General features: G+C 61.7%; 48 protein-coding genes and 3 pseudogenes (2 of these 51 only partly in view). 19 read left to right on the forward strand and 32 right to left on the reverse strand.

Annotated features, from left to right (window positions below; all coding sequences use genetic code 11):
- Window positions 1-228: the beginning of a hypothetical protein gene (locus CAF73_RS24675; RefSeq protein ID WP_085704442.1), read on the reverse strand. Its footprint begins 243 nt before the window's first position; 228 of the gene's 471 nt are visible here — the first part of the coding sequence; its start codon is at window positions 226-228; its stop codon lies off the left edge, out of view.
- A gap of 452 nt (window positions 229-680) precedes the next feature.
- Between CAF73_RS24675 and CAF73_RS24680 the strand changes: the two genes are divergently transcribed.
- Together CAF73_RS24680 and CAF73_RS24685 are read left to right on the forward strand one after the other, a co-directional pair.
- The gene (locus tag CAF73_RS24680) at window positions 681-1,616 is read left to right on the forward strand and encodes a chemotaxis protein CheV (protein ID WP_003226705.1); all 936 of its coding nucleotides are present in this window, start codon (window positions 681-683) and stop codon (window positions 1,614-1,616) included.
- A 90-nt stretch (window positions 1,617-1,706) separates the two neighbouring features.
- Window positions 1,707-2,513, forward strand: a complete 807-nt coding sequence (locus CAF73_RS24685; protein ID WP_085704444.1) for an MOSC domain-containing protein — start codon at window positions 1,707-1,709, stop codon at window positions 2,511-2,513.
- A 69-nt stretch (window positions 2,514-2,582) separates the two neighbouring features.
- Here the strand turns inward: CAF73_RS24685 and CAF73_RS24690 are convergent, their stop codons facing one another.
- The 9 genes and pseudogenes from CAF73_RS24690 to CAF73_RS24725 form a co-directional block, all read right to left on the reverse strand.
- Window positions 2,583-2,867, reverse strand: coding sequence for a pyrimidine/purine nucleoside phosphorylase (locus CAF73_RS24690; RefSeq protein WP_085700101.1), 285 nt, complete (start codon window positions 2,865-2,867; stop codon window positions 2,583-2,585).
- Window positions 2,868-2,949: 82 nt separating this feature from the next.
- The gene (locus CAF73_RS24695; RefSeq protein WP_085704446.1) at window positions 2,950-3,492 is read right to left on the reverse strand and encodes an exonuclease domain-containing protein; all 543 of its coding nucleotides are present in this window, start codon (window positions 3,490-3,492) and stop codon (window positions 2,950-2,952) included.
- A 69-nt stretch (window positions 3,493-3,561) separates the two neighbouring features.
- Window positions 3,562-3,912, reverse strand: a pseudogene (locus CAF73_RS30845) (acetyl-CoA carboxylase biotin carboxyl carrier protein subunit); the annotation flags it as partial.
- A gap of 135 nt (window positions 3,913-4,047) precedes the next feature.
- Window positions 4,048-5,523 (reverse strand): annotated as a pseudogene (locus tag CAF73_RS24700) (acetyl/propionyl/methylcrotonyl-CoA carboxylase subunit alpha); the annotation flags it as partial.
- 67 nt (window positions 5,524-5,590) lie between these two features.
- Window positions 5,591-6,388 carry an enoyl-CoA hydratase/isomerase family protein gene (locus CAF73_RS24705; RefSeq protein ID WP_085704450.1) on the reverse strand — a complete coding sequence of 266 codons (798 nt, stop codon included), beginning with the start codon at window positions 6,386-6,388 and terminating at the stop codon, window positions 5,591-5,593.
- On the reverse strand, window positions 6,385-7,542 hold the full coding sequence (atuD, locus tag CAF73_RS24710; protein WP_085700109.1) for a citronellyl-CoA dehydrogenase: 1,158 nt from the start codon (window positions 7,540-7,542) through the stop codon (window positions 6,385-6,387). Before atuD ends, CAF73_RS24705 begins: the two co-directional genes overlap by 4 nt.
- A gap of 29 nt (window positions 7,543-7,571) precedes the next feature.
- Complete coding sequence (gene atuC / locus CAF73_RS24715) at window positions 7,572-9,188, reverse strand: geranyl-CoA carboxylase subunit beta (protein ID WP_085704452.1); 1,617 nt, start codon at window positions 9,186-9,188, stop codon at window positions 7,572-7,574.
- 3 nt (window positions 9,189-9,191) lie between these two features.
- Window positions 9,192-10,061, reverse strand: coding sequence for an SDR family oxidoreductase (locus CAF73_RS24720; RefSeq protein ID WP_085704454.1), 870 nt, complete (start codon window positions 10,059-10,061; stop codon window positions 9,192-9,194).
- A gap of 12 nt (window positions 10,062-10,073) precedes the next feature.
- Complete coding sequence (locus CAF73_RS24725; RefSeq protein WP_085704456.1) at window positions 10,074-11,864, reverse strand: acyclic terpene utilization AtuA family protein; 1,791 nt, start codon at window positions 11,862-11,864, stop codon at window positions 10,074-10,076.
- 194 nt (window positions 11,865-12,058) lie between these two features.
- On the opposite strand from CAF73_RS24725, the gene CAF73_RS24730 reads away from it, so the two are divergent.
- From CAF73_RS24730 to CAF73_RS24740, 3 genes are all read left to right on the forward strand, one after another.
- Entirely contained in the window at window positions 12,059-12,682 is a 624-nt protein-coding gene (locus tag CAF73_RS24730; protein WP_007955773.1) for a TetR/AcrR family transcriptional regulator, read from the forward strand.
- Window positions 12,683-12,773: 91 nt separating this feature from the next.
- Window positions 12,774-13,571, forward strand: a complete 798-nt coding sequence (locus tag CAF73_RS24735; RefSeq protein ID WP_085704458.1) for an ABC transporter substrate-binding protein — start codon at window positions 12,774-12,776, stop codon at window positions 13,569-13,571.
- A gap of 87 nt (window positions 13,572-13,658) precedes the next feature.
- A complete protein-coding gene (locus CAF73_RS24740; RefSeq protein WP_085704460.1) occupies window positions 13,659-14,672 on the forward strand; it encodes a GNAT family N-acetyltransferase in 1,014 nt (337 codons plus the stop codon).
- 72 nt (window positions 14,673-14,744) lie between these two features.
- On the opposite strand, the gene CAF73_RS24745 is transcribed toward CAF73_RS24740, so the two are convergent.
- Window positions 14,745-15,299, reverse strand: a complete 555-nt coding sequence (locus tag CAF73_RS24745; protein ID WP_085704462.1) for an RNA polymerase factor sigma-70 — start codon at window positions 15,297-15,299, stop codon at window positions 14,745-14,747.
- Between the two features lie 381 nt (window positions 15,300-15,680).
- On the opposite strand from CAF73_RS24745, the gene CAF73_RS24750 reads away from it, so the two are divergent.
- The 3 genes from CAF73_RS24750 to CAF73_RS24760 all read left to right on the forward strand — a co-directional run bounded on the left by CAF73_RS24750 (window position 15,681) and on the right by CAF73_RS24760 (window position 30,723).
- Window positions 15,681-28,679, forward strand: a complete 12,999-nt coding sequence (locus CAF73_RS24750) for a non-ribosomal peptide synthetase (protein ID WP_085704464.1) — start codon at window positions 15,681-15,683, stop codon at window positions 28,677-28,679.
- Between the two features lie 149 nt (window positions 28,680-28,828).
- Window positions 28,829-29,653 (forward strand): alpha/beta fold hydrolase, encoded by an 825-nt coding sequence (locus CAF73_RS24755; protein WP_085704466.1) that lies wholly within the window; start codon window positions 28,829-28,831, stop codon window positions 29,651-29,653.
- Between the two features lie 32 nt (window positions 29,654-29,685).
- Window positions 29,686-30,723 (forward strand): hypothetical protein, encoded by a 1,038-nt coding sequence (locus CAF73_RS24760; protein ID WP_085700121.1) that lies wholly within the window; start codon window positions 29,686-29,688, stop codon window positions 30,721-30,723.
- A gap of 34 nt (window positions 30,724-30,757) precedes the next feature.
- On the opposite strand, the gene dsbG is transcribed toward CAF73_RS24760, so the two are convergent.
- The 6 genes from dsbG to CAF73_RS24790 form a co-directional block, all read right to left on the reverse strand.
- Window positions 30,758-31,528 (reverse strand): thiol:disulfide interchange protein DsbG, encoded by a 771-nt coding sequence (dsbG, locus tag CAF73_RS24765; RefSeq protein ID WP_064378573.1) that lies wholly within the window; start codon window positions 31,526-31,528, stop codon window positions 30,758-30,760.
- Window positions 31,504-32,376, reverse strand: a complete 873-nt coding sequence (locus CAF73_RS24770) for a TlpA disulfide reductase family protein (RefSeq protein WP_085704468.1) — start codon at window positions 32,374-32,376, stop codon at window positions 31,504-31,506. Before CAF73_RS24770 ends, dsbG begins: the two co-directional genes overlap by 25 nt.
- Entirely contained in the window at window positions 32,376-34,106 is a 1,731-nt protein-coding gene (dsbD, locus tag CAF73_RS24775) for a protein-disulfide reductase DsbD (RefSeq protein WP_085704469.1), read from the reverse strand. Before dsbD ends, CAF73_RS24770 begins: the two co-directional genes overlap by 1 nt.
- A gap of 109 nt (window positions 34,107-34,215) precedes the next feature.
- Window positions 34,216-34,524 carry a hypothetical protein gene (locus tag CAF73_RS24780; protein ID WP_085704471.1) on the reverse strand — a complete coding sequence of 103 codons (309 nt, stop codon included), beginning with the start codon at window positions 34,522-34,524 and terminating at the stop codon, window positions 34,216-34,218.
- 29 nt (window positions 34,525-34,553) lie between these two features.
- Window positions 34,554-34,898, reverse strand: a complete 345-nt coding sequence (locus CAF73_RS24785) for a hypothetical protein (protein ID WP_085704473.1) — start codon at window positions 34,896-34,898, stop codon at window positions 34,554-34,556.
- Between the two features lie 152 nt (window positions 34,899-35,050).
- A complete protein-coding gene (locus tag CAF73_RS24790) occupies window positions 35,051-35,734 on the reverse strand; it encodes a hypothetical protein (RefSeq protein WP_085700125.1) in 684 nt (227 codons plus the stop codon).
- Between the two features lie 324 nt (window positions 35,735-36,058).
- On the opposite strand from CAF73_RS24790, the gene CAF73_RS24795 reads away from it, so the two are divergent.
- The 5 genes from CAF73_RS24795 (at window position 36,059) to CAF73_RS24815 (ending at window position 40,515) form a co-directional block, all read left to right on the forward strand.
- Window positions 36,059-36,739, forward strand: a complete 681-nt coding sequence (locus CAF73_RS24795) for a response regulator (protein ID WP_085704475.1) — start codon at window positions 36,059-36,061, stop codon at window positions 36,737-36,739.
- The gene (locus CAF73_RS24800; protein ID WP_085700127.1) at window positions 36,739-38,061 is read left to right on the forward strand and encodes an ATP-binding protein; all 1,323 of its coding nucleotides are present in this window, start codon (window positions 36,739-36,741) and stop codon (window positions 38,059-38,061) included. Before CAF73_RS24795 ends, CAF73_RS24800 begins: the two co-directional genes overlap by 1 nt.
- A 106-nt stretch (window positions 38,062-38,167) precedes the next feature.
- The gene (locus tag CAF73_RS24805; protein ID WP_085700128.1) at window positions 38,168-38,653 is read left to right on the forward strand and encodes a GNAT family N-acetyltransferase; all 486 of its coding nucleotides are present in this window, start codon (window positions 38,168-38,170) and stop codon (window positions 38,651-38,653) included.
- A 141-nt stretch (window positions 38,654-38,794) separates the two neighbouring features.
- Entirely contained in the window at window positions 38,795-40,207 is a 1,413-nt protein-coding gene (locus tag CAF73_RS24810; protein ID WP_085704478.1) for an aspartate aminotransferase family protein, read from the forward strand.
- Between the two features lie 83 nt (window positions 40,208-40,290).
- On the forward strand, window positions 40,291-40,515 hold the full coding sequence (locus CAF73_RS24815) for an MbtH family protein (RefSeq protein WP_007917715.1): 225 nt from the start codon (window positions 40,291-40,293) through the stop codon (window positions 40,513-40,515).
- Between the two features lie 159 nt (window positions 40,516-40,674).
- On the opposite strand, the gene CAF73_RS24820 is transcribed toward CAF73_RS24815, so the two are convergent.
- The 11 genes from CAF73_RS24820 to soxR all read right to left on the reverse strand — a co-directional run bounded on the left by CAF73_RS24820 (window position 40,675) and on the right by soxR (window position 49,322).
- Complete coding sequence (locus CAF73_RS24820) at window positions 40,675-41,574, reverse strand: metal ABC transporter solute-binding protein, Zn/Mn family (protein ID WP_085704479.1); 900 nt, start codon at window positions 41,572-41,574, stop codon at window positions 40,675-40,677.
- Window positions 41,575-42,474 carry a metal ABC transporter permease gene (locus CAF73_RS24825; protein WP_085704481.1) on the reverse strand — a complete coding sequence of 300 codons (900 nt, stop codon included), beginning with the start codon at window positions 42,472-42,474 and terminating at the stop codon, window positions 41,575-41,577.
- Window positions 42,474-43,304: a metal ABC transporter ATP-binding protein gene (locus CAF73_RS24830; RefSeq protein WP_085704483.1), complete on the reverse strand. Its 831-nt coding sequence runs from the start codon at window positions 43,302-43,304 to the stop codon at window positions 42,474-42,476. Before CAF73_RS24830 ends, CAF73_RS24825 begins: the two co-directional genes overlap by 1 nt.
- Window positions 43,301-44,230, reverse strand: a complete 930-nt coding sequence (locus CAF73_RS24835) for a metal ABC transporter substrate-binding protein (RefSeq protein WP_085704485.1) — start codon at window positions 44,228-44,230, stop codon at window positions 43,301-43,303. The genes CAF73_RS24830 and CAF73_RS24835 overlap by 4 nt, the downstream gene beginning before the upstream one ends.
- 35 nt (window positions 44,231-44,265) lie before the next feature.
- Window positions 44,266-44,832, reverse strand: coding sequence for a DUF6162 family protein (locus tag CAF73_RS24840; RefSeq protein ID WP_085704487.1), 567 nt, complete (start codon window positions 44,830-44,832; stop codon window positions 44,266-44,268).
- Window positions 44,829-45,161 (reverse strand): hypothetical protein, encoded by a 333-nt coding sequence (locus tag CAF73_RS24845; protein ID WP_085700135.1) that lies wholly within the window; start codon window positions 45,159-45,161, stop codon window positions 44,829-44,831. The genes CAF73_RS24840 and CAF73_RS24845 overlap by 4 nt, the downstream gene beginning before the upstream one ends.
- Window positions 45,158-45,700 carry a thiamine pyrophosphate-binding protein gene (locus tag CAF73_RS24850; RefSeq protein WP_085700136.1) on the reverse strand — a complete coding sequence of 181 codons (543 nt, stop codon included), beginning with the start codon at window positions 45,698-45,700 and terminating at the stop codon, window positions 45,158-45,160. Before CAF73_RS24850 ends, CAF73_RS24845 begins: the two co-directional genes overlap by 4 nt.
- Complete coding sequence (locus tag CAF73_RS24855) at window positions 45,697-46,896, reverse strand: PepSY domain-containing protein (protein WP_085704489.1); 1,200 nt, start codon at window positions 46,894-46,896, stop codon at window positions 45,697-45,699. The genes CAF73_RS24850 and CAF73_RS24855 overlap by 4 nt, the downstream gene beginning before the upstream one ends.
- A gap of 253 nt (window positions 46,897-47,149) precedes the next feature.
- Window positions 47,150-48,025: an alpha/beta fold hydrolase gene (locus tag CAF73_RS24860; protein WP_085704491.1), complete on the reverse strand. Its 876-nt coding sequence runs from the start codon at window positions 48,023-48,025 to the stop codon at window positions 47,150-47,152.
- A gap of 143 nt (window positions 48,026-48,168) precedes the next feature.
- Window positions 48,169-48,627 carry a VOC family protein gene (locus CAF73_RS24865; protein ID WP_085700139.1) on the reverse strand — a complete coding sequence of 153 codons (459 nt, stop codon included), beginning with the start codon at window positions 48,625-48,627 and terminating at the stop codon, window positions 48,169-48,171.
- A gap of 236 nt (window positions 48,628-48,863) precedes the next feature.
- On the reverse strand, window positions 48,864-49,322 hold the full coding sequence (gene soxR / locus CAF73_RS24870; RefSeq protein WP_085700140.1) for a redox-sensitive transcriptional activator SoxR: 459 nt from the start codon (window positions 49,320-49,322) through the stop codon (window positions 48,864-48,866).
- 90 nt (window positions 49,323-49,412) lie between these two features.
- Between soxR and CAF73_RS24875 the strand changes: the two genes are divergently transcribed.
- Window positions 49,413-49,778, forward strand: a complete 366-nt coding sequence (locus tag CAF73_RS24875; RefSeq protein ID WP_085700141.1) for an antibiotic biosynthesis monooxygenase family protein — start codon at window positions 49,413-49,415, stop codon at window positions 49,776-49,778.
- A 103-nt stretch (window positions 49,779-49,881) separates the two neighbouring features.
- Here the strand turns inward: CAF73_RS24875 and CAF73_RS30850 are convergent.
- A pseudogene (locus CAF73_RS30850) lies at window positions 49,882-49,966 on the reverse strand (hypothetical protein); the annotation flags it as partial.
- Between the two features lie 124 nt (window positions 49,967-50,090).
- Between CAF73_RS30850 and CAF73_RS24880 the strand changes: the two are divergent.
- The 4 genes from CAF73_RS24880 to CAF73_RS24895 all read left to right on the forward strand — a co-directional run bounded on the left by CAF73_RS24880 (window position 50,091) and on the right by CAF73_RS24895 (window position 54,316).
- On the forward strand, window positions 50,091-50,360 hold the full coding sequence (locus CAF73_RS24880; RefSeq protein WP_085700142.1) for a hypothetical protein: 270 nt from the start codon (window positions 50,091-50,093) through the stop codon (window positions 50,358-50,360).
- A 102-nt stretch (window positions 50,361-50,462) separates the two neighbouring features.
- Window positions 50,463-51,077: a LysE family translocator gene (locus CAF73_RS24885; protein WP_085700143.1), complete on the forward strand. Its 615-nt coding sequence runs from the start codon at window positions 50,463-50,465 to the stop codon at window positions 51,075-51,077.
- A 206-nt stretch (window positions 51,078-51,283) separates the two neighbouring features.
- Window positions 51,284-52,450, forward strand: a complete 1,167-nt coding sequence (locus tag CAF73_RS24890; protein WP_085704493.1) for an aminotransferase class V-fold PLP-dependent enzyme — start codon at window positions 51,284-51,286, stop codon at window positions 52,448-52,450.
- Between the two features lie 57 nt (window positions 52,451-52,507).
- A complete protein-coding gene (locus CAF73_RS24895) occupies window positions 52,508-54,316 on the forward strand; it encodes an aminopeptidase P family protein (RefSeq protein ID WP_085704495.1) in 1,809 nt (602 codons plus the stop codon).
- Here the strand turns inward: CAF73_RS24895 and CAF73_RS24900 are convergent.
- Entirely contained in the window at window positions 54,309-55,217 is a 909-nt protein-coding gene (locus CAF73_RS24900; protein ID WP_085704497.1) for a LysR family transcriptional regulator, read from the reverse strand. The two genes, CAF73_RS24895 and CAF73_RS24900, sit on opposite strands and share 8 nt — an antisense overlap.
- A 112-nt stretch (window positions 55,218-55,329) precedes the next feature.
- Here CAF73_RS24900 and CAF73_RS24905 point away from each other — a divergent pair, with 112 nt between their 5' ends.
- The gene (locus CAF73_RS24905) at window positions 55,330-56,328 is read left to right on the forward strand and encodes a zinc-dependent alcohol dehydrogenase family protein (RefSeq protein WP_085704499.1); all 999 of its coding nucleotides are present in this window, start codon (window positions 55,330-55,332) and stop codon (window positions 56,326-56,328) included.
- Here the strand turns inward: CAF73_RS24905 and CAF73_RS24910 are convergent.
- Window positions 56,325-56,915, reverse strand: coding sequence for a 2-hydroxychromene-2-carboxylate isomerase (locus CAF73_RS24910; protein WP_085704501.1), 591 nt, complete (start codon window positions 56,913-56,915; stop codon window positions 56,325-56,327). The two genes, CAF73_RS24905 and CAF73_RS24910, sit on opposite strands and share 4 nt — an antisense overlap.
- A 37-nt stretch (window positions 56,916-56,952) precedes the next feature.
- Window positions 56,953-57,509: the 3' portion of an SDR family oxidoreductase gene (locus CAF73_RS24915; RefSeq protein WP_085700149.1), read on the reverse strand. The gene runs 172 nt beyond the window's last position; only the last 557 of its 729 coding nucleotides appear in the window; its start codon lies beyond the right edge, outside the window; its stop codon occupies window positions 56,953-56,955.

Consider the following 57,509-nt stretch of genomic DNA (forward strand, 5'->3'; position numbering starts at 1 on the left):
GAGCAAGCCATGCAGGTGCAGGGAAAATCCGGACACCGCCTCCAGTGACAGGGCATCGGCCTTGTTCGCAAGCTTCAGGAGGGTGCTGAGCATGCAGTCGATGGCGTCCTTGTCATTGCTGATCAACTGCAGGTGGCTGAGGCATTCTTCAGACTTGGCCAGGAGCGTTTCGGCCTCGACAAGGAATTCGGGGAACCGCTGCGCCCAATCACTACGGTCGTTCGGCATGCTTATCTCCACCACGTCATGTCTGATGAGGGAATGCCGTGTGTGTCGACGATCATGAACCGTCGCGAGACCGCGCCCCGGTGTGCATCCGCACGGACCTGGGGTTTCAAGAGGATGTGTTTCCACTGAACTGCGATCGCACACAATAGCCTGACTCCGTTCATGCAATGAGAATGGCGTCACATTAATGGCTATTGGATATCGCGAACATCAGGTTGGGCCTGATTGTTACTAGGGGATTCCCTTAGGCACGGGAACCTGTCGCGCAAACCGAGGTCGCGCCGAAGAGAATGTAGCAGATGATTTCACCGGGCCAGTAAAGCATGATGTTAATGTGACATCAATGCCCGCTCGTGGCATTTTGTTGGTGATTTGTGACGGGATCAAGATCCGCCAGATTCAGCCGATAACCCCCAATAGTGAATTCATCAGAACAAGCCCAGGAGTCATTGATGGCCGGCATTCTCGACACGGTAGACCAACGCACGCAACTGGTGGGTGAGAATCGCCTGGAAATTCTCATGTTTCGACTGGCCGGACGCCAATTGTTCGCGATCAACGTGTTCAAGGTTCAGGAGGTTCTGCAACTGCCGAAGCTGACCCTGATGCCCCAGCGTCACCCGTTTGTCTGCGGTGTGGTCAACCTGCGTGGCCAGACGCTGCCAGTGATTGACCTGTCCCAGGCGATCGGCATGCGCCCGCTGGTGCCGGGCCCGAACAGCACGATCATCGTCACCGAATACAACCGTTCGGTGCAGGCGTTCCTCGTCGGTGGTGTGGATCGCATCGTCAACATGAACTGGGAAGCCATCCTGCCGCCGCCGACCAGTGCCGGTCGACAGCATTACCTGACCGCCATCAGCAAGGTCGACGACCAATTGGTGGAAATCATCGACGTCGAGAAGGTCCTCGCCGAAATCGTGCCGTACAACGCCAAGGTTTCTCGCGACAAACTGGACGATCCGGTGCTGGAACGCGCCCGTGGCCGCGAAGTGTTGCTGGTGGACGACTCCAACGTGGCGCTCTCGCAATTGCGCGACACCCTCGGCCAGTTGGGCGTGAAGATGCACATCGCCAGCGACGGCCTTAAAGCCTTGAACATGCTCAAGGCCTGGGCGGACACCGGGGTGAACATGACCGACAAACTGCTGATGGTGTTCACCGATGCCGAAATGCCGGAGATGGACGGCTATCGCCTGACCACCGAAATCCGCAACGACCCGCGCCTGCGTGGCCTGTATGTGGTGCTGCACACTTCGCTGTCCGGCAGTTTCAACGATTCGATGGTGAAGAAGGTCGGTTGCGACAATTTCCTCTCCAAGTTCCAGCCGGACAAACTGGTCGACGTGGTGCGCCAGCGTCTGATGCTCGACGAAGTACCGGCCTGATCAACCTTTCGAGGCTGACCCCGCGTCAGCCTTTGATTCGCTGACAAAGCTCGTATAGGGTGGCGTTTTTGACCCACCAGGGAGCTGGCCATGCTGCGTCTGAGCGCGCTTTATCGTTACCCGTTGAAATCCGCAAAGGGCGAGGTCCTGCAAAGGATCGGCCTGGACAAACTGGGGCTTGAGGGCGACCGACGCTGGATGCTGGTGGACGAGGCCAGCGGGCGGTTCCTGACCCAGCGTGCCGAAGCGAAAATGAGCCAGCTGTCGGCGCTATGGAATGCCACTGGCGGCCTGACGCTCAGCGCGGCGGGGCATTCGGCAATCGATGTCGCCTTGCCCGGCGGTGACGACGACCTGCGTGGCGTAACCATCTGGCGCGATACCTTGCGCGTACCGGATGCCGGCGAGGAAGCGGCCCGCTGGGTCAGCGAATTCATCGGCAAGCCGACGCGTCTGGTGCAAGTGCCGCTGGAGCGCGCCCGTACGACGCAGGCCGGCTATGGCAAGGACGACGATCAAGTGGCATTCGCCGACGGCTTTCCGCTGCTGCTGATTGGCGAGGCCTCGCTGCAACACTTGTCGCAGGAAGTCGGGCGACCTTTGGAAATGCTGCGGTTCCGGCCGAATCTGGTGATCGAAGGCAGTGACGCCTACGCCGAGGACGGCTGGAAGCGGATTCGTATCGGTGAGGTCGAGTTCCGCGTGGTCAAGTCCTGCTCGCGATGCATTCTCACCACCATCGATCCGCAGACCGGTGAGCGCAGCGCAGACCGCGAACCACTGGCGACCCTGCAGAAGACCCGTGCCCAGGCCGACGGCGCGATGTTCGGCCAGAACCTGGTCAACGACAGCAACGGCCGGCTTGAAGTCGGCATGCCGGTGGAAATCCTCGAATAACCCGCCGGAAACGAAAAATGCCCGTGTCCTTCGACACGGGCATTTTCATGAGCGCAGGAAACCGGTGTTTCAGCCGCGGTATTCGCACAGGTAAGCGGTGTCGACGGCCACCTTCAGCTGGAACTTGCTGTTGGCTGGCACGTTGAACTGGCTGCCCGCGGCGAAGGTCTCCCAATCGGCGCTGTCCGGCAGCTTGACGGTCAGTGCGCCCGAGACAACGTGCATGATTTCACGCTGGCTGGTGCCAAATTCGTATTCGCCCGGGGCCATGACGCCGATGGTCGCAGGGCCTTCAGCAGTGCCGAAAGCGATCGACTTGACGGTGCCGTCGAAGTACTCGTTGACTTTAAACATGGGCGATTCCTCTCGAAAAGGGCTTAAAAGGGTCAAAAAGGGTCGGCCAGTATGCACAAGGCTTATGGCGCCGTCACCTGCGCTAGAGCGGCAGCACCAACGGCAATAAGCGGGCGGTATTGCGCGCATCTTCCAGCGCTCGATGCTGCTGACCGGTGAACTGCATGCCCGCCAGTTGCAACGCGCCATTGAGCCCCAGCGGCCGCTCGAGGCGTCGGGCCTTGGCGAAGCGCTGTTTGAGGTTCATGTGCGGCACCCGGCTCAGGGCACTGTCGAGTTGCAGCCGCTGCCATTCCTGAAGCAACTGCTTGCGGTCGTAATCGCCCCAACTGGCCCAGCCTTCAAGGCGCGTCCGATGCTGGCCAAGCCAACGCTCGAAGACCGGCCAGACGTCGCTCAACGGCTGCGCCGCATCGATGTTGGCCTGGGTGATGTGCGTGAGTTCGCGGCAAAACGGCGTCAACAAGGGGCGCCGCGTCGGTTTGACGAAGCGCTGAAAGTGATCCTGCTCGCGACCGGCGCGATCCACCAGGGTCGCGCCGATCTCGATGATCTCCATTTCCGTAACCGGCCAGCCACCCTCATCGGTGGTGGCTTCCAGATCTATGACCAGCCAATGGGGCATCGCAGGTTTCCTGATTTCCGCGTCCTGATTATTCAGAGCGTAGTCAAACCTTGCGGATGCGCGCGGCGACTACTCGACCTGCAACAGAACCTGACGATTTTTTACCTGATCGCCGACCTTGACCTGCACCCGCTTGAGCACGCCGTCGATGCCGGCCTTGAGCGGGTGCTCCATTTTCATCGCCTCCAGCACCACCAGCAGTTGGCCCTTGCTGACCGGGCTGCCTTCGCTGACGAGCACTTCGATGATGGCGCCATCCATCGGGGCTTTCAACGTGCCGGAACTGACGCTGGTCTGACTGTCGATCACCGCATGAGTTCGATCCACCAGATGCAGGCTGCCGGGGTGGGTGAACAGCCAGAGCTGCTCGTCGCGCAGGCGATAGGCATGGCGCTGGCGCAGGCCATCGATCTCCAGCGTCACGGCTCCGGCAGTGTGTTCGACGAGTCTGAGTTCGATGACACGTTCTGCGACCTGCACTTCAAACGCATTATTTGAACGGGTGCGAAGTTGCACGTTCCAGTCGCGGGCGTCGAGGCCGATGCGATAGAGCAACGGCGCACTGGCGTTGTTGCGCCATCCCGACAACGGGGCGCGGTGTTGCTGTGCGGCGCACAGGTAAAACAGCGCCGCCGCCAAGGCCAGCACTTCGGCACTGGGCAAACAGGCGCGTAGGCAGTCGTGGTCGGCAAAGTGCTGCGCAATGAACCCGGTGCCGAACTCCCCACTGATGAACTGCGGATGCTGCAACAGGCTGGCCAGCAGCCGCTGATTGCTCTGCACGCCCAGCAACACGCTGTCCTGAACTGCGCACAACAGTTTGCGCCGCGCCTCTTCACGGGTGGCGCCGTGGGCGATCAGTTTGCCGAGCATCGGGTCGTAGAACGGTGAGATCGACTGCCCTTCGATCAGGCCGTGATCGATCCGCGCACCGCGATCCAGCGCCGGCGCCCAGGCTTCGACACGCCCGGTCTGCGGCAGAAAACCCTGGGCCGGATCTTCGGCGTAGAGGCGCACTTCCATCGCGTGGCCATCGAGTTTCACCTGCGCCTGGGTCAGCGGCAGCGGCTGACCTTCGGCGACTGACAGTTGCCACGCCACCAGATCCAATCCGGTAATCAGTTCGGTCACCGGGTGCTCGACCTGCAGCCGGGTATTCATTTCCAGAAAGTAGAACTGGCCTCGGGCATCGAGCAGAAATTCCACGGTGCCAGCGCCCACATAGTTCACCGCACGCCCGGCCTTGAGCGCCGCTTCGCCCATCGCCTGACGCAGTTCTTCGGTCATCACCGGGCACGGCGCTTCTTCGATGACTTTCTGGTGGCGGCGCTGAATCGAGCAGTCGCGCTCGCCGAGGTAGATCAGATTGCCGTGGTGATCGCCGAACAGCTGCACTTCGACATGGCGCGGTTCGATCAGCGCCTGTTCGAGGATCAGTTCATCGCTGCCGAATCCGTTCAAGGCTTCCGAGCGTGCTGTGCGCAATTGCGCCGGCAGCTCTTCGGCGTTGTGCACCAGCCGCATGCCGCGTCCACCACCGCCGGCGCTGGCCTTGATCATCAGCGGGTAACCGATGCGCTCGGCTTCACGGGTCAGGGTCGCGTCGTCCTGATCCGCACCTTGATAGCCGGCGATGCACGGCACACCGGCCGCGAGCATGGCGATTTTCGACTGGCGTTTGCTGCCCATCAGTTCGATGGCTTCGACGCTGGGGCCGATGAAGGTCAGGCCGGCCTGTTCGCAGGCGCGGGCGAATTCGGCATTTTCCGAGAGGAAGCCGTAGCCCGGGTGTATGGCGTCGGCACCGCTGCGCCGGGCGGCGTCGAGGATCGCCGGGATATTCAGGTAGGACTGCAGCACCGGCGCCGGGCCGATGTTCACCGCTTGATCGGCCATCTGCACGTGCAGTGCATCGGCGTCGGCATCACTGAAAACGGCGACCGTGCGATAGCCAAGGGCCTGGGCGGTGCGCTGGATGCGGCAGGCGATTTCACCGCGGTTGGCGATCAGGATCTTGTGGAGGGCGGGCATGGTGGTTTTTCCTGAATGTTGGCGGTGTATGGAAGGGCCTCATCGCGGGGTTTGCCCGCGATGTTTTTTAAGGAGCCCACCTCGGTTTGCGCTTTTGCACAAACGCCATCGTGCCTTCGATCCCTTCGGCACCGGTCACCGCTTCGCTGAACCACTGCGCCGCTTCATCCAGCAGTTCACTTGGCGGCTGGCCGGCACTGGCCAGCACCAGTTTTTTCGTCACGGCATTCGCTTCGGGAGCGCAGCAGAGGACATGGTCGAGCACTTCATCCAGCCGCTCGGCGAGCGCCTGTGGATCCTGCTCGACAAAATGCACCAGCCCCAGGCGTCGTGCCTGGTGGCCGTCGAAGCGTGCGGCGGTCAGGGCCAGGCGGCGGGTTTCGGTCAGACCGATGCGCTGCACCACAAACGGCGCGATCTGCGCTGGCAGCAGACCAAGACTGGTTTCCGGCAAACCGAACTGCGCCTGATGATCGGTGATGGCGATATCGCTGACACAGGCCAGCCCGAAGCCGCCCCCCAGCACAGCGCCCTGCAACACGGTGATCAGCACTTGCGGCGCGTGCTGTGCTTCTTCCAGCAATGACCCGAAGGCTCGGTTCAACTCGCGATAGGCATCGCTGCCCTGGGCGCGGGCGTTGGCCATGTCCTTGATGTCGCCACCGGCGCAGAAATGCCCGCCGGCACCGCTGAGCACCAAGGCGCGCACGCTACGGTCATCGCGCACAGCGGCCAGAATTGCGCGTAGCTCGGCGACCATTTGCAGGCTCATGGCGTTGCGGCATTCCGGGCGATTGAGGGTGATGTGCAACACGCCGTTGTGCCGTTCCAGCAGCAGCGTCTGGCAATCGGGCAGGGCGCTCATTTCTTTTTCCCCGGCAGGATGCCCATCAGTTTGCAGATGATGCCCAGCATGATTTCGTCGGCGCCGCCGCCAATCGACACCAGTCGCACGTCGCGATAGGCACGGGCCACCGGGTTGTCCCACATGAAGCCCATGCCGCCCCAGTATTGCAGGCAACTGTCACTGACTTCGCGGCCGAGACGCCCGGCCTTGAGCTTGGCCATCGACGCCAGTCGGGTGACGTCCTGACCTTTCACGTATTGCTCGGTGGCCTGATAGACCAGCGCCCGCAGGCATTCGATTTCGGTCTGCAATTCGGCGAGGCGGAAGTGGATCACCTGGTTGTCGATCAGCGCGTTGCCGAAGGTCTTACGTTCCTTGCAGTACTCGATGGTGCTGTCGACGCAATATTCCAGGCCTTTGATCATGTTGGCCGCGCCGAACAGACGTTCCTCCTGGAACTGCAGCATCTGCATCATGAACCCGGCGCCTTCGTGGCCGATGCGATTGCGCTGGGGCACGCGCACGTTGTCGAAAAACACCTGGGCAGTTTCCGAGCTGCGCATGCCGAGCTTGTCGAGGTGTGAACTGAGGCTGATGCCCGGCGTGTTCATCGGCACCATGATCAGCGATTTGTTGACGTGCGGCTTGTCGTCCGAGGTGTTGGCCAGCAGGCAGATGAAGTCGGCGCTGGGCGAGTTGGTGATCCACATCTTGCTGCCGTTGATCACATAGTCGTCGCCGTCCTTGCGCGCGGTGGTCTTGAGCCCGGCGACATCGGAGCCGGCACCGACTTCCGAGACGCCGATGCAGCCGACCTGCTCGCCGGTGATCGCCGGGCGCAGAAACTCTTCGCGCAATTCATCGGAACCGAAGCGGGCGAGGGCGGGAGTGCACATGTCGGTCTGCACGCCGATCGACATTGGAATGCCGCCACAATGGATGGTGCCGAACTCTTCGGCGGCGACGATCGAATAGCTGTAATCCAGGCCCATGCCGCCGAACTTTTCCGGTTTGGAAATCCCCAGCAGACCGAGGTCGCCGGCCTTGCGGAAAATCTCGTGGATCGGAAAGCGCCCGGCCTTTTCCCATTCATCGACGTGCGGGTTGATCTCGTGCTCGACGAATTGGCGGACGGTGCGGCGCAGGGCTTCGTGTTCCGGGGTGAAGATCATTTTTATTGTTCTCCTTTAATCCGTGGCGATCAGAACCGGCTGACGCCGAAGCTGTTGGGTTGCAACGTGCGGATGTCGGCTTCGTGGCAGATGTCCAGCAGATAGCCGAGCAGGGTGCGGGTGTCACGCGGATCGATCAGCCCGTCGTCCCACAGGTTGGCGCTGCCGTAGAGAGCGGTGGACTGGTTGTCGAGTTTCTGCGCGGTGACCTGCTCCAGCATGTCGAGCATTTTCGGGTCGGGCACCAGGCCGTCCTTCAACTGCTTGGCTTCGGTGACGATGCGCAGCACCTTGCCGGCCTGAGCGCCGCCCATCACGGCGGTGCGGCTGTTGGGCCAGGCGAAGATGAAGCGCGGATCGAGCCCGCGTCCGCACATCGCGTAGTTGCCCGCGCCGTAGGAACCGCCGACCACGATCGTCAGTTTCGGCACCCGCGCATTGGCCACGGCCTGGATCAATTTCGAGCCATGCTTGATCACCCCGTGCTGTTCCGATTCGGTGCCGACCATGAACCCGGTGGTGTTGTGGAAAAACAGCAGCGGCGTCTGGCTCTGGTCGCACAGTTGAATGAACTGCGCCGCCTTGCTCGCGCCGTTGGGCGTGATCGGGCCGTTGTTGCCGATAAAACCGCAGGCGCGGCCCTGAATTTTCAGGTGGCCACAAACGGTCTGCTGGTCGAACTCACCCTTGAACTCCAGGAAGCGCGATTCATCGGCGATCCGCGCAATGATTTCGCGCACGTCGTAAGGTTTTTTCGGGTCGTCCGGGATCAGCCCGAGCAGTTCGTCGATGGGATACAGCGGCTCCTTGAATTGCGGTTCGGGCAGCCACGGTATTTGCTCGTTCCAGTTCAGCAGGCTGACGATTTCCCGCACCTGACGCACGCCATCGGCATCGTTTTCGGCCAGGTATTCGGCGGTGCCGGCGACTTGCGCGTGCATCTCGGCGCCACCCAGTTCTTCGTCGGTGGCGACTTCACCGGTCGCTGCTTTAAGCAACGGCGGGCCGGCAAGAAACAGCTTGGCCTTGCCGCGCACCACCACCACGTAATCCGACAACCCCGGCTGATAGGCGCCGCCAGCGGTGGCCGAACCGTGTACTACGGTGATCTGCGGCAAACCCATGGCCGACATCCGCGCCTGATTGGCAAAGCTGCGTGCGCCTTCGACGAAAATTTCCGCCGCGTAATTGAGGTTGGCGCCGCCGCTTTCGGCGAGGGTGATGACCGGCAGTTTGTTTTCCTGGGCGATCTGTTGCAGGCGCAGGGATTTCTTCAGGCCCGACGGGGAAATCGTCCCGCCCTTGATCGCGCTGTTGTTCGCCACGATCAAGGCGCGCACGCCGGACACGTAACCAATGCCGGCGATCAAGCCGCCACCGGCCGAGCTGCCGTCCTTGTCGTCGTGCAGTTTGTAGCCGGCCAGGCTCGCCAGTTCGAGGAATGGCGCGCCGGGGTCGAGCAACAGATTCAGGCGTTCGCGGGGCAGCAATTGTCCGCGTTTGTCGAATTTCGGTTTGGCTTCGGCGGCCTTGTTCAGCAGGTTCTGTTCGAGTTGCCGGACTTGCTCGATGGCGGCGAGCATCGCTGCGCGGTTGCGGGTAAAGGCTTCGCTGTGCGGGTCGAGCCGGGACTGGATCTGCGGCATGGCTTACTCCTTGTCCTTCAAAACGTCGGGCATGCAGGCCCGGTGAAAACCATTGAAGGATTCGCTGTGGGACGCCTTGTGCAACGGCCAGGCGCGACTGCCCAGGCTGGCCGCGCCATCGATGCGCAAGGTGCTGCCGCTGATGAACGCGGCTGCCGGGCTGAGCAGAAACACGATCGCTGCGCTGACCTCCGATTCGGTGCCGATGCGCTTGAGCGGCACGTGTTCGCGCAAGGTCGGGATCACCGCTTTGAACGCGCCTTCGTAAGTGTCCATGCCGCTGGAAGCGATCCAGCCCGGCGCCACCGCATTCACCCTAACACCGGCATAACCCCATTCGAAGGCGGCAGTCTTGGTGAAGTTGTCCATGCCCGAACGCGCAGCGCCCGAGTGGCCCATGCCGGGCATGCCGCCCCACATGTCGGCGAGCATGTTGACGATGCTGCCGCCGTGTTTGCTCATCGACTGGTTGAACACTTCCCGGGCCATCAGGAAACCGCCTACCAGATTGGTCCGCAGCACGGTTTCGAAACCCTTCTGATTGATCGAGGCCAGTGGCGACGGGTACTGGCCGCCGGCATTGTTGACCAGTCCGTGAATCGGCCCGTGCTCGCGGATCAGCTCGCTGACCAGCGCCTTCACCGCCTCTTCGTCACGGATATCGCAGACCTTCCAGTGGGCGCGCCCGCCATCCTCGGCAATTTCAGCGGCGACGGTTTGCAGCTTTTCCGGCTTGCGTCCGACCAGCACCACGTTGGCCCCGAGCGCCGCCAGTTCGTGGGCGGTACAACGCCCGATGCCACTGCCGCCCCCGGTGACGATGACGGTCTGGCCGCTGAACAGATCGGCCCTGAAAATCGATTCATACGCCATGGTGCCAATCCTCTAGTCGAACTGTTCGGCGATGCTCTGCGGCACCGGGATCTGGATTTCCAGTAGTTGTTGGGCGAAGGCCTTGCCTTGCGGGTCGATGCGCAAACTCGCCACGCCGCCGCCACCAAGGGCATTTTCCAGCAGGAAGTTGAGGCTGTGAGTGCCGGGCAGATACCAGCGTTCGACCCGACCGTGAATCGGGTCGAGGACATGGCTCATCCAGTCGACGACCACCGCCGGGGTCAGTGCTTCGGCGATCCACGGCAGGTATTCGGGACGACGTGGCATGACGCCAATGTTGCTGTGATTGCCCTTGTCGCCGGAGCGCGCGACCGCCAGTTTGACCAACGGCACGCTCGCATCGGCGCGGCCCTGGGGTTTGGGCGTTTCGTGGGGCAGTGGCAGATCCTGGCTGTCGAGGGTGGCGGGGGCGGGCAGGGCGAACGGGTGAGATTCGCCGGCGATGTCGATCTGCAATGTGCAGGCGCTTTTGTCGATCAGGAAGGAGAACAGCCGGATCAGCGGATACACCGTCGGCCGTCCGCCGACGATGCCGGTCAGCCCCGGCGCCATGCCGGTCGCGGCCTGGGCGATTTCTCGGGAGAACAGGATCAGCGCTTGTTTGTTCGGGTGGCGCACGGCGAGTTTGATCACCACTTCGCGACTGTCCTGGCGCTGACCGTGAGGGCCGTAGGTGGCTTCGCTGCCAAGCAGTTCGACGTGGGTTTCGGTGTATGGCCCGAGGCCTTTGTGGTCGAGCATTTCCGAGGTTTTGTCGAGGATCGCCTGGCTGACGCGTCGGGCTTTTTCCACCGCGTCAATCCCGGCTATCAAGCAACTGGCGGTACACCGGAAACCGTCCGGATACGTTGCACTGACCTTGTATTGGTCGCTGGGCGGCAGGCCTTTGGCACCGTGTACCCGCACGGCGTTTTTGCCCTGTTGCTGGAGTTTGACCTGGCTGAAATCGCAGACCACGTCGGGCAACAGATAGGCCTGCGGATTGCCGATTTCGTAGAGCATCTGTTCGCCTACGGTCAGGGGGGTGACCAGCCCGCCGGAGCCCTCGGGTTTGCTGACGATGAACTGGCCGTCGGCGCTGACTTCGACGATCGGGAAACCGATGTGCTCGTAATCCGGCACATCGCGCCAATCGGTGAAATTGCCGCCGGTGCATTGCGCGCCACATTCGATGATGTGTCCGGCCAGGGCGGCTTGCGCGAGTTTGTCGTAGTCGTGCCATGACCAGCCAAATTCATGCACCAGCGCAGCGCTGACCACTGCGCTGTCGACCACCCGGCCGGAGATCACGATGTCGGCCCCCAGACGCAGCGCTTCGACGATGCCCGGCGCGCCGAGGTAGGCGTTGGTCGACACGCACATCGGCGGCAGCGGGGCGCCGCTGAACATTTCCGTAATGCCTTGGGAGGCAAGTTGTTTGAAGTGCGGTTGCAGGTCATCGCCCGACAGCACGGCGATTTTCAGCGCCACGCCGGCCTTGTCGCAGGCCGCTTGCAGCGCGGCGGCGCAGGCCTTTGGATTGACCCCGCCGGCATTGCTGATGACGCGGATTTTCTGCTCGGCCAGTTGCGGCAACAGAGGCGCGAGGACTTCGATGAAATCGCCGGCAAATCCCGCCTGCGGGTCCTTCATGCGCGCGCCAGCCATGATCGACATGGTTATTTCGGCCAGATAGTCGAAGACCAGATAATCCAGCTGTCCTCCGGCCACAAGCTGTGCGGCGGCGGTCGAGGTGTCTCCCCAGAATGCGCTGGCGCATCCGATGCGAACCGTGGTGGGCATTTTGATCTCCGACTCAGGAACCTGTGACAGAAGTGCATCGAGGCTACCAAGCAAGCGCTTGGTTTGTAAACAGGCGAAATTATCTTCTGCCCAAGCGCTTGCTTGGTCACCGCCGGCGGCTTAAATTGCCCGCGCAACCCCGCCGTTTCTGCGGGGTACGACGCATTTGACTGATCGACTGTAGGAGAGAACGGGTGGACGAGCAAAAAGCCCTGAGGGTCATGCGTGAACTGGTCGATGCCGGCCAGCTGACCGATCCGGACAGCGCTCGCGGCAAACTGCTGCAAGTGGCGGCCCACCTGTTCCGCAACAAAGGCTATGAGCGCACCACAGTGCGCGATCTGGCCGGTGCCGTGGGGATTCAGTCCGGCAGCATCTTTCATCACTTCAAGAGCAAGGATGAAATCCTGCGGGCGGTGATGGAAGAAACCATCCGCTACAACACTGCGCTGATGCGCGCAGCCCTGGCTGACGCCGCCGATGTGCGCGAGCGGGTACTGGCGCTGATCCGCTGTGAATTGCAGTCGATCATGGGCGGCAGCGGCGAAGCGATGGCGGTGCTGGTGTATGAATGGCGCTCGTTGTCCGAAGACGGTCAGGCCAAAGTGCTGGCGCTGCGCGACATCTACGAAGACCTCTGGCTGCAAGTGCTGGGCGAGGCCAAAGAGGCAGGTTTCATCCGTGGCGACGTGTTCATTACCCGACGTTTTCTCACGGGCGCATTGTCCTGGACCACCACCTGGTTCCGCGCCGGCGGCAGCCTGAGCCTGGATCAACTGGCCGAAGAAGCGCTGATTCTGGTACTCGAAGAGCGCTAGGCGCTTTCTATCGGGCCGGGAAACTGGCTAACTGGGCGAAACCGCCTAGCTTGAATGCAATGATCGGTACTTTTTCGGGGAGTGGGGTGTTTTGAAGTCTTCGCCAATTCGGACGGCCGCCGGGCTGATGCTCGCAGCGCTGGCTGCATTATGGGTATTGCCTGCTCCGGCGGCGCAAGTGGTTCGGGTGGGCGCGGCGCATTTTCCGCCCTACACCATTCGCCCGGAAAACGGCGCCGACACCGGCCTGCTGCCGGAACTGGTCGCGGCGTTGAACGGCGCCCAGAGCGACTATCGTTTCGAGCTGGTGCCCACCTCGATTCCTCGCCGGTTCGGCGATTTCAAGGATGGTCGCACCGACATGGCGATCTTCGAAAACCCGGAGTGGGGCTGGAAAGACATTCCCCACGCCACCGTCGACATGGGCCTGGAGGACGCGGAGATTTTCGTCGCGCAGAACAAGCCCGGACGCCAGCAGAATTACTTCGCCGATCTCAAGGGAAAACGGCTGGCGCTGTACAGCGGCTATCACTATGAGTTCGCCAACTTCAACGCCGATCCCAAATACCTCGCGGAGGCGTACAGCGCCACGCTGACCTATTCCCACGACAGCAACCTGCTGATGGTCTTGCGCGGGCGCGCAGACATTGCCCTGGTCACTCGCTCGTATTTGTTCGATTACCTGCTGCGTAACGAAAAAGTGCGCGACGAGTTGCTGGTGTCCCAGCGTATCGACCAGATCTACCACCACTACGCGATTCTCAGTCCGAAGGCGCCGATCACCGGCGAAGCGTTCGGCAAGCTGCTGCAGGGCCTGCGCGACAACGGGCAGATGCTGAAGATCTTCGATCCGTACAAGATTGCGGTGGTGCCGGTACCGCAACAATGACCGACGGTTTTTCGCGCCTGGCCTAAATTTCCCGCCTCGGCTCACGTCCCATCGTTGAACTGTCGACGATTACCGTGAGCCCGACCCATGTCCAATCTGAATGACCTGACTGCCCTGGCCCTGCCTTCGGGCAGCCAACTGGTAGCCGATGCCACCGAAAGCCGTCTGAGCCTGATCCTGGACGGGCAACCGCTGATTCGCCTGCGCCTTGATCGCGAAGGCCAGGGGCCGATCCAGATCGATGAACGCTATGCGCTGCCGCCAGGCCAGGCGCTGTGGGCGGCCTGTTATTGGCTGTTTGCTCGTGATCCGGCGCGTCAGCAATTGATCTGGCAACTGGATCAGGCGCCAACCGAAGCCTTGCGCAGCGGTTTGCTGGTGGGCACTGAAGTGGCGGGTGAATATCGCTGCGAGCGCACGTTGTTCTGGCAACTGCCGCAACCGTGGCTGGGCAATTCGCTGACGGGCAGTTATCCGCAGCAGATGGTCATCAGTAACGGCAAGCGTCATCCGATGCGACCGGTGAAGCCGCGTGGTGAGGTTTACCGGCGTTTCGATGCGCGTCTCGGTGCCTGGATTTCCCTGCGAACGGTGGAAATCGAGCAGGATCTTGCGCGTTTCAATCGCTGGCAGAACAGTCCGCGAGTCGCCAGTTTCTGGCAGGAAGAGGGCAGCCTCGAACAGCATCGCGAGTACCTGAGCAAGCTTGACGCCGATCCGCACACCCTGACCCTGATCGGTTGTTTCGATGATCAGCCGTTTGCCTATTTCGAAGCTTACTGGGCCAAGGAAGACCGCATCGCGCCGTTCTACAATGCCGACAATTACGATCGCGGCATCCACATGCTGGTCGGGGAAGAAGACCATCGCGGCCCGCACAAGGTGGCGAGCTGGCTGTCGGCGCTGGTGCACTACCTGTTCCTGGATGATCCGCGCACTCAGCGAGTGGTGGCCGAACCACGTGCCGACAACGCGAAGATGATCGGCCATATGCACAATCAGTGCTTCCACTGCGACAAGGAGTTCGACTTCCCGCACAAGCGCGCGGCGCTGATGATCCTTGGTCGCGAGCGGTTTTTCGACCGCTGCACGCTGGTGTGACATTTCCCTGAAAACAAAAAAGATCGCTGCCTTTCGACAAAGGCTGCGATCTTTTTTTTGGGCCGATTTTTATCAGCGACGGTTCGCGGACATGGCCTCGGCGCGGCTGCCGGATACCTTGCGGCAGTGCACCAGCGCATCACGAATCATGAAGTTGACCAGCGTCGGCGACACACCGAGTTCCTTGGCGATGTCCTTCTGCGGCACGCCGTGCAGACGGTACATCTCGAATGCATAGCGGGTGCGGACCGGCAACTCGGTCAGTGCGTCGGCGATGTGTTCCAGGGTCGAGAAGTTGATGTGCGAGGTTTCCGGCGAAGCGCCCTGAATGACCACGTTCAACCCTTCCTCCTCGGGGCCGGCGTACTTCTGCTCCAGCGCCTGTTTGCGGTAGTGATCGATCGCCAGATTGCGCACGATCTGGAACAGATAACTCAGTTGGGCCTTGATCGACGACGTTATCGGCGGCGCCGATTGCAGTCGGAAGAACGCATCCTGCACCACATCTTCGGCGCGTGACCGGCAGCCGGTAATGCGGGCTGCAATCTTGACCAGAATCAGTCGATTGTCGACGAATGCCTGAAGTAGCGGTGAATCGCACCTGCTTGTGGATACTTGTTCCGTCATGGAAATCACCTTGCTGCCAATAGGTTAGTGGGACGCCTGGGGGACGGGGCCGTCCTACACATCGAGCGACAAATTATGTTGAATGATAATGATTGTCAATTGAGAAAGAGAACTAATGATCCATAACGGTGCGATCCGTGAACTGCGACACGCCGCCGCACACCGCCCAAGCGCCCAGCGCCGTTGGTGATCCAGCCTGCCGACTAATTATTTCAAGACGTCATCCGTTCTCATTGGTGAATGGATCCGGGCACCCAGCCCCGGACCTACCGCATTCCAATGCCTTGCACGGTCGGCGAAGACCGTGTCCCGCATGCCTTGCACGGGCATGCCGCAGCCAACCCGATTCCATCAGCAAGCCGAATTCAGGCAGGAAACCTCATGACCGACGCGTTCGAACTCCCCAGCACTCTGGTCCAAGCCCTCCAGCGCCGCGCGGCCCTGACGCCGGATCGGCTGGCCTTGCGCTTTCTCGCCGAAACCGAGGAACAGGCTGTGGTGCTCAGTTATCGCGAACTCGATCAGCGCGCGCGCACCATCGCGGCAGCGTTGCAGGCCGAGGCCGGATTCGGTGATCGCGCGGTATTGCTGTTTCCGAGTGGCCCGGATTACGTCGCGGCGTTCTTCGGTTGCCTCTACGCGGGCGTGATCGCGGTGCCGGCCTATCCGCCGGAGTCGGCCAGGCGTCACCATCAGGAGCGCCTGCTGTCGATCATCGCCGACGCCGAACCGCGCCTGCTGCTGACCAGCGCCGACCTGGGCGACGCCCTGCAGCAAATCGAAGGCGCGCCGCCGCTGTTGTGCGTCGATACCCTGGACGCTTCGCTCGCCGAGCGCTGGGCCGAACCGACCTTGCCGCAAGACCACATCGCCTTCCTGCAATACACCTCCGGCTCCACCGCGCTGCCCAAGGGCGTGCAGGTCAGCCACGGCAACCTGGTGGCCAACGAACTGCTGATCCGCCACGGCTTCGGCATCGATGTGAACCCCGACGACGTGATCGTTAGCTGGCTGCCGCTGTACCACGACATGGGTTTGATCGGCGGCCTGCTGCAACCGATCTTCAGCGGCGTGCCGTGCATCCTGATGTCGCCGGCTTACTTCCTCGCCCGGCCGTTGCGCTGGCTTGAAGCGATCAGCCAATACGGCGGCACCATCAGCGGCGGCCCGGACTTCGCCTATCGTCTGTGCAGCGAGCGCGTCAGTGAATCGGCGCTGGAACGTCTCGACCTGAGCCGCTGGCGCGTGGCCTATTCCGGTTCCGAGCCGATCCGCCTCGACACCCTCGAGCGCTTCGCCGAGAAATTCACTGCATGCGGTTTCAGCGAAAGCAGCTTCATGGCGTCCTACGGTCTGGCCGAAGCGACCCTGTTCGTCGCCGGCACACCGCGCGGCACCGGCATTCCGGCGCTACGTGTGGACGATCAAGCCCTGGCACAGAACCGTGCCGAAGCGGGCGAGGGCAGTCCGATCATGAGTTGCGGCATCAGCCAACCCGAGCATGCGGTGCTGATCGTCGAGCCAAACACCCTCGAAGCGCTCGCCGACAACGCCGTCGGTGAAGTCTGGGCAGCCGGCCCGAGCATCGCCCACGGCTACTGGCGCAATCCCGAAGCGACTGCCAAAACCTTCGTGCAGCACGCCGGCCAGACCTGGCTGCGCACCGGTGACCTGGGTTTCATCCGCGACGGTGAACTGTTCATCACCGGTCGCCTGAAAGACATGCTGATCGTGCGCGGTCACAACCTCTATCCGCAGGACATCGAGAAGACGGTCGAGAACGAAGTGGAGGTGGTGCGCAAGGGCCGCGTCGCTGCGTTCGCGGTCAATCAGAATGGCGAAGAAGGCATCGGCATCGCGGCGGAAATCAGCCGCAGCGTGCAGAAAATCCTCCCGCCCGAAGCGCTGATCAAAGCCATCCGCCAGGCTGTGGCCGAGGCGTATCAGGAAGCACCGAGCGTGGTGGTGCTGCTCAATCCGGGCGCATTGCCGAAAACTTCCAGTGGCAAGTTGCAACGTTCGGCCTGCCGCAATCGCCTGGCCGACGGCAGCCTCGACAGCTACGCGGTGTTCCCGTCGGCCACCGCTGAAAACTGCGAGTCGACCGCGTCCACCTCCGAACTGGAAGCATTGATCGGCAGAATCTGGGCCGAGCAGTTGAACGTCAAACAGGTCAACGCCGACGATCACTTCTTCCTGCTCGGCGGCAACTCGATCGCAGCCGCCCAAGTGATCGCCAAGGTTCGCGAAGAGCTGAGCCTGGAGCTGAATTTGCGTCTGCTGTTCGAAGCCCCGACCCTGTCCGCGTTCGCCGCCGCTGTCGCACAACAGCAACGGGACGGCGGCAGCGCCCAGGGCGAAATCACCGCGCTTTCGCGCCACGAAGCCTTGCCGCAATCGCTGGCGCAAAACCGTCTGTGGATCACCTGGCAGCTCGATCCGCACAGCAGCGCTTACAACATTCCCGGTGCCCTGCGCCTGCGCGGCGAACTGGACGAGGACGCCCTGCGCGCCAGTTTCCAACAACTGATCGAACGTCATGAATCTCTGCGTTCGCGTTTCTTCGAGCGCGACGGCGTGGCGTTGCAACAGGTCGAAGCGGCAGGTGAGTTCAACCTGCAACTGATCGACATCAGCGACCTGCCGGCTGGCGAACGTGAAGCCCGCGCACAACAGATCCGCGAAGACGAGGCCCGCACCCGGTTCGATCTGGAGAAAGGCCCGCTGCTGTGGGTGACGCTGGTTCGCCTCGATGACGAAGATCACCAGTTGCTGGTGACCATGCACCACATCATCGCCGATGGCTGGTCGCTGAACGTTTTGATCGACGAGTTCTCGCGCCTGTACGCCGCCGCTTCCCAAGGCCAGCGCGCCGAACTCGCGCCGCTGCCCACCCAATACGCCGACTACGGCAGCTGGCAGCGCCAATGGCTGGCCCAAGGTGAGGGCGAGCGGCAACTGGCGTACTGGAAAGCGCAGTTGGGCGACGAGCATCCGACCCTGGAGCTGGCGACCGACCATCCGCGTTCTGCCAGGCAAAAACACAGTGCCGCGCGCCACAGCGTTCGCCTGGGGGTGAGCCTCAGCGATGCGATCCGCCAGACTGCCCAAGCCTGTCAATCCACGCCATTCATGCTGCTGCTCTCGGCGTTCCAGAGCCTGTTGCATCGCTACAGCGGCCAGCGCGATATCCGCATCGGTGTGCCGAACGCCAACCGTCCGCGTCTGGAAACCCAGGGCCTGATCGGCTTCTTCATCAACACCCAGGTGCTGCGCGCCAACGTCGATTCGCGTCTGCCGTTCACCGAACTGCTGGCGCAAACCCGCCAGGCTGCACTCGATGCCCAGGCGAATCAGGACCTGCCGTTCGAGCAACTGCTCGAAGCCTTCCCGCAGGCCCGCGAACAAGGTCTGTTCCAGGTCATGTTCAACCATCAGCAACGCGACCTGAATGCGCTCAAACGACTGCCGGGCCTGCTCGCCGAAGAACTGCCGTGGCACAGCCGCGAGGCCAAGTTCGATCTGCAACTGCACAGTGAAGAAGACCGAAACGGTCGCCTGACGCTGTCCTTCGACTACGCCGATGAGTTGTTCGACGCGGCGACCATCGAGCGTCTGGCCGAGCATTTCAGCAACCTGTTGCGGACTGTCTGCGAACGTCCGGAGCAGACCATCGGTGACCTGCCGCTGCTGACCGCCACCGAGAACACTCAGCAAAACGCGTGGAGCATCGCCCCGTGCACCCCGGCGCAACAATGGCTGCCGGAACTGCTGAATGAACAAGCCCGGCAGACTCCGGATCGCACCGCGCTGGTGTGGGACGGCGGCAGTCTCGATTTTGCCGAACTGCACGCCCGGGCCAACCGTCTGGCCCATTACCTGCGTGACAAAGGCGTCGGCCCGGATGTCTGTGTGGCCATCGCCGCCGAGCGTTCGCCGCAACTGCTGATCGGCCTGCTGGCGATCATCAAGGCCGGCGGCGCCTACGTGCCGCTGGATCCGGATTACCCCGCCGAACGCCTGGCCTACATGCTCAGCGACAGCGGTGTCGAACTGCTGCTGACCCAGACGGCACTGCTCGACCGCTTGCCGGCCAGCGAAGGCGTCAGCGTGATCGCCATGGACACCCTGCACCTGGAGAACTGGCCGAGCCAGGCACCGGGCCTGCACCTGCACGGCGACAACCTCGCCTACGTGATTTACACCTCCGGTTCCACCGGCCAGCCGAAAGGCGTGGGCAACACTCACGCGGCGCTGGCCGAGCGTCTGCAATGGATGCAGAACACCTATTGCCTGAACGACACCGACGTGTTGATGCAAAAGGCACCGATCAGTTTCGACGTGTCGGTGTGGGAGTGCTTCTGGCCGCTGATCACGGGCGCGCGCCTGCTGATCGCCGGCCCCGGTGAACACCGCGATCCGCATTGCATCGCGCAGCTGGTTCAGCAATACGGCGTGACCACGCTGCACTTTGTGCCGCCGCTGCTTTCGCTGTTCATCGACGAACAGCTGAGCGCCGGATGCACCAGCCTGCGCCGTGTGTTCTCCGGCGGTGAAGCGCTGCCGGCGGAGCTGCGCAACCGCGTGCTGGCGCAACTGCCGGCGGTGCAGCTGCACAACCGTTATGGCCCGACCGAAACCGCGATCAACGTCACCCACTGGCATTGCTCCGTGGCGGATGGCGAGCGTTCGCCGATTGGCCGTCCGCTGGGCAACGTGGTCTGCCGCGTGCTCGACAGCGATCTCAACCCAGTACCGGCCGGTGTGCCGGGGGAACTGTGCATCAGCGGCATCGGCCTGGCCCGTGGTTACCTCGGTCGCCCGGCGCTGACCGCCGAACGTTTTTTGGTCGATCCGCTGGGCGAGCAGGGCGCGCGTCTGTACCGCACCGGTGACCGTGCGCGCTGGACCGGCGACGGTGTGATCGAATACCTCGGCCGTCTCGATCAGCAGGTCAAACTGCGCGGCTTCCGCGTCGAGCCGCAAGAGATCGAAGCGCGACTGCTGGCTCAGGACGGTGTCGCTCAGGCCGCCGTGCTGGTGCGTGAAACCGTCGCCGGCCCGCAACTGATCGGCTACTTCACTGCAACCGACACCAGCGAAGATCAGGACGCGCAAACCGCTCGCCTGAAAACCGCACTGGCCGCCGAGCTGCCGGAATACATGGTCCCGGCGCAACTGATGCGCCTGGACGCTATGCCCCTGAGCCCGAGCGGCAAACTCGACCGCCGCGCATTGCCCGAGCCGCAATGGCAGGTGCGCGAACACGTCGAACCGGTCACCGAGCTGGAGCAGCAGATCGCCGCGATCTGGCGTGAAGTGCTGGGCCTGAAACAGGTCGGCCTGCGCGACGACTTCTTCGCCCTCGGCGGTCACTCGCTGCTGGCCACGCAAATCATCTCTCGCACCCGTCAGGCCTGCGACGTCGAGCTGCCGCTGCGCGCCTTGTTCGAGCACAGCGAGCTGGGTGATTTCGCCGAACAAATTCGCCAGATCCAGGCCAGCGGCCGCACCAACAAGCAGCCGCCCATCGACAAGGTTGATCGCAGCAAACCGGTGCCGCTGTCCTATTCCCAACAGCGCATGTGGTTCCTCTGGCAGATGGAGCCGGACAGCCCGGCGTACAACGTCGGCGGCATGGCGCGCCTGCGTGGCGTGCTGGATGTGGGGCGTTTCGAGGCGGCACTGCAAGCGCTGATCGTGCGCCACGAAACCCTGCGCACCACGTTCCCGAGCGTCGACGGCGTGGCCCGTCAGCAGGTGCATGCCGAGACCGGCGTGCGCATGGACTGGAAGGATTTCTCGAAACTCGCCGCTGATGTGCGCGAGCAGAAAGTCCAGCAACTGGCCGACGATGAAGCGCATCTGCCGTTCGATCTGGAAACCGGTCCGCTGCTGCGCGCCTGCCTGGTCAAGACCGCCGAGCAGGAGCATTACTTCGTCCTGACCCTGCACCACATCGTCACCGAAGGCTGGGCGATGGACATCTTCGCCCGTGAACTCAGCGCGCTGTACGAAGCGTTCGTTGACGACCGCGATTCGCCGCTGGAGCCGCTGCCGGTGCAGTACCTCGACTACAGCGTGTGGCAGCGCAACTGGCTGGAATCCGGCGAGCGTCAGCGTCAGCTCGATTACTGGACCGCGCAACTGGGTCGCGAACATCCGCTGCTGGAATTGCCGGGCGACCGTCCGCGTCCGCCGGTGCAAAGCCACCAGGGCGAGCTGTTCCGTTTCGACCTGAGCGACGATCTTGCCGCGCGGGTCCGGGCGTTCAACGCGCAGAACGGTCTGACCCTGTTCATGACCATGACGGCTGCGCTCGCAACCCTGCTTTACCGCTACAGCGGCCGGACCGATCTGCGCATCGGCGCGCCGGTGGCCAACCGTATCCGTCCGGAAAGCGAAGGGCTGATCGGTGCGTTCCTCAACACTCAAGTGCTGCGATGCCAGCTCGACGGCCAGATGTCGGTCGGCGAGTTGTTCGAGCAGGTGCGCCACACCGTGATCGAAGGTCAGTCCCATCAGGACCTGCCGTTCGATCATCTGGTTGAAGCGTTGCAGCCACCGCGCAGCGCCGCGTACAACCCGTTGTTCCAGGTGATGTGCAATGTACAGCGCTGGGAATTCCAGCAAAGCCGCATGCTCGCCGGGATGACCGTCGAGTACCTGGCCAACGATGCGCGGGCGACCAAGTTCGACCTCAACCTGGAAGTCACCGACCTCGATCACCGACTCGGTTGCTGCCTGACTTACAGCACCGACTTGTTCGACGAGCCGACGATTGCGCGCATGGCCAGGCACTGGTGCAACCTGCTGGAAGCGTTGATCGCCGATCCGCAGCAACGTCTCAGCGAACTGCCGCTGCTCGATGCGCCCGAGCAACAGCAATTGCTCGACAGCCTCGGCGTCGAGCCGGGCGAGCGCCGTCTCGATCAGTGCATTCATCACCTGTTCGCCGAACAGGCGTTGGCGCGCAAAGACGCACCGGCCCTGACTTTTGCCGGGCAGACCCTGAGCTACGCCGAACTCGACGCTCGCGCCAATCGCCTGGCCTGGGCCCTGCGTGAGCGCGGTGTCGGCCCGCAAGTGCGAGTAGGCCTGGCGCTGGAGCGTTCGCTGGAAATGGTCGTCGGTCTGCTGGCGATCCTCAAGGCCGGTGGCGCCTATGTGCCGCTGGATCCGGAATACCCGCTCGACCGTTTGCATTACATGATCGAAGACAGCGGCGTCGGCCTGCTGCTCAGCGACCGCGCAATGTTCAAGGCCCTCGGCGAACTGCCGTCGAACGTGGCGCGCTGGTGCCTGGAGGACGACAGCGCGGCGCTTGCCGATTACCCGGCTACCGAGTTGCCATTTGTCAGCCTGCCGCAGCATCAGGCGTACCTGATTTACACCTCGGGTTCCACCGGCAAGCCGAAAGGCGTGGTGGTGTCTCACGGTGAAATCGCCATGCATTGCCAGGCCGTGATCGAGCGCTTCGGTATGCGTCCAGACGATTGCGAGCTGCACTTTTATTCGATCAACTTCGACGCCGCTACCGAGCGTCTGCTGGTGCCGCTGCTCAGCGGGGCGCAAGTCGTGCTGCGTGCGCAAGGTCAGTGGGACGCGGAAGAAATCTGCGGCCTGATCCGCGAACATCGGATCAATATTCTCGGTTTCACCCCGAGCTACGGCAGCCAGTTGGCGCAGTTCCTCGCCACGCAAAACGACATCCTGCCGGTGCGCATGATCATCACCGGCGGCGAAGCGCTGACCGGCGAACATCTGCAACGGATTCGCGCGGCGTTCAAGCCGAGCCTGTTCTTCAATGCCTACGGCCCGACCGAAACCGTGGTCATGCCGCTGGCCAGTCTCGCGCCGGATGTTCTGGAAGAGGGCGCTGGCAGCGTGCCGATCGGCAGCGTGATCGGTGATCGCGTGGCCTACATTCTCGACGCCGATCTGGCGCTGGTGCCGCAAGGTGCGACCGGTGAATTGTTCGTCGGTGGCGCCGGTCTGGCGCTGGGGTATCACGACCGCGCCGGCATCACCGCCGAGCGTTTTGTCGCCGACCCGTTTGCTGCCGATGGCGGGCGCATGTACCGCACCGGCGACCTGGTGCGCCAGCGTGCCGATGGTCTGGTGGAGTACCTCGGGCGGATCGACCATCAGGTGAAGATCCGTGGCTTCCGTATCGAACTGGGCGAGATCGAAATCCGCCTGCTCGATCACGATTCGATCCGTGAAGCGGTGGTGTTGGCGCTGGATGCGCCGAGCGGCAAGCAACTGGTTGGCTATCTGGTGACCGAGGTCGCTTCGCGAAGCGAAGCTGAGCAGGTCGAACTGCGCGAAGCGCTGAAGGCGCACCTGAAGACGCAACTGCCGGACTACATGGTGCCGACCCATCTGATCCTGCTGGCGAGCATGCCGCTGACCGCCAACGGCAAGCTCGACCGCCGCGCGTTGCCGGCACCGGATCTGGACCTCAATCGTCAGGATTACGTGGCGCCAAGCAACGAGCTTGAGCAGACCCTGGCGCAGATCTGGTGCGAGGTACTCAACGTCGAGCAGGTTGGTCTCAACGACAACTTCTTCGAACTGGGCGGCGACTCGATCCTGTCGATTCAAGTGGTCAGCCGCGCGCGCCAGCAGGGCATTCACTTCAGCCCGCGCGATCTGTTCCAGCACCAGACCGTGCAGACCCTGGCCGCTGTCGCCAGCCGCAGTGAAACCGTGACCGCCGAGCAAGGTCTGGTGACTGGCGAATCGCGTCTGACGCCGATCCAGCACTGGTTCTTCGATACCGAGATTGCCGAGCGTCAGCACTGGAACCAGGCGTTGCTGCTGGAGCCGACTGTGGCGCTTGAACCGCACCGATTGGAGCAAGCGTTGCTGGCGGTGGTCGAGCAGCATGACGCCTTGCGCCTGCGCTTCATCGAGGCCAACGGCACATGGCAAGCAACCCATCAACCGGTGACCGATGCAGCGGTGCTTTGGCAAGTTCGCGTGCCGTCGATGGACAAATGCGCCGCACTGTTCGCCGATGCCCAGCGCAGTCTCGATCTCGCGCAAGGCCCGCTGCTGCGCGCCGTGCTGATCGATGGGCCGGACGGCCAGCAACGGCTGTTCATCGCAATCCATCACCTGGTGGTCGACGGTGTGTCGTGGCGCGTTCTGCTCGACGATCTGCAAACCGTGTATCGCCAACTCGACGCCGATCAGTCGGTGAAACTGCCGGCGAAAACCAGCGCCTTCAAGGACTGGTCAGCGCGCTTGCAGGCCTACGCCGGCAGCGAATCCCTGCGTGAAGAACTGAGCTGGTGGCAAGCGCAACTGGCTGGCCCGAATGCCGACTTGCCGTGCGAACGTCCTGAGGGCGGTCGCGAGAATCGTCATGCACAAACGGTCAGCGTGCGTCTGGATGCCGAGCGCACCAAACAACTGCTGCAACAGGCACCGAGCGCCTATCGCACGCAGGTCAACGACTTGTTGCTGACCGCACTGGCCCGCGTGCTGTGCCGCTGGAGCGGGCAGCCGTCGGCGCTGATTCAACTGGAAGGCCACGGCCGCGAAACCCTGTTTGACGAGATCGACCTGACCCGCACCGTCGGCTGGTTCACCAGCGCCTATCCGCTGCGCCTGACCCCGCACAACATCGAAGAGGCCGCCGGGCAGGGCGCTTCGATCAAGGCGATCAAGGAACAGCTGCGGGCCGTGCCGCACAAAGGCCTTGGTTATGGCGTGCTGCGTTATCTGGCCGATGACGCCAGTCGTGAAAGCATGGTGGCATTGCCGAACGCGCCGATCACCTTCAACTACCTCGGCCAGTTCGACCAGAGCTTCGGCAGCGATGCGCTGTTCCGTCCGCTGGACGAGCCGGTCGGCGCGGCCCACGATCCGCACGCACCGCTGCCGAACGAGTTGAGCGTCGACAGTCAGGTGTACGGCGGGGAACTGCTGCTGCGCTGGACTTTCAGCGCCGAACGTTACGACGCGCAGACCATCAACGAGCTGGCGGATGCCTACGTCGGTGAGTTGCTGAGCCTGATCGAACACTGCCTGCAAGACGAGGCCGGCGGTCTGACGCCGTCGGACTTCCCGCTGGCGAAACTGACCCAGGCGCAACTCGATGCGCTGCCGGTGCCGGCGGCGCACATCGAAGATGTGTACCCGTTGACGCCGATGCAGGAAGGCATGCTGCTGCACACCTTGCTCGAACCGGGCACCGGTCTGTACTACATGCAGGATCGCTACCGCATCAACAGCGAGCTCGACCCCGAGCGTTTCGCCCAGGCGTGGCAAGCGGTGGTCGCCCGTCACGAAGCGCTGCGTGCGTCGTTCTGCTGGAATGTCGGCGAAGACATGCTGCAAGTGATTCATACGCCGGGTCGTACGCCGATCGAATACCTGGACTGGAGCACCATTGCGGACGCCGAGCAGGAGCCGAAACTGCAAGCGCTGCTCAAGGCCGAGCGCGAGGCCGGGTTCGATCTGCTCAATCAGGCCCCGTTCCACCTGCGCCTGATCAAGGTCGGCGCCGCGCGCTACTGGTTCATGATGAGCAACCACCACATCCTGATCGATGCCTGGTGCCGGTCGCTGCTGATGAACGATTTCTTCGAGATCTATACCGCCCTCGGTGAAGGTCGCGAAGCGCAACTGGCGAAGCCACCGCGCTACCGCGATTACATCGGCTGGCTGCAACGCCAGAGCCTGGCCGAAGCACGTCAGTGGTGGCAGCAGAACCTGCGAGGCTTCGAGCGCACCACGCCGATCCCGAGCGATCGTCCGTTCCTGCGTGAACACGCCGGTGAAAGCGGTGGCATGATCGTTGGCGACCGCTACACCCGACTGAACGTCGAGGACGGCGCCCGTCTGCGTGAGCTGGCCCAGGCCCATCAACTGACCGTCAACACCTTCGCCCAGGCGGCGTGGGCACTGGTGCTGCGCCGCATGAGCGGTGATCGCGACGTGCTGTTCGGCGTGACCGTGGCCGGGCGTCCGGTGGAGATGCCGGAGATGCAACGCACTGTCGGCCTGTTCATCAACAGCATCGCGCTGCGGGTGCAGATCCCGGCGGACGACCAGCGCGCCAGCGTGCGTCAGTGGCTGAGCGACCTGCTCGACAGCAACATGCAACTGCGCGAGTACGAATACCTGCCGCTGGTGAACATCCAGGAGCAAAGCGAACTGCCGAAAGGCCAGCCGCTGTTCGACAGCCTGTTCGTGTTCGAAAACGCCCCGGTGGAAGTCTCGGTGCTGGACCGTGCGCAAAGCCTCAATGCGACCTCGGACTCGGGCCGTACCCACACCAACTTCCCGCTGACGGCGGTCTGCTATCCGGGCGACGACCTCGGTCTGCATCTGTCCTACGACCAGCGTTACTTCGACGAGTCGACCATCGAGCGCATGCTCGGTGAGTTCAAGCGTCTGTTGCTGGCGCTGGTCGACGGCTTCCATGGCGACATGGCCGACCTGCCGCTGCTGGGCCATGAGGAACAGGATTTCCTGCTCCACGGTTGCAATCAGAGTGAGCACGACTATCCGCTGCAGCAGAGCTACGTCGAACTGTTTGAAGCGCAGGTCGCGCAACATCCGCAACGCATTGCCGCCAGTTGCCTCGATCAGCAGTTGAGCTACGGGCAACTGAACGTCAACGCCAACCGTCTCGGTCATGCACTGGTCGCGGCCGGGGTGCAGATGGATCAACCGGTGGCGCTGCTGGGCGAACGTAATCCGGATCTGCTGGGCATGATCATCGGCAGCTTCAAGGCCGGTGCCGGTTACCTGCCGCTGGATCCGGGCCTGCCGAGCCAGCGTCTGCAACGGATCATCGAACTCAGTCGCACGCCGGTGCTGGTGTGCAGCGAAGCTTGCCGTGAACAGGCGACGACCTTGCTCGACGAATTCAGCTGTGCCAACCGACCACGTTTGCTGGTGTGGGAAGAGGTTCAGGCGGGCGCAGTGTCGTCGACGAATCCGGGCATCTTCAGCGGCCCGGACAACCTGGCCTACGTGATCTACACCTCGGGCTCCACCGGGTTGCCCAAAGGCGTGATGGTCGAGCAGCGCGGCATGCTCAACAACCAGTTGAGCAAGGTGCCGTACCTGAACCTGAGCGACGCCGATGTGATCGCCCAGACCGCTTCGCAAAGCTTTGACATTTCGGTCTGGCAGTTCCTCGCCGCACCGTTGTTCGGGGCGCGGGTGGACATCGTGCCGAACACCATCGCCCACGATCCGCAAGGTTTGCTGGTGCATGTGCAGCAGCAGGGCATCACCGTGCTCGAAAGCGTGCCATCGCTGATCCAGGGCATGCTCGCTTCGGATCGTCTGAGCCTCGACGGCCTGCGCTGGATGCTGCCGACCGGTGAAGCAATGCCACCGGAGCTGGCTCATCAGTGGTTGCTGCGTTACCCGGAGATCGGTCTGGTCAACGCGTATGGCCCGGCGGAATGCTCGGACGACGTGGCGTTCTTCCGCGTCGACCTGGCCTCGACTCGCGGCAGTTACCTGCCGATCGGTACCCCGACCGACAACAACTTGCTGTACCTGCTCGATGGCGCGCTGGATCTGGTGCCGCTGGGTGCGGTGGGTGAGTTGTGTGTGGCGGGCACCGGTGTCGGTCGTGGTTATGTCAGCGATCCACTGCGCACCGCGCCGGTGTTTGTGCCGAATCCGTTCGGTGCACCGGGCGAGCGTCTGTATCGCACCGGTGACCTGGCGCGCCGTCGCAGTGACGGTGTGCTGGAATACGTCGGTCGGGTCGACCATCAGGTGAAGATTCGCGGTTACCGGATCGAGCTGGGTGAAATCGAGGCGCGTCTGCATGAGCAACCGGAAGTTCGCGATGGCGCGGTCGGTGTGCAGGAAGGCGTCAACGGCAAGCATCTGGTCGGCTATCTGGTCGCCGCAGATTCCGCACTGAATCAGAGCGAACGCCTGGAGCGGATCAAGCAGCGCCTGCGCGCCGAACTGCCGGAATACATGGTGCCGCTGCATTGGCTGTGGCTCGACCGGTTGCCGCTCAACGCCAACGGCAAACTCGACCGAAAGGCCTTGCCGGCGCTGGAAATCGGCCAGTTGCAGAGCCGGGATTACCTGGCGCCGCGCAGCGAACTGGAACAGACCCTGGTCGACATCTGGGCCGAGGTGCTCAAAGTCGAGAAGGTCGGGGTACGCGACAACTTCTTCGAGCTCGGCGGCCATTCTTTGCTCGCCACGCAGATCGCCTCGCGGGTGCAGAAAGCCTTGCAACGGGACGTACCGCTACGGGCGATGTTCGAGTGCAGCACGGTGGAGGAACTGGCCGGTTACATCGAAGGACTGGCGGCCAGCGACATTACCGAGGAGAAGGTTGATCGCCTGAATGACCTGATGGCGGAGCTGGAGGGCCTGTAAACAACAGCCCGCGACAACGGCGACAGAAAACATGGTTTTCTCTGTAGCCGTTGTCGCAGGTAAGGCTTTGTAATCCTTTCATATCATTGACTGTCGAGGCCGGCCCGCTCAGTCTTCGGGCTTCAGTTTCTTTGCCACGGGGGTTATCGATGCCTTTTTTCACGGTTGACGGACAGGCGCTTCACTACATTGATCAAGGCACAGGCCCGGCGGTATTGCTGGCCGGTAGTTACCTGTGGGACCAGGCCATGTGGGCGCCGCAGATCGCCGCGTTGTCACCGCACTACCGGGTGATTGCACTGGATCTGTGGGGCCATGGCGAATCCGGTCATTTGCCTGAAGGCACCGCTTCGCTGGACGACATCGCGCGCCAGGCGCTGGCCTTGCTCGATCATCTGGATATCGATCAGGTTACGCTGGTCGGGCTGTCGGTCGGCGGCATGTGGGGTGTGCGTCTGGCGTTGTCGGCGCCGCAGCGGCTCAACGGACTGGTGTTGATGGACACCTACGTCGGCGTCGAGCCGGAGCCGACTCGCCAGTACTATTTCTCGCTGTTCAAACAGATCGAGGAAAGCGGCGGGATCTCCGAGCAACTGCTGGATATCGTGGTGCCGATCTTCTTCCGGCCGGGCATCGATCGAGCGTCGGCGCTGTATCAGGACTTTCGCGCGAAACTCGCGGGTTACTCCGCTGAACGTCTGCGTCAAAGCATCGTGCCGATGGGGCGTATCACCTTTGGCCGTGATGATCTGTTGCCGCGTCTGGGCGAGCTGAATGCGGCCACCACGCTGGTGGTCTGCGGCGATCAGGACAAGCCACGCCCGCCGTCGGAAGCACGGGAAATGGCTGAGCTGATTGGCTGTCCGTGTGTGCTGGTGCCGGAGGCGGGGCATATCTCCAATCTGGAGAATCCCGAATTCGTGACGGAGGTGTTGTTCAGCTTTTTGAGTGAGCGCAATCGAAATACGCTGTAATTGCGCATGGAATTTCATTTTAAGGGTCTGGCGTGAAGCAATTCTTCTGGCGCGATCTTGAAGATCTGCAAGGACAATGGGGTGGGCTTAGCGTCGAGATCAGTGGCCCCCCGCAGGGCAAACCACAACTGCATCTGCGAACGGGTAACAATGCTCGTCTGAAACTGATGTTCAACGAGAGCCCTTTGCTTTGGGGAACGATAGCGACTTCGTATTACGGTGCCTGGCTGGTACGCAATCCGATGCCGATGCACTGGGAGTCGCCACCCGTTCCTGCCATTGACTCTGCACAGGTCGAACACCATCGCCATTTGCCTGCTGGGCAGCGGATGAAGGCCTGGAGTCGATACTTCATCAACCAACTGATGGAGTATCAGGCGGACTTTCTTTATCCCGGGCAATGGGTGGCACGGCCAATGATGCCTGTGGCCGTGCCAGGACAACGTGGCGAAGGTGTGAGCAACTGGTATTTCTCGACAGAGCAAGAGATGACCAGTCATTTACCGAGATGGTCAGCTCGTGGTGACGGCATTCTCGACAATCTTCAGCCACGATCGGTGGAGTGGCTCGACTGGGATTTGGGCAATCTGATTGGTCTGCACACGGTCGATCCGTATGCCGGGCGTATGAAGTGGTGGCGCAAGAAGGCGAGAGAGGACAGCCTGCCCCCCGTCTTGCTGTGGTACGTCGGCGCCTTGTGTTCTTACGTGATTATCGACGGTCACTATCGATTGCAGGCCGCGCTGGCTGAAGACGTCAAACCGACGTTTATCGTTTTGAGTTCAACTAAAACCCATCCATTCACGCTGAATCCCGATACTCAACAACGGGTTCTCAATTCCCTGATGCTGCAAAGCGAAAGGAATCCGGGATTTGATGTACGAACTTTGAACCAGGCGTTGATCCACAACTTCGATGATCGGCCCTGCCACTCAGCAAAAACCCATGCCTGGGCCGGCATACTATCGGACGTGGAGTGGTCGCAAGAGGTGACGCAGTTTTTGCTCGAGCGCGAAGCGACAGGCGAGCTGGATGACATCCTGGGCCGGTGTCAGCCGAGTAAGTGGTGACGGCTCCAGCAGCGTTTGCCGGAGCCGCCAATCATTATTTCGGGCCGAGAATCTTCGCCAGCTTGTCCGGCGTCGGCGCGCCTTGCTGTTGTTGCAGTTCGCCCTTGTCGTCCATGTAGAAGATCGCCGGGGTGGCCTGCAATTCCAGGTCTTCCATCAACTGCATGTTCGCCGCGAGTTTGGTCTGCACGGCAACCGGAATGTCCTTCAAGGCCTTGAGGGTGCTGGCCTTGCCGGCCTTCTCGTGATCTTCCAGAGCTTTGCTCGGGTCCTTGGCGGCGAGCAGGGCGGCGGCTTTGGCCGGGCTGTCTTCGCGGATGATGCCGACCATGATGTGTCGCAGCTGCACCTTGCCGGCCTTGACCCATGGACGTGCCTGTTCCCAGAACATGTTGCAGTACGGGCAGTTCGGGTCGCTGAACAGATACACGGTGCGCGGTGCATCCTTGTTGCCGTCCTGAATCCAGTTGCTGGCTTCGAACTTGGCCCAGACTTCCTTGGCCATTGGCGCATAGACCAGTTTTTGCAGTGGCGCGCTGCTGAGGTCATTGCCGTCGGCGTCGTACAGGTTGCCCAGCAGCACGTGCTTGCCGTCCGGCGTCAGGTACAGCGCCATGCCGCGGTTCTGGTATTGCGCGGCGTAACCACGCAAGCCGTCGGGGGCGTCGAACTGGCCGACGATTTTTGCGCCCTTGGCTTCGATTTTCTTGATCGCTTCAGGCAGTTCTTCAGCAGCCTGGACCGACGGCAAGTGCAGCAGGGCTGCGCTCATGGTCAGTGTCAGCAGGTGGCGGAGGCGGGGCATGGCAGTTTCCTTGAAGAAGAGGTGGCCGGATTCGGGCTGGAAGCCGGGGTGTCGAAGTTTTCCAGGGCGCGGGCCAGGCTGGCGTTCGACAACTCGCCCAGATGGCTGCCCAGCAGGCGACCGTCCGGGCTATAGAACAGCGTAGTCGGCAGTGCCATGGAGCCCACGGCCTGGCCGAGGCGTCCGCTGCGGTCAAACAGCACGTTGCTCAGGCTCAAGCCCTGGGTTTCGAGAAATGTGGCGACGCTTTGCATGCTTTCGGCCTGGTTGACGAACAGGAACGTCAGGTCCGGGCGTTGTTGCTGGGCGTTTTCCAGCACCGGCATTTCCCGGCGGCACGGCGGACACCAGGTGGCCCACAGGTTGATCACCAGCGGCCCGCCCTGATAGTCGGTGAGTTTCACGGTTTCCCCGGCGGCGGTGCGCAGGGTGATGTCCGGCAGGCGCGTGCCTTGCTCGTAGATGTTCAGCGACAGGGTCGCCAGCACCCAGAACGCCACACCGCTGACCACGCCGAAACCCAGCGGTCGACGCAAACCCGGCCGGCGCCAGCCGCGATACAGCGCCGCCAGCAACAGCACGATCACCCCCGGCCAGGCGAGAAAACCGCCGTCGCGCAGGTCGATGATCTGCCACAGATCGTTGCGATAGTGCCCCCAATACACCGCGACAAACGCAATGCGCGCCGCCAGCATGCCGAGCAGAAACAGGCTGAACAGCGCCGACTCGGGGTTGTCGCCGCCGCGCTTGGCCACCCGCCAGCCGACGAAGGTCGCCAGCGCCAGCGCGCTGATCAGCAGCAGGTGGTTGAGTGCGATGGCAAAGGTGCCGAGGGTGAAGGTCAGCATTAACGGGCGTCTCGGGTGGTGGTCCAGCGTTGCAGGAAAGTATCGGCATCGACCTCGCCGGTGATGCGCTGGCTGCGGCGCTCTTCACCGTCGGTGCCGATCCACACGAAACTCGGTGGCCCCGGCACTTTATAACGACCGAGCAGTTCGCGGCTGGCGGCATTGTCGGCGGTGACGTCTAGTCGGAGCAAGCGCACATCACTCAAGGTCTGCATCACTCGAGCCTGGCCGAACACCTGTTTCTCCATGACTTTGCACGACGTGCACCAGTCGGCGTAGTAATCGAGCAATACCCACTGGCCCTGCGCTTTGGCGGTGTCGAGCTCGCGTTGCAGGGCGGCGGGATCCTTGATCGTCGTGAAGGCTTCGTGGCCGCTGGGCGCCGCAGATCCGGCGCGTCCGGCGCTGTACACCTGCAACGGTTGATACGGATCGTCACTGCCGCCCGCCGCACCGACCACCAGCAGACTGCCCCACAGGCCCAGCAACAGCGAGCCGGCGCCAAACAACTGCGCCACGCGACCAAAGCCGCCGGATTGTTTCCAGGCACTGTAAGCGGCGATCAACAGCAGCGCACCGCACAGGCCCAGCCACAGCGAAGGTTGCAGCACCGGACGCAGCATCAGCAGCGCGGTAGCGAGGAACAGGAAACCGAACACGCCTTTGAGCAGATTCATCCACGCGCCTGGCTTTGGCAGGAAGCGATTGCCGACCGTTACCAGCAACAGCAGCGGCACGCCGATACCGATGCCCAGGGCAAAAAGAATCAGACCGCCGTGCAGCGCGTTGCCACTTTGCGCGATGTAGAGCAGGGCACCGGCCAGCGGCGCGGTCATGCACGGGCCGACCAGTAAGCCGGACAGCGCGCCCAGTACGCCCGCGCCGACCAGACTGCCGCCGCGCTGGCTGCGCGAGGCGTGCTCCAGTCGATCCCGCAGGGCCACCGGCAATTGCAGTTCGAAGAAACCGAACATCGGCAGCGCCAGAACCACGAACACTGCTGCGAACGTCCCGAGCAGCCACGGGTTCTGCAACCACGCCTGCAGGTTCGCCCCCAGCAGCGCGGCGATGACGCCCATCGCCGCATACACCAGCGCCATGCAAACCACATAACTGCCGGCCAGCGCGAAACCGCGACGCGGCGTTGCACCACTGCCCACCACCATGCCCGCCAGAATCGGCAGCATCGGCAACGAACACGGCGCAAACGCCAGCAACAGACCGAGGCCGAAAAACACCAGCAGACTCCAGCCCAGCGAGTGCTGCTGCAGACCGCTGGCCAGTGCCTGATCCGGTGCTTCATCTGTCGTTGCTGCGGCTTTGCCGCCGAGATCGATCACTCGCGTCTGCGGGGGATAGCAAAGGCCGGCGTCGGCACAGCCCTGATAACTGACCTTTATCCGGCCCGTGGCGGCCGCCGGGGTTTTCAGCTCGAGGCCCTGTCGGTAGACCGGTTGTTCACCGAAATACTCGTCGCTATGGGACTCGCCTTCTGGCAGGGCCGGGACGTTTTGCGTCGCCAGCCCGTCGAACTTGAGGCGCTTCTGATACAGGTAGTAGCCGTCGGCGATTTGCCAGAACAGCTGGGTCTCACCGGATTCCAGACGTTCCGAGGTCAGCACGAATGCCTTGTCGACCGGCAGGAACTCCGGTTTTGACGCAAAAGGATCATTACCCGCTTGGGCCAGACTCGAAATCAACAGTGCAAACAGTAGAAAAAAATGACGCATGGAGGAGCCTTGTCCCTGTGCAATTGAGGGGCACAATGGGCGGCGGCGATTAACCGATGATTAACCGCGACGCCCAATCCGCTCCCCTGCGCACAGAGCAATTTACCTGTCAATCAAACAAACCGGGCCATGTTTCTTCATCGATCGGATGGGGGCCGCTGGCTTTTCGGGTCTTGAGGTCAAATCTCAGATATTCTTCGTCGGTCAAGAAAATGTAAAAATAAGTATCGAAGACCGGGTAATTATTCAGTGCGGTTGTAACGATCCGGTCTTTGTACTTTTCGAGAAAGCTCCATTCGGAATTGGCCATTGACAGTACTTTGACTTTTCTGGGGATTCCAGGGTTGTATTTGAAATAGCGTCCGTCGTTCAGTAGAACCCAGTAGGTGTGCTTGACGTCCGCCTTTTCATCCAGCATGACACCGACAATTTTGTGGAAGAAGTTTCCTAGTGGCCACCAATATCGGTATCTGAAAGTTTCTTTTTGAATACCACACTGGAAGTAATCTGGGAGAACTTGCAGGCCATCGGAGTTTCGCCGTCGTAGTAAAAGAACCAGACCATGTCGCCTCCGCCGGCACTGTGCCAGTCCGGGCTTGGCACGGTGAATCCGAACCTCAGGTCGTCCACGTGCTGTTCGAAATCCCCCCAGTGCCCCTTGATCAAGATGGGGTGATGTTTTTCGAGACGATTATCGCCGAGACTGAAACTAGCGAACATGTCGGTGCCTTTAAAGAAGAAAAAGATACGATCGGGGCCGTTGCGCCAATCGATAGAGACGAAGTTATCCATGGTTTTTTTCTTTTGGTTGGTTGAAGAGTTGTTTGTGGTTGAAGCGGTTCGTATGGGTGTTGGTGAACGCCAGATATGAATTCTGTGCAGGGAGTTAATGTTGAAGGTTCTATTAATCGCGTCGCAGAAATATTCTGGCGTCCTGCATGATTTCAATCGTGCGGGAGGCCCGGCCAACTTTCATCGTCGATTTGGATCGGGCCGTGTATTTTTTTGGACTCGTGCTCATATCGCAAGTACTCATTGCCGTGCAGGAAAATATAAAAGTACCGATCGAACGTTGGATAGTCATTCAAGACTGCTGTCATCATTCGATCACTGTATTGTTCCAGGTCGGCCCAGTCGCTGCCTTCGAGGGGGATGACTTCCAGTGTCATGCTGGTGTAATCGTAGGACAGGTAATTCCCGTTATTTAAAAGTACTCGGAGTTCATCGACGGATGAAGTCGTTTGTCGCCGCATGACACCAATGATGTTTTTGAAATATGGAAGTAGTGGGGCCCATTTGGAATCGGCAACGGTGGTGTTGGAGATTACGCTGTCAGTCTGTTGAAGGAACTGGCACACACACGGAGTATCATCCTGGTAGTAAAAAAGCCAGAGGTGGTCGATGCTGTTATTCCAGCTGGGTTCAGTGGTCGTAAAGCCGAAGCGCAGATCAGCGGCGGATATGATGTGGTCGCCCCAGTTTCCTCTCACCGGTAGTGGATAGCCACTGTCGGCTTTGTTGTCGCCTAAGGAGAAACGAGAGTATGAGTTGTGCTCTTTGAAGAAAAAGAAAATTCGGTCTGGGCCAGCGCACCAGTCAACGGCGACAAAGTTGTTCATTTTTGGCATGTCTCAATTCCTTTAGATTAGATGGCGGCTTAGGGTATAAGCCTGTTTTGTTGGTTGTTTTGTGTTTGTGTTTTTCGATGTTGAGAGTATCGATGAATATTCAAATTTGGAATGGTTGCAGGTGGGAATGTATGTTTCAAGTTGATGCTTTTTTGGGGGGCGGGTAAAGATGAATATATAAGTGTTAACGTTATATGGAGTGTCAGGCACTTGGCAGATGGAAAAGGCGACACGAAATACGCCTTGCCTGAACTCAATCCCTCGTCATAATTTGACCTTAATCCTTGCCTGCTTGACTCATGTTTTTATTCAGAGAGCCTCCCCATGCACGTACTGGTTTGCGAAGACGACGAGTTGATCGCCAGCGGCATCGTCGCCGGCCTGACTGCCCAGGGCCTGACGGTCGAGCACGTCAATACGGCTTCAAAGGCGCGGGCGATCCTCAAGGTTGCCGAGTTCGACGTGATGGTGCTCGATCTCGGGTTGCCGGACGAAGATGGCCTCAAACTGCTGCAGCAACTGCGTCAGCAGGGGCTGGAAATTCCGGTGCTGATCCTCACTGCGCGGGATTCTGTCACCGACCGGGTCGACGGTTTGCAGTCCGGTGCCGACGACTATCTGCTCAAGCCATTCGATCTGCGCGAATTGTTCGCCCGTCTGCAAACCCTGCTGCGCCGGGTGGCCGGGCGCAGTGTCAACCTGATTGAGCACGGTGCGCTGACCTATGATCCGAGCAGCCGCGAAACCACGTTGGCAGGCCGCTCGATTGATCTGTCCCGGCGTGAACAGTCGTTGCTGCAGGCCTTGCTGCACAACCGTGGCCGGGTGCTGTCCACCGAGCAGTTGAAGGACAGCGTCTACGGCTTCAACGATGAACTGGAAAGCAACGCGCTCAACGTGCACATCCACCACCTGCGCAGCAAACTGGGTAAGGGCATCGTCGAAACCGTGCGGGGGCTGGGTTATCGCCTGGGCCCGGCCGATGGCGGAGAACCTGACAAGTGATGAGTCTGCGCCTGCGCCTGAGCCTGACCCTCGGCGCCGCGTTCGCGCTGATCTGGGCCCTGGCGGCTGCCTGGATGCTCAGCGACCTGCGCAACCAGATGATGTTTTCCCTCGACCAGCGCCTGGTGGCGTCGGCACGCATGGTCGCCGGTTTGCTGGAGCAATTGCCGGCCATTCCGAGCAAAGGCGAAGGCACCCACTTCAGCGCCGAACAATTGAACATTCCCGGCGGCATGGCCTGTCAGGTCAGTTCGCTGCGCGGGGAAATCCTCGCCCGCAGCCACAACAACCCGGAACAGGCGCTGGAAGCCCGGAAGATGGGCTTTCACGATCAGATGATCGACGGTGCGCCATGGCGCAGCTTTACTCTGGCCCGGGGCGATGTGCGGATCACCACCGCCGACCGGGTGATCGAGCGCGAAGCCCTGAACATGTCGATCCTGCTGGCGGCCTCGGTGCCGGTCGGCGTGGCGCTGCTCGGCTGCCTGTGCCTGCTGTGGCTGGGGATCGGCCAGGGCCTGGCACCGCTCAATCGCTTGCGTGAAGCCTTGATGCGCCGCAACGCCGATTCGCTCGAGCCGTTGCAGTTGCAGTCATTCCCCAGCGAACTGAAACCGCTGCTCGAAACCCAGAACCAGTTGTTCCAGCGCATCGGCAAGACCATCGAGCGCGAACGTCGCCTGACCGGCGATGCCGCCCATGAACTGCGCAGTCCGCTGACGGCGATCAAGACCCACCTGCAAGTGGCGCGCATGACCGAAGGCAGTGCACGGGATCAGTCTCTGGCCCGGGCCGAAGAGGGCGCCGACCGCCTGCACCGGACCCTTGAGCAATTGCTGTTGCTGGCGCGGGTCGAAGGCAGTCTGTCGTTCGACGACGGCGTCCAGTGCAGTGCCGAACAGGTGGCGAAACTGGCGATTCAGGACTCGGCCAGCGACCAGCGCCAGCGCATCAGGCTGCACCTGCCTGAACGCTTGTCCGCTGCGCCCCTGCAAATGCCGGCAGTGTTGTCGATCGCAGCCTTGCGCAACCTGTTGGATAACGCTCTGCGACATACCCCGACGGACGGCGCGGTGGAACTGAGCCTGGAAACCTCCGCCTCTCATGTGCGTTTCGTGGTGCGCGATCATGGGCCGGGGATTGCGCCGGACGATCTGCAACATCTGACCCAGCGCTTCTGGCGCAACGGCCAGAGCACCGGTTGCGGACTGGGACTGGCGATTGTCCAGGCCATCGTTCAACGCTGCGCCTGCACCCTGCATTTCGACAGCCGCCCGGATGGCTTGCGGGTCGAGCTGACCATGCCGCTGCAACCGCTCTGACGTTTGCCAGGCACATCAAATGTAACCTCTCTCCATTAGTCATCTGCTGGCCGCGACGTTATTGTCGCTCCAGTCTCTGACTCAATGGATTGAGGGAAACAGCGCCATGGAAGCACCCGTCTACATCTGTCCCGCCACCCCCGCCGACGCCGGCATCATCAGCCGGATTCTCGAGCGCTCGATTCGCGTAGGTTGCGCGCTCGACCATCGCAACGATCCACAACTGGTCGACCGCTGGATCCGCCGACAATCGGCGGAACACATCAGCGCCTGGCTCGCCGATCCGCGTCTTTACCTGAACATCGCGCTGCTGCAGGACAAACCTGTCGGTGTCGGCATGGCCGCAGCCAATGGCGAGATCACGTTCTGTCATGTGCAGCCGGAGTGGTTTCGTCGCGGTGCGGGTCGCGCACTGATGGGCGATCTGGAGGGGTGGCTGCGGATTCGTGGCCAGCCTCGCGTCACGCTCGCCAGCACGCGAACCGGCGCGGCGTTCTACCGGCGCCTGGGTTATCGCGAAACGGCGTCTCCCCTCATACAACACGGCGTTGTGACTCTGCCGATGCACAAGGCGCTGGCAATCTCGGCCTGACATTCGATCAAGGGTGTAAATCCTCAACACGCTGGTGCGTTTCCAGAACAGGAAAACCTGCATGTGCGCCCCGCGACCGGAGCGCGCACTGCCTGGTGTGCAGTTTTGGTCACTATCCATAGCGTATTGAGGGGTCGAGAGATGTCAGTCGCCACCAGCCTTATCGAAGAGTCGTCGGCCCGGATCGCCTCCGCGCCGGCGGAAACGCTGTATCAGTTCAATGAGTCGCCGTTGTTGGCCCGTCAGAGCCAGCAGGAATCCAATGCCCGTAGTTACCCGCGGCGCATTCCGCTGGCGTTGAAACGCGCCAAGGGTCTGTACGTCGAGGACGTCGAGGGCCGGACCTTCATCGATTGCCTGGCGGGTGCCGGCACTCTGGCGCTGGGGCATAACCATCCGGTGGTGATCGAGGCAATCCAGCAGGTGCTGGCCGATGAGCTGCCGCTGCATACCCTGGACCTGACCACACCGGTGAAAGATCAGTTTGTTCAGGACCTGTTCGGCCTCTTGCCTCCCGCATTGGCCAAGGAAGCGAAAATCCAGTTCTGCGGCCCGACCGGCACTGACGCCGTGGAAGCCGCGCTGAAACTGGTGCGTACCGCCACCGGGCGCAGCACTGTGCTGTCGTTCTCCGGCGGTTATCACGGCATGAGTCAGGGCGCCTTGAGCCTGATGGGCAGCCTCGGTCCGAAGAAACCGTTGGGCGCATTGCTCAGCAACGGCGTGCAATTCATGCCGTTCCCGTACGACTACCGTTGCCCGTTCGGCCTCGGTGGCGCGGCGGGCGTGAAGGCCAACCTGAGTTACCTGGAAAACCTGCTCAACGACCCGGAGGCTGGCGTGCAATTGCCGGCCGCCGTCATCGTTGAAGCGGTGCAGGGCGAGGGCGGTGTGATTCCGGCGGACATCGAGTGGTTGCGCGGTCTGCGCCGCATCACCGAAAAGGTCGGCGTGGCGTTGATCATCGACGAAATCCAGAGCGGTTTCGCCCGCACCGGCAAGATGTTTGCCTTTGAACACGCCGGCATCACGCCGGATGTAGTGGTGCTGTCCAAAGCCATCGGCGGCAGCCTGCCGCTGGCCGTGGTGGTCTATCGCGACTGGCTCGACACCTGGCAACCAGGCGCCCACGCCGGGACGTTCCGTGGCAACCAGATGGCGATGGCCGCCGGTTCCGCGGTGATGCGTTACCTGGTCGAACACAAGGTCTGCGAACACGCCGCCGCCATGGGCGAACGCTTGAGTGAACACCTGCACATCCTGCAACGCGATTTCCCGCAACTGGGCGATATTCGTGGTCGTGGCCTGATGCTCGGCGTCGAGCTGGTCGATCCGAATGGCACCCCGGATGCCTTGGGCCATCCACCGGCCTTCGCACGTCTGGCGTCCCTGGTTCAGCGTGAATGCCTCAAGCGCGGGCTGATTCTGGAGCTGGGCGGGCGACATGGCGCGGTGGTGCGCTTCCTGCCGCCGCTGGTGATTACTGCCGCCGAAATCGATCGCGTCGCCGAAATCTTCGGCCGTGCGCTGAGCGCCGCGACCGCCAGCCTGTAAATTTTTCGCCGCGTCGAACGTTCTTTCTACAAACCCGGCTGCACCCGTCGTGCAGCCCACCCTTCAAGCGATGGAGACACAGCATGACGTCAGTATTCGACCGCGAGGACATCCTCTTTCAAGTCGTGGTCAACCACGAAGAGCAGTACTCGATCTGGCCGGACTACAAGGCCGTGCCGGAGGGCTGGCGCACCGTCGGCAAGAGCGGCCTGAAAAAGGAATGCCTGGCCTACATCGAAGAAGTCTGGACCGACATGCGCCCGCTGAGCCTGCGCCAGAAGATGGAAGCGCAAGCGGCTGCCCAGTAAGTCTCCAGCCAAAAAGAAACCCGCTGAACCGAGAACGGTCAGCGGGTTTTTTCATGTCTGGAAGATCGGCCTTGATGATCGTTCCCACGCTCTGCGTGGGAATGTCTCATTGGACGCTCTGCGTCCGCTTCGGGAACGATCAACGGGGGGCGACTGGCGTTACGCGCCGCTCAAGCCCTTGAGCAACACATCCACATTCCCTTCCAGCTCCCCCACCGGGTCCGCCGCATCGGTGCTCAGCACCAGCAGCTGACTGCCCGATTCGGCGATTGCCGCTTTCACCGCGTCCGACGGCTGCCGATGGTGCAGCACCACCGCTACGTCATTGTCTTTCAGTGTGGCGGTCAGTTTTTTCAGATCTTCTGGCGTCCATTCGGTATCCGGACGCGCATCCTGTCCGATCAGTTCCAGATTCAGGCTGCCGATCAGATAACCGAAGTGGTCGCTCAGGCTCATCACACTCAGGTTATCGGCACTGGCCAGACGCGCCTCGCTGTCGGCACTGAGTTTCAGCAGACGTTGTTTCAGCGCCGCCAGATTGGCCTCGATCTTCGGTTTGTCCTTCGGCGCCAGGCGCACCAGATCCGCTGCCATCACGTCAGCCATGCGCCCCATGTTGTTGCTCGCCAGCCACGGCTGGCTGTTCAGGCCGTCAACCTTGAGCCCCGGTTGTACGGCAATGCCGGGCAAGGCGCCGTCCACCGGGCGCGCCGCGTCGACTTCTACGATGCGGATATTGCTGCGGCGGGCGATCGGGTACAGCGGATCATCGGCCCACAGCGAGCGCACGCCGATCACTGCATCGGCGCCGGCGGCCAGTTTGCTCAGCGCGGGGGCGCCGCGCCCGGTGAAGTAAGCGGTCTGACGGCTGCCCGGCAGATTGGCCGGCGCAGCGCGTTCGAGGCTGATGTCGGTGCCCTTGAGCAGGACTTCGCCCAGACCATAAGTGATGGGCAACGAGGCCAGCACCCGCAACGGTTTCTCGGCCGCCAGCAGAGGGCTCGAAACTGCGCCGCTGAGGGCGATGGCCAGGGTCAGTTGTCGCAATGAAAAAGCCATTTATCCAAGGTTCCCTTTCAGACTGGGGACGACGCCCCGGGCAATCGCAGCGATGGCGAAGGCGATACCGGCGACCAGAATGATCGCGGCGCCGGACGGAATCGGCAGGTCGAACACGATCGGTGCGAGAATCCCGCACAGCGTGCTGACCGTGGCAATCAGCACCGAACACCAGAAGAAACCCTTGAGCGACTGGCTGAGCAAGCGGGCGGCCGCTGCCGGAATCACCAGCAGGGCGCCGACCAGAATCGCGCCGATGACTTTCACTGCCGCGACGGTGATCAGCGTCACCAGAATCACGAACAGGTAATCCAGGGTTTTCACCGCGACACCGCGCACCGCCGCCAGTTGCGGGTTGAAGCTGGCAAGCATGATCCGGTTGTACAACGGCAGGGCCAGCGCCATCACCAGTGAACCGACAATCGCCAGCACCAGCAGGTCGTTGCCGTTGACTGTCAGCACCGAGCCGAACAATACGTTTTCCAGAATGTGCACGTTGATCTTGCCCGCCAGGATCAGCAGCAGGCTGGCACCCAGCGCCAGAGACACCGACAGGAACACGCCGATCAATGTGTCCGGAGCCAGGCCGGTACGGTTGCGCAGGTAATTGAGCAGGATGCCGAACAGCAGGCAATAGCCGAACAGGCTGCCGTAAGGCCCGGTGTAGGGTTCGCCGAGCAGAATGCCGATGGCCACGCCGGTCAGCGCCGCGTGGCCGACCGCCTCGGAAAAAAACGCGAAGCGCTTGACCACCACCAGCGTGCCGAGACCGCCGAGCACCGGGCCGATCAACAGGCCGGCGAGCAGCGCGTTGACCACAAAACCGTAGGCCAGGGCTTCCGGCAGGTAACCGGACGACGCCCAGCCCTGCACCATCAAACGAAAGGCTTCATAACTCATCAGGCAGCGCTCCGTGGATGGGTCGAGAACAGGGTCAGCAGGCGCTCAGGGGTCAGGGCCTGTTGTGGCGTGGCGTCGAACAGCACGCGGCGGTTGAGGCCGGTGACGCGATTGGCCAGGCGCCCGACCGCTTCCAGATCGTGCTCGATCCACAGCACGGTGACGCCCGTCGCGCGCCAGTCGCCGAGCAAACGCTCGAACACCTGGATCCCGGCTTCGTCGAGGGCCGACATCGGTTCATCCAGCACCAGCAATTGCGGCGCCGGAATCAGACCCTGGGCGAGCAGCACCCGCTGGCGTTCGCCACCGGACAGCGCGCCCATCCGGCGCTTGCGCTTGTCCTGCATGCCGACCCGCTCCAGTGCATTACCGATGGCGCCGGCGTAGCGTTTGCTCAATCCGAGAAACGCCGGGCGACGCTGGCACATGGCGGCCATGAAATCATCGACGGTCATCGGCAGGCCGCGATCAAACTCCAGCGCCTGCGGCACGTAGCCGATGGTGCCGGGCTCGCCGGGCCATTGCAGGCTGAGCCGGCCCTGATGGGGCATTTGCCCGAGCAGAGTCTTGATCAGCGAACTCTTGCCGCCGCCGTTGGGGCCGACCAGCGCATGCACGCTGCCGGGCTGAACTTGAAAGGTGACCTTGTCGAGGATGGTCGTGCGGCCGAGGGTCAGGCTGACGTCGGCGAATTCCAGAGTCGGGCCTGATACTCGTGGGAGCGAGCTTGCTCGCGAATGCGGTTTCTCATCCAACGGCGACGTTGACTGAATGGACGCTTTCGCGAGCAAGCTCGCTCCCACAGGGAGTTCGATTTCTTTTGAAGTCATGCGCCGGACTCCCGAATCGCCCGAACCACGGTGTCGAGGTTGCCGGTCATTTCCTTTTCGTACTTGTTGGCGGTGTATTCGCCGTAGGAAATGTGCGACAGCGGGTACAGCTTCACACCGGACTCGCGCTGGATGGTTTCGACGTAGGTAGACGGGAAGTCCATCTCGGAGAAGATCACTTTCACGTCCAGCTCGCGCAGTTGGTCAATGGTTTTCTTCAACTGGCTCGGGCTCGGCTCAATGCCATGGGCCGGCTCGACCACGGCGGTGACTTCCAGACCGAACTCGCGCAGCAGGTAGTCATAAGCGGCGTGCACCGTGGCCACTCGCAATTCGGCGTTCGGTGCCTGGGTCAGCTTGGCCAGAGCGTCGGCGCGCATCTGCCGCAAGCGCTTGCCGTAGGCGCGGGCGTTCTGGGTGTAGGTCCTGGCGTTGTCCGGGTCGAGCTTGCCCAGTTCACGGGCGATGTTGTTGACCTGGGCAATCGAGGCACTGATCGACAGAAACGTGTGCGGGTTCACCACTTTGCCGGCACCGCGCGCGGCAACCCCGGTGGCGGCCAGCAATGGCACGTTTTCGTTGGCCTCGATGGTCTTGATGTTCGGCGTTTCGCTGGCGGCGATCATGCGGTCGGCGAAGTCGTCATGCCCGACTCCGTTGAGCACGATCACATCCAGCCCGCTGATGCGCTTGATGTCTTCAGCACGCGGCTCGTAGGCGTGCGGGTTGAAGCCGGCGGGAATCAGCGGCACGACCTCGGCCTTGTCGCCGACGATGTTCGCCACATAGCTGTAATACGGATGCAGGGTGATGCCGATGCGCAGGCGCTTGGCCTGATCGGCGCTGGCCAGCGGGCTCAGCAGGCAGGCGCACAGACCGATCAGCAGGAGGCGCAGGAAGGGGCGGCGTTGAGATGAACTAGGCATGGGCAAGCGGTCTTCTCTCGAATGAAGGCGAGGGTTCAATGACGATGTTCGCGGGTCACGCCGGCATCGAATTGCGCGACGATCTGTTTCCAGCCGGCAGCGGACAGCGCTGCGTCGGACAGATCTGTCGGCGCTTGCAGGTCGGTGGCGCGGTTGAGCCAGATATCCGGTGCGGCGTCGTTCAGGCGCATCAGAAACGACCCGGCCACGGCCGGAGCCTGGCTGTGGCCGAAGTAGGCGCGGTCGGCCAGCAACTGCCAGGCATGACCGCCACGACTGACCGAGCTGGCATCCTGGGCGAATGGCGCGAACCCTTCATCTGCAAGGTCCTGCGGGGTCGGCAGCGCTTGCTGTTCTTCACGCAGCAGGCGTATCTCGTCGAGGGTCACCCGCAAGTCGGCATAGATGCCTTGCTCGCTGGCGCCGAGGTCGCGGCGGGCATCCAGCTGATGGCTGGAAACCGGCTCGGGCTCGTGGGAAACGCCGCGCCATGCCACTACAGATCCGGCGACCGCCAGGATCAGCAGGCACGTCAGCAGCACGTTGAGGGTTTCGTGCCCGGCACCGGCCGGGCGTACAACCTGGGTGGTCGGTGTGGTCATGGGGCTTCGATATCCGCTTGGTCGATTTCGACCACATGGCCGGGGCCGGCGTCGAACAGCACGTAGAACTCGGCGCCGGGTTTCTTGAAGGTCAGGGTCGAATCGGCGCCGAGCTTGCCAGGCACCAGGATGGTTTCGTCGTAGCCGATCACATCCAGGGTCACCCCCGGCGCGCCGCTGCCGTCGGAGAAACCGCCGGTGCATTTGATCTGCTCGGCGTCGATGGCCTTGCACTCGCACATCGGGTTGTGGGCCAGGGCACTGGCGCTGAAACCGGCGCACAGCGCCAGCAGTGCAGTGCGGATGCTCAGTCGGAAAGGACGGCTCATGGTTTGGCTCCTTGTTTGTTCAGCCAGGCGAGGGTGGCAGGCGAGGCCTGGCTTAGCGGGATCGAGGCTTGATGCATGCTGCCGTCCCAGCCTTCCATGGTGATCCACAGTTCGGCGTCGGCAGCGGTCTTTTCCGGCACCGGCAGCTGGGTGCCCATGCGGTAAGGTGTGCCGAAGAAAATCACCCCGGCCGCGCGCAGGCTGCGAGGTTTGCCGATGCGCAGGTACGTCGCCTTGACGTGGTCGACACAGGCATCGCAGAGGGCCGCGTTGAAATCTTTCATGTAGCCGGCCGGCCCGCTCAGGGTCGGTGCCTCATTGCGCAGTTCGGCCAGTCGCAGGCTCCAGGGACCGACCTGGATTTCGCCGATCTCCCTTTCACCCAATCCGCTGTCTCCGCGAAACAGCGAGGCGTCGGCGAAATATTTGGGCATGAAGCCCAAAGGGATCAACAGCAACAGCACGTTGATGTGGAAGCGCCATTTGTGCCAGATCACGCTCAGCCGTGAAGGCTGAGCCACGGGAGTGGACTTGCTCACAGGTTGGCCTCCGACGTTTCACGGCGCAGGGCGGGTTGTGTATGTACGCGCTGTTTCTTGTGCTCGCGCTTGAGGGCGTTGGCGGTGGCCAGCGCGGTGCGCTTGGTCCAGATCAACAAACCGCTGAGGACCATCATGCTCAGCAGCAGGCCGAAGAAGAACCAGATCAGCTTGACCCACAGACCGCCGAAGTCACCGGTGTGCAGCGGGCGCATGGATTCGGTGACGAACTCCAGCGACGTGCGATCGGACAACAGCCGCGAAGCCGCCACGTCACCGCTGTACGGGTTGAGCGTGGCGGTCTGGTACATCAGCGGATACCAGCCGCGCCCGCCGATATCCAGATGCGCGTAGGCATTGCCCGGCAGGCTGATGAAGCTGGCTTCGAAGCCGGGGATTTTTGTCTGGGCGATTTCGATGGCGCGGTCCAGGCTGATGCGCGGCGGGGGCAAACCATCGCTGGACTGCGGCACGGCTTCGCGAGACATGGCCGGAATGATCGGCTCGCTGGAGATGGAAATCTGGTTGTCAAACAGCAGCGCCTGGATCAGGAACCAGGTGCCGGTGATCGAAATCACCGCGATGAACCAGATCGACCAGATGCCGCTGAGGCGATGGAAGTCGCCCCAGAAAATCCGCGCACCGTGGCGAATGCGTAAGGTCGGGCGGAAGAAACCTTTCCAGAAACGCTTGTACACCACCAGTCCGGTCACCAGCGACGCCAGCATCGGCAGGCCGAGGAACGACACCAGATACCAGCCCCAGCTGAAACCGTTGGTGAACGGCACCAGCCACCAGCCATGCAGTGCGCGGGTGAACGCCTTGAAGTTGAAGCTCGGCGCCGTGCCCTGAATTACGCCGGTGTACGGATTGACGTAGACCGTCAAGGAACGCCCGTCGGGGTAGCTGACGTCGACGTCGAGGGCAAAGTGCGATTCGTCCGGGCGGTTGATGCTTTGCACCACCGTCTGCGGTTCGGCTTTTTTGATTTCGGCGAGGATCTGGTCGTAACTCAGGCGCGGTGCATCATCCGACGGTGCACTGGCGCGCATTTGCGGGTTGGCCAGCCAGACGATCTCCTGGCTGACCACCGCCAGCGTGCCGGTGACGCAGACGATCAGAACGAAAAACCAGATCGGCAATGCCAGCCAGCTGTGTACCAGGAACCACAGTTTCGAGCGGGATTTCTTCGACATGATGACGGGTCTTGATTCAGTGAGAGGACTTGACGCTACGGGCTTCGCAGCGCGGCAGTCCCTGAAGGGCCGGTCGTGGCTTTTGCCTACGCGACCGGCCCGCATTTCTATAAGACGGATGACCGAAGCAAATCCCGATAAGCGATATGAAAGTAAATGTTTCGCGATTGCAGGTGGCGGCTGCGCGGGGCGGATTTGCGAGGAGAGGGCGAAGCAGTCCGGCAGCGCATGCCGCCGGGTTGGAGGAGGGAAATCAGCAGAGAAAATCGAGCGCTTCGACGAGCAACAGTTCAGGGACTTCTTCGGCGAGGTAATGCCCGGCAGGCAGGGCCTTGCCCCGTACGTTGGTGGCCACCTGTTCCCATTCCCTGAGCGGATCGAAGCATCGACCGACGGTGCCCTCGGCGCCCCACAGCACCAGCAATGGCAGGTTCAAGTGACGACCGGCCGCGAGGTCGGCGCGATCATGTTCCAGGTCGATGCCGGCACTGGCCCGATAATCTTCACAAATTCCGCGAGCGCTGCCGGGACGTTCCAGGCAACGCCGATATTCGCTGAACGCCTCATCGGTAAAGGGTGCCAGCCCGGCGCTGCGGCTGCCCATGACACTGCGCAGGTAACCTTCGGGATCGGCTTCGATCAGGGTTTCCGGCAGCGGCGCCGGACGGATCAGGAAGAACCAGTGCCAGTAAGCCCGGGCAAAGGCTTCATTGGTCTGGGCGTACATCGCCAGCGTGGGGGCGATGTCGAGCAGGACCATGCGCTGCACAACCTCGGGATGATCGAGAGCCAGGCGATGGGCGACCCGGGCGCCACGGTCGTGGGCAAGGATCGAGAAATGCTCGAAACCCAACGCTTTCATCAATTGCACGCCGTCGCGGGCCATCTCGCGCTTGGAGTAATTAAGGTGAGCCTCATCGGCCGGCGGGCGACTGCTGTCGCCATAACCGCGCAGGTCAGCAGCGACCACGGTGAAATGTTCGGCCAGTTGCTCGGCGATCTTGTGCCAGATGACGTGGGTCTGCGGGTGCCCGTGCAACAGCAGCAGACCCTGGCCGCTGCCTTTGATGCGGTAGCTGATGTCCACGCCGTTGACGAGGCGCTGGTCTTTGACGAATCCGGCAAACATCTGGAGTGATCCTTTATTCAGGCGAGTGGCCTGCATCCTGAAATCGCCGGGCGTTCATGACAAGCCGTGAAGCGTGGTTCGACGGTTCATGAATCGTGTTTGCCGATCCCCGCGCGCTGCGCGGGAATGGACACTCGGCGTTGCTAACCCTGCTGGAACATCTCCTTCGCCCGCTGCTCGATCTGCGCCTGGGTCAGGTCCTCCTTGCGCGTGGCCAGGAACCACAGATGCCCGTACGGATCTTTCAATGTCCCGCTGCGGTCGCCGTAGAACTGATCCTTGACCTCGGACACCGAGGTCGCGCCGGCATCCAGCGCGCGCTGGAAGGATTTGTCGACATCGGTCACGTACAGATGCAAACCGACCGACACCGCTGTGTCCGGATTGCTCAGCGGTCCTTGATCGCATGGCGAACCGAGCATGATCGCGCTGTCGCCGATGCGCAGTTCGGCGTGGCCGATGCCGCCGTCGGGCATGCTCAGGCGCATCACTTCGGTGGCACCGAACGCTTTTTTATAGAAGTCGATGGCTTCGGCAGCTTTGTGAATGCCGAGGTACGGGGTAATGCTGTGGTATCCCTCGGGAATGGGTTTGACGCTCATGGCGGTGCTCCCTGTTATTTGTTGCCTGGTTTTTATTAGAGGTTGAAGGTATGCCTTCGCCGGGGTTGCCGGTCGCTCAACTATAGATCCGTGCCGCCGCCGTGACCGGGCAGCCGACGAGCAGCCCCGCAACGCCGGAACGGAGCCCAAATGCCGACCACAAAAATCGCCGCTGGCGCTGGCGTTCCTGTTCGCTGACTACGCGCGGGAAGCCGAAACCCGTGGCGTGGGAACCTTCACTTTGGAACGTCGAGAAAATGCGCTCCGGGCCCCTGTTCGCCCAGCACATCGCCCTGATTGCGCAGCGGGCAGGCCTCCATCGACAGGCATCCGCAACCGATGCAACCGGTCAGCCGATCACGCAGCAGCACCAACTGATTGATCCGCTCGTCCAACTCCCGCCGCCACTGCTCCGACAACACTTTCCAGTCCGCCGCCGTCGGCGCGCGGTTATCCGGCAACTGTTTCAGCGCCTCGCCGATTTCCGCCAGTGGAATGCCCAGCCGTTGCGCCACCTTGATCAACGCCACCCGCCGCAGCACCTCCCGAGGATAGCGGCGCTGGTTGCCGGCATTGCGCTGGCTCTTGATCAAACCCTTGGATTCATAAAAGTGCAGGGCGGTAACCGCCACGCCGCTGCGGGCCGCGACTTCGCCGACGGTCAATTGCTTGTGCAGATTTTCCGCAGTGATCATTTGAAAATTGCCCCTTGACCTCTAGTTAACTCGAGGTTTTACCCTGCACGCCTTCGAATCGCAAGATTCGTCTGACAGAGTGGGGATGTCATGCAAGCACCAGCGAAAAACCGCAGCTTTACCCAATTGATCGAATTTGAAATCGAACCCGGCCAGCAACCGGCGCTGGTCTCGGCGCTGGCGGTGCAGACCGAACGCCTGGCCCAGCGTTACCCCGGCTTCGTCAGTGCCAGCGTCCAGGCCAGCGACGATGGCCGGCGAGTGTTGAGCTTTCTGCAATGGCAGTCCCGCGAGGCGGGAGAGGCCGCGTTCCAGAGTTTCGAGACCGGCGAGCAGGACTTCTGGCAACTGATCCGTACTCATCAGGCGCGCACCGTGACCTTCGGCTCATTCCAGGTACTGAGCAGCATCGCCCGCAGTCACGACGATGGCTTGCACTGCCAACTGGTCGGCTAGATCGGCAGCTGGATAAGGCGCTCGCCTTGCGGGTTGGCCGCAGGGCGCTATTTGTTCACCGCCAACTCGCCGATCTTGATCAGCCGCGTGCAGGTCACGTTGCGGCTCCGCCTTGCAACACGCGGCGCCAGATCTTGAGGAATTCGTCGGTGACTTCGTAGCGCGCTGTGGCCGAGGAAACTGCCGTCACGAAAATATGAAATCAACCCTGTCCAAATTCCGATAGCCACTATTGAGAGCGTTGATTTCTGCCAAAGCGTGCCCGGGCGTAGCCTTTCTCCATCGACACACACCGCTCGCCAGGACACTCCCATGAATCGTTTACTGACTGTTTCGCTGATGCTCGCTGTCTCTGTTCTCGCCGGTTGCGCGAGCCACGTTTCCCCGGAATTGCGGCCTTACACTGCGGAAGAAACCCGGGAACTGGCCCTCGAAACCTTGAACCGTCGCGGTTTGTCCTTCGAGGAATACCACGCGAAAAAAGCCGAATTGCTCGGCCAGCCGCAGAAGACATTCGGTTTCGACAACAAGGGTGAAATGAGCGCCGAGCGGGCCGTACAGCTGCACGGTCGTCCTAGCTGATTCGCAACTGTACTGCTCGAAGTTTTACCCAACTGTCCGTGGGTTTGCGCGGCGCCGTGGGATAGGGTCAACACCTGAATGACCCCTGACGGACTGCCTGCCATGACCCTCTCGCTCGACCTGCTGCTGGGCTTCGCCCTGTTTGCCCTTGTCACCTCGATCACACCGGGGCCGAACAACACCATGTTGCTGGCATCGGGCGTGAACTTCGGTTTTAACCGCACCATCCCCCATATGCTCGGCATTACCTGCGGCTTCTTCGTGCTGGTGGTAGCAGTGGGTTTTGGTTTGGGCGCGGTGTTCCAGACTTATCCTCTTCTTTATACGGCTCTGCGTTACGTTGGCGCGGCGTACTTGTTGTATCTGGCGTGGAAAATCGCCCATTCGGGCCCGGTCGGCGACAGCGAGCAGGGCGAAGCAAAACCGATCAGCTATCTCGGCGCGGCGGCTTTTCAGTGGGTCAATCCCAAAGCCTGGATCATGGCCATCGGCGCCATCAGCACGTACACGCCGATGCAGGGTTACTTCACCAATGTGATCGTGATTGCCGCGGTGTTTGCCATCATCAACCTGCCGAGCGTCGGTGTCTGGGCGGCGTGCGGAACGTTGCTGCGTAACGTGCTCAAGGATCGTCGCTGGCTGCGGGTGTTCAACTGGGGCATGGCGGCGTTGCTGGTGATTTCGCTGTATCCGTTACTCCTTGAAAGCTTTGGCTGACGCAGTGCTACAACCGCCGCCCCGATGCCTGTTAAAGTCGCGCTCAGGAGCGTTCCTACGCACTTTTAAATGAAGTTGTTCTTCTTTAACGGCATCCGATCAGGTATTGATGGCGCTCTCGAACCCGGACGCAGCTCACAAGGCTGCGCCGTGCCGTTTGTAGACACGAGCTTCCTGATCCCGGAACACGCTCTGCGAGTCTTTTTATGAACACACGTCCGCTGTATTTCGATTACGCCGCCACCACCCCGGTGGACGAGCGGGTCATCCAGGTGATGACCGAGTGTCTGGGCTTCAACGGTAACTTCGGCAACCCGGCCTCCAGTTCCCACGCCTTCGGCCAACAAGCCCGACAAACGGTCGAGAACGCTCGGCGACAAGTCGCCGAACTGGTTGGCGCTCAGGCACAGCAGATTGTCTGGACCTCCGGCGCTACCGAATCCAACAACCTTGCCCTTAAAGGCGTGGCCCAGGCCCGTGGTGTGTCCGGCGGGCACATCATCACCAGTCAGATCGAACACAAAGCCATTCTCGATACCGCCCGGCAATTGCAGGACGCCGGTGTCGCCGTGACCTATCTGGTGCCGGACGCCGAAGGCCTGATCACCCCGCAAGCAGTCAGCGAAGCGACGCGCGATGACACCTTTCTGGTATCGCTGATGCTGGTCAACAACGAGCTCGGCACCGTCAACGACATCCCGGCCATCGGCGAAGTGGTGCGTGGGCGCGGGGCCTTGTTCCACGTCGATGCGGCTCAGGGCGCGGGCAAGGTCGCGATCGATCTGGCGCAATGGCCGGTGGACCTGATGTCGTTTTCGGCGCACAAGCTCTACGGCCCCAAAGGCATCGGCGCGCTGTACGTCGGCCCGCGTGCGCAACAGCGCTTGCAGGCGCAGATTCACGGTGGTGGCCACGAGGGCGGCTTGCGTTCCGGTACGTTGGCGACTCACCAGATTGCTGCCATGGGCTCGGCGTTTGCCTTGGCTGCCGAAGCTTTTGATGACGAGAAGAAAACCATCGTCGCGCTGCGCGAACGTCTGCTTGAACAACTGTTGAGCCTGCCCGGCGTGCGCCTCAACGGCAGCAGTACTCAACGTATCCCGCACACCTTGAGCCTGACCTTCAGCGAAGGCGAGTTCAACCCGGCGGCGCTGAGTCATTCAATTGCGTTTTCCGCGACTTCGGCCTGCAATTCCGCGAGCAACGCGCCGTCCCACGTCTTGCTGGCACTGGGGCACGATGCGCATCTGGCGGCGCGCACGATTCGCCTGAGCCTCGGCCGTTTCACCACTGCCGAAGACGTCGACAAGGCTGTAGAACTGATCAAGACCGCCTGCGCCAGTGCTCCGGCATTCTGGGCGACAAGGCTTTAACTCGCCGTCTTGGAACGGCACCGAACAATAACGATGAAGTGATTGGCAGGAGACATGATGAGTACCCAGACTTTGACCGATGGAACGGTTCCCCAGCGCCTCGCGCACACCCGTGAACTGATGCGCCGCGAAGGAATCCACGCGTTGCTGGTGCCGTCCGCCGACCCGCACCTGTCGGAATACCTGCCGGGTTACTGGCAGGGCCGGCAATGGTTGTCGGGTTTCCATGGCTCAGTGGGTACATTGATTGTCACCCCCGATTTCGCCGGGGTCTGGGCCGACAGTCGCTACTGGGAACAGGCGACCAAGGAACTCAAGGGCAGCGGCATCGAACTGGTGAAACTGCAACCGGGTCAGCCGAGCCCGCTGGACTGGCTCGCCGAACAGACGCCGGAAGGTGGCGTGGTCGCGGTTGACGGTGCGGTGATGGCGGTTGCGTCGGCGCGTACGCTGGGCAGCAAGCTCGAAGCGCGGGGCGCCAGTCTGCGTACCGACATCGACCTGTTGAAAGAAGTCTGGAGCGATCGCCCGACGCTGCCGAATGCGCCGATCTACCAGCACCTGCCACCGCAGGCGACAGTCAGCCGTGGCGAGAAACTCGCCAAACTGCGCGAAACCCTGCAGGAGCGCGGCGCCGATTGGCATTTCATCGCCACCCTCGACGACATCGCCTGGCTGTTCAACCTGCGCGGCGGCGATGTGTCGTTCAACCCGGTATTCGTTTCTTTCGCGCTGATCAGCCAGCAGCAGGCCACGCTGTTTGTCGCACTGAGTAAGGTCGATGCAGAGTTGCGTGCCGTGCTGGAAAAAGACGGCGTGACCGTGCGTGACTACAGCGAAATCGCTGATGCCCTGCGTGCGATTCCGAGTGGCGCGAGCCTGCTGGTGGATCCGGCGCGGGTGACCAGCGGTCTGTTGGACAACCTCGACAGTGGCGTGAAACTGGTCGAAGGCCTGAACCCGACCACACTGGCCAAATCGCAGAAGAGCCTGGCAGACGCCGCCCATATTCGTCAGGCGATGGAGCAGGATGGCGCGGCGCTGTGCGAGTTTTTCACCTGGCTGGAATCGGCCTGGGGGCGCGAGCGCATAACCGAGCTGACCATCGATGAAAAACTCACGGCAGCCCGTGAGCGTCGTCCGGATTATGTGTCGCTGAGTTTCAACACAATTGCCGCATTCAACGCCAATGGTGCGATGCCGCATTACCACGCCACCCCGGAAGAGCACGCGGTGATCGAGGGTGACGGCTTGTTGCTGATTGACTCCGGTGGCCAATATCTGGGTGGTACTACCGACATCACGCGGATGGTGGCGGTCGGTACGCCAACCGAAGAGCAGAAACGCGACTGCACCCGCGTCCTGAAAGGCGTGATCGCGTTATCCCGCGCCCATTTCCCTAAAGGCATTCTGTCGCCGCTGCTGGATGCGATTGCCCGCGCGCCGATCTGGGCCGAGAACGTGGATTATGGCCACGGCACCGGCCACGGCGTGGGTTACTTCCTCAACGTTCACGAAGGTCCGCAGGTGATTGCCTATCAGGCGGCGCCAGCACCACAGACTGCCATGCAACCGGGGATGATCACCTCCATTGAACCGGGCACGTATCGTCCGGGCCGCTGGGGTGTGCGGATCGAGAACCTGGCGATGAACGTTGAAGCGGGAAGCAGCGAATTCGGCGAGTTCCTCAAGTTTGAAACCCTGACCCTGTGCCCGATCGATACCCGTTGCCTGGAACCGTCGTTGCTGACGCAGGAAGAAAAACAGTGGTTCAACGCCTATCACGCCGAAGTGCGCGAGCGTCTGAGCCCGCTGCTTGATGGCGCGGCACTGGAATGGTTGAAGACGCGTACTGCCGCTATCTGATCGGTTGAAGCTCGGGCGCTGCAGCCAGCGCCCGGGTCATGAAGTCGACAAACGCGTTGACCCTGGCGGACTGGCGACGGTTCACCGGGGACACGGCGTGTATCGGCAATGATCGGGTCTGGTAGTCCTGCAACAGGGCGATCACCCGACCGGCCTTCAAATCCTCGCTGAACAGCCAGACCGGTGACAGCGAAATCCCAAGTCCTCCCAAGACCATTTCGCGGATCGCTTCGGAGTTGTTGCTCTGGGCATTGCCCTGGATGCGTACGTCGTGATGTTGGCCATCCTTCTCGTAGGTCCACAGGTTCTGAGTGCTGAGCAGGTTGAATTGCAGGCAGTTGTGCTGCGCGAGATCCTGAGGTGATTGTGGGTGACCTTGGCGTCGCAGGTAATCGGGCGTCGCCACTGTGAGCCGGTGGGTGGTGCCGATGCGTCGGGCGATCATGCCGCTGTCGTTCAAATCGCCGATGCGCAGGCTGACGTCCAGGCCTTCACTGACCAGATCCAGATTCTGATCGCTGAGTTGCAGGTCGACCTGCACCTGAGGATAGCGTTGCAGAAAATCCGCCAGTCGCGAGGCAATCTGCAAACGGCCGAAACTGACGGATGAGCCGATTCGTAGAGAACCGGCCACGGTTTCCCTGCCGGACTGGAAACGCTGCTCGGCGGCATCCACGGCTGCGAGGATATTTCGACATTCGTTGTAGTACCGCTGACCTTCATCGGTCAGTGACAACTTGCGCGTACTACGGGCAATCAGCTTGCCGCCCAATTGATTTTCAAGGGCGCGCAGGACTTTGCTGATAGTCGGCTGGGTGGTGTGCAGTTCCCGGGCAACGGCAGAGAAACTGCCGCGTTCGACTACCCGGACGAAGATGGCCATTGCGTTTAGCTTGTCCATAAAGCGCCTCATTCATGCCAATTCGGCATGCTTACTATAGTCATTTGGCTTCTTATCGGCATAGGCCTGTTGCGGGAACATGGTTTCACTTTCTCCGACAGGAATGACCGAAATGACTGACTCACTGAACATGAAAGCCCTGATGGTGGACCAGGCCAATGGGCCGTTACGCTTGGTTTCCCTGGAACGGCCTGTGGCTGGGGCTGGACAGGTACTGGTGCGGATCAAGGCCAGCGGTGTGAATCCGCTCGATCTGAAAATTCGTGCGGGGCAGGCCGCCCATGCCCGGCAACCGTTGCCGGCAGTGTTGGGACTGGATCTGGCTGGTGTGATCGAAGCAGTGGGTGAGGGCGTGCAGGGATGGGCGCCGGGCGATGAGGTGTATGCGTTAGCCACGGGCATTGGCGGCGCGCAAGGATCGTTGGCCGAGTTTGCAGTGGTGGACGCACGACTGCTGGCGCGTAAGCCTTTGAACCTCAGCTCACGTGAGGCCGCAAGCTTGCCATTGATACTGATCACCGCTTGGGAAGGTCTGGTGGATCGGGCTCGGGTGGGGGTGGGGCACAACGTGTTGATTCACGGTGGTGCGGGCGGTGTCGGGCATGTGGCCATTCAACTGGCTCGTGCATTCGGTGCTGAAGTCTATGCCACGGGTTCTGCGGGACAACGATCGATCATCGAAGGCTACGGTGCGACGTTCATTGATTATCGAGAGAACTCGGTGGAGGACTATGTCGCCAGGTTCACGGCGGGGGAAGGGTTCGACATTGTCTATGACACGGTCGGCGGCGAGACGCTGGACGCATCCTTCAAAGCAGCACGGATCTATAGCGGGCATGTGCTGAGCTGTCTCGGTTGGGGGCAGCACAGTCTGGCGCCGTTGTCGTTTCGTGGGGCCACGTATTCGGGAGTGTTCACCTTGCTGCCGTTACTGACCGGCCGAGGCTGTGAGCATCATGGCGAGATCCTGCGACAGGCTGCTGCCTTGATTGAGTCCGGCCAATTGCGCCCGTTGCTCGATCCGCGTCGGTTTACGCTGGAAACTGCCGGGGAAGTCCATGAGCTGCTGGCAACGAAGGCAGCTCAGGGGCGTCTGGTGGTGGAGATTTAGCGAAGGGCTTGCGCCACGAAGTCCAGCCGGTCCTGACCGAAGAACAACTGGTTGTCGATGAACATGCTCGGCGCACCGAAGACGCCACGCTTCACGGCGGTTTCGGTATTGTTCTTGAGTGCAGCCTTGACTGCTTCATCATTGGTCAATGCCAGTACCTCTTCAGGCTGGAAGCCATGTTCGGTCAGCACGGCGGCAACGGTTGCCGGCTCATCGAGAGGACGGCCTTCAACCCACAGCGCTTTAAACAGGCAATCGATGAATGTCTGGAAGCGATCGGGATGACGCAGTTGAATACCGGTGACTGCGCGCATCAACATCAGGGTATTGATCGGGAAATGCGGGTTGAATTTCAGGGGCACGCCGTAGCGTTTGGCGTAGCGGTCCAGGTCCTGAAACATGTAACGACCCTTGGCCGGGATCATTGCCGGCGATGCGTTGCCGGTGGCCTTGAAGACGCCGCCCAGCAACATCGGAATGTAGATCAGATGAGCGCCGGTTTCGGCGCAGATCCTTGGTAGCTGGGTATAGGCCAGGTAGGTGGCGGGGCTGCCGAGATCGAAATAAAACTCCACGGTTTTGCTCATGTTCGCTGCACTCTGTTTTTGTTATCGGGGAGGGGAATTACCAGCGCTCATTCCATGGACGCAGATCCAGTTCGAACGTCCAGGCGTCCCGGGGTTGGCTATGCAGATACCAATAGTTCTCGGCGATATGGTCGGGATTGAGAATACCGTCCTGATCCTTGGTGGCGTATTTGTCGGGGAAGTTGTCGCGGATGAAGTCGGTATCGATGGCGCCGTCGACCACGACATGGGCGACGTGGATGTTCATCTGGCCAAGCTCCCTGGCCATGCTCTGTGCCAGAGCCCGAATACCGTGCTTGGCCCCGGCGAATGCGGCAAAGCCTGAGGCACCGCGCAATCCTGCAGTCGCGCCGGTGAACAGGATGGTGCCACGGTTACGGGTCACCATCCGTTTGGCGACTTCGCGGGCATTGAGGAATCCGGAAAAACAGGCCATTTCCCAGATCTTGAAATACTTGCGGGCGGTTTCTTCGAGGATGCTGCAAGGAACGTTGGCACCAATGTTGAAAACGAATGCTTCAATCGGGCCCAGGCGGGTTTCGATATCTTCGATCAGCGCTATCACGTCTTCTTCCTTACGTGCATCGCAGGCAA

Source organism: Pseudomonas sp. B15(2017), from assembly GCF_002113215.1.
Lineage (GTDB): Bacteria > Pseudomonadota > Gammaproteobacteria > Pseudomonadales > Pseudomonadaceae > Aquipseudomonas.

Bases quoted from the DNA above. Each gene is read 5' to 3' on its own strand.
- CAF73_RS24905 (WP_085704499.1), top strand. From the start codon at position 55,330: ATGACTGACTCACTGAACATGAAAGCCCTGATGGTGGACCAGGCCAAT.
- CAF73_RS24800 (WP_085700127.1), top strand. From the start codon at position 36,739: ATGAGTCTGCGCCTGCGCCTGAGCCTGACCCTCGGCGCCGCGTTCGCG.
- CAF73_RS24825 (WP_085704481.1), bottom strand. From the start codon at position 42,474: ATGAGTTATGAAGCCTTTCGTTTGATGGTGCAGGGCTGGGCGTCGTCC.
- CAF73_RS24720 (WP_085704454.1), bottom strand. From the start codon at position 10,061: ATGGCGTATGAATCGATTTTCAGGGCCGATCTGTTCAGCGGCCAGACC.
- CAF73_RS24790 (WP_085700125.1), bottom strand. From the start codon at position 35,734: ATGCCAAAAATGAACAACTTTGTCGCCGTTGACTGGTGCGCTGGCCCA.
- dsbG (WP_064378573.1), bottom strand. From the start codon at position 31,528: ATGCCCCGCCTCCGCCACCTGCTGACACTGACCATGAGCGCAGCCCTG.
- CAF73_RS24880 (WP_085700142.1), top strand. From the start codon at position 50,091: ATGAATCGTTTACTGACTGTTTCGCTGATGCTCGCTGTCTCTGTTCTC.
- CAF73_RS24695 (WP_085704446.1), bottom strand. From the start codon at position 3,492: ATGCCCCATTGGCTGGTCATAGATCTGGAAGCCACCACCGATGAGGGT.
- CAF73_RS24690 (WP_085700101.1), bottom strand. From the start codon at position 2,867: ATGTTTAAAGTCAACGAGTACTTCGACGGCACCGTCAAGTCGATCGCT.
- CAF73_RS24685 (WP_085704444.1), top strand. From the start codon at position 1,707: ATGCTGCGTCTGAGCGCGCTTTATCGTTACCCGTTGAAATCCGCAAAG.
- CAF73_RS24725 (WP_085704456.1), bottom strand. From the start codon at position 11,864: ATGCCCACCACGGTTCGCATCGGATGCGCCAGCGCATTCTGGGGAGAC.
- CAF73_RS24805 (WP_085700128.1), top strand. From the start codon at position 38,168: ATGGAAGCACCCGTCTACATCTGTCCCGCCACCCCCGCCGACGCCGGC.
- CAF73_RS24860 (WP_085704491.1), bottom strand. From the start codon at position 48,025: ATGTTTGCCGGATTCGTCAAAGACCAGCGCCTCGTCAACGGCGTGGAC.
- CAF73_RS24780 (WP_085704471.1), bottom strand. From the start codon at position 34,524: ATGCTGGATGAAAAGGCGGACGTCAAGCACACCTACTGGGTTCTACTG.
- CAF73_RS24795 (WP_085704475.1), top strand. From the start codon at position 36,059: ATGCACGTACTGGTTTGCGAAGACGACGAGTTGATCGCCAGCGGCATC.
- CAF73_RS24705 (WP_085704450.1), bottom strand. From the start codon at position 6,388: ATGAGCGCCCTGCCCGATTGCCAGACGCTGCTGCTGGAACGGCACAAC.
- CAF73_RS24740 (WP_085704460.1), top strand. From the start codon at position 13,659: ATGTCCAATCTGAATGACCTGACTGCCCTGGCCCTGCCTTCGGGCAGC.
- CAF73_RS24745 (WP_085704462.1), bottom strand. From the start codon at position 15,299: ATGACGGAACAAGTATCCACAAGCAGGTGCGATTCACCGCTACTTCAG.
- CAF73_RS24875 (WP_085700141.1), top strand. From the start codon at position 49,413: ATGCAAGCACCAGCGAAAAACCGCAGCTTTACCCAATTGATCGAATTT.
- atuC (WP_085704452.1), bottom strand. From the start codon at position 9,188: ATGCCGCAGATCCAGTCCCGGCTCGACCCGCACAGCGAAGCCTTTACC.
- CAF73_RS24785 (WP_085704473.1), bottom strand. From the start codon at position 34,898: ATGGATAACTTCGTCTCTATCGATTGGCGCAACGGCCCCGATCGTATC.
- soxR (WP_085700140.1), bottom strand. From the start codon at position 49,322: ATGATCACTGCGGAAAATCTGCACAAGCAATTGACCGTCGGCGAAGTC.
- CAF73_RS24885 (WP_085700143.1), top strand. From the start codon at position 50,463: ATGACCCTCTCGCTCGACCTGCTGCTGGGCTTCGCCCTGTTTGCCCTT.
- atuD (WP_085700109.1), bottom strand. From the start codon at position 7,542: ATGATCTTCACCCCGGAACACGAAGCCCTGCGCCGCACCGTCCGCCAA.
- CAF73_RS24835 (WP_085704485.1), bottom strand. From the start codon at position 44,230: ATGCCTAGTTCATCTCAACGCCGCCCCTTCCTGCGCCTCCTGCTGATC.
- CAF73_RS24845 (WP_085700135.1), bottom strand. From the start codon at position 45,161: ATGAGCCGTCCTTTCCGACTGAGCATCCGCACTGCACTGCTGGCGCTG.
- CAF73_RS24840 (WP_085704487.1), bottom strand. From the start codon at position 44,832: ATGACCACACCGACCACCCAGGTTGTACGCCCGGCCGGTGCCGGGCAC.
- CAF73_RS24810 (WP_085704478.1), top strand. From the start codon at position 38,795: ATGTCAGTCGCCACCAGCCTTATCGAAGAGTCGTCGGCCCGGATCGCC.
- CAF73_RS24855 (WP_085704489.1), bottom strand. From the start codon at position 46,896: ATGTCGAAGAAATCCCGCTCGAAACTGTGGTTCCTGGTACACAGCTGG.
- CAF73_RS24820 (WP_085704479.1), bottom strand. From the start codon at position 41,574: ATGGCTTTTTCATTGCGACAACTGACCCTGGCCATCGCCCTCAGCGGC.
- CAF73_RS24900 (WP_085704497.1), bottom strand. From the start codon at position 55,217: ATGGACAAGCTAAACGCAATGGCCATCTTCGTCCGGGTAGTCGAACGC.
- dsbD (WP_085704469.1), bottom strand. From the start codon at position 34,106: ATGCGTCATTTTTTTCTACTGTTTGCACTGTTGATTTCGAGTCTGGCC.
- CAF73_RS24770 (WP_085704468.1), bottom strand. From the start codon at position 32,376: ATGCTGACCTTCACCCTCGGCACCTTTGCCATCGCACTCAACCACCTG.
- CAF73_RS24755 (WP_085704466.1), top strand. From the start codon at position 28,829: ATGCCTTTTTTCACGGTTGACGGACAGGCGCTTCACTACATTGATCAA.
- CAF73_RS24815 (WP_007917715.1), top strand. From the start codon at position 40,291: ATGACGTCAGTATTCGACCGCGAGGACATCCTCTTTCAAGTCGTGGTC.
- CAF73_RS24750 (WP_085704464.1), top strand. From the start codon at position 15,681: ATGACCGACGCGTTCGAACTCCCCAGCACTCTGGTCCAAGCCCTCCAG.
- CAF73_RS24890 (WP_085704493.1), top strand. From the start codon at position 51,284: ATGAACACACGTCCGCTGTATTTCGATTACGCCGCCACCACCCCGGTG.
- CAF73_RS24865 (WP_085700139.1), bottom strand. From the start codon at position 48,627: ATGAGCGTCAAACCCATTCCCGAGGGATACCACAGCATTACCCCGTAC.
- CAF73_RS24680 (WP_003226705.1), top strand. From the start codon at position 681: ATGGCCGGCATTCTCGACACGGTAGACCAACGCACGCAACTGGTGGGT.
- CAF73_RS24895 (WP_085704495.1), top strand. From the start codon at position 52,508: ATGAGTACCCAGACTTTGACCGATGGAACGGTTCCCCAGCGCCTCGCG.
- CAF73_RS24910 (WP_085704501.1), bottom strand. From the start codon at position 56,915: ATGAGCAAAACCGTGGAGTTTTATTTCGATCTCGGCAGCCCCGCCACC.
- CAF73_RS24830 (WP_085704483.1), bottom strand. From the start codon at position 43,304: ATGACTTCAAAAGAAATCGAACTCCCTGTGGGAGCGAGCTTGCTCGCG.